Source organism: Pseudomonas guariconensis, from assembly GCF_015680235.1.
GTDB classification, from domain to species: Bacteria; Pseudomonadota; Gammaproteobacteria; order Pseudomonadales; family Pseudomonadaceae; genus Aquipseudomonas; species Aquipseudomonas guariconensis_A.
In genome coordinates this window covers 1-50,504 of sequence record NZ_JADLJL010000034.1, presented here as the reverse complement: position 1 = coordinate 50,504, position 50,504 = coordinate 1, and the positions used below count along the sequence as shown (strand labels likewise).

44 protein-coding genes and 1 pseudogene are annotated in these 50,504 nt (G+C 64.7%); 26 read left to right on the top strand and 19 right to left on the bottom strand.

What is annotated here, in order from left to right; genetic code table 11:
* Positions 1–104: 104 nt before the first annotated feature.
* Positions 105–1,598, bottom strand: a complete 1,494-nt coding sequence (locus tag IRZ56_RS19325) for a CoA-acylating methylmalonate-semialdehyde dehydrogenase (protein ID WP_084858705.1) — start codon at positions 1,596–1,598, stop codon at positions 105–107.
* 68 nt (positions 1,599–1,666) lie between these two features.
* Positions 1,667–3,013: an aspartate aminotransferase family protein gene (locus IRZ56_RS19320; protein WP_196146411.1), complete on the bottom strand. Its 1,347-nt coding sequence runs from the start codon at positions 3,011–3,013 to the stop codon at positions 1,667–1,669.
* Between the two features lie 263 nt (positions 3,014–3,276).
* Between IRZ56_RS19320 and IRZ56_RS19315 the strand changes: the two genes are divergently transcribed.
* The 6 genes from IRZ56_RS19315 (at position 3,277) to IRZ56_RS19290 (ending at position 9,142) form a co-directional block, all read left to right on the top strand.
* On the top strand, positions 3,277–4,194 hold the full coding sequence (locus IRZ56_RS19315; protein ID WP_196146413.1) for a LysR family transcriptional regulator: 918 nt from the start codon (positions 3,277–3,279) through the stop codon (positions 4,192–4,194).
* A gap of 90 nt (positions 4,195–4,284) precedes the next feature.
* Positions 4,285–4,947, top strand: a complete 663-nt coding sequence (locus tag IRZ56_RS19310) for a TetR/AcrR family transcriptional regulator (protein ID WP_084858707.1) — start codon at positions 4,285–4,287, stop codon at positions 4,945–4,947.
* 9 nt (positions 4,948–4,956) lie between these two features.
* Positions 4,957–5,547 carry an IMPACT family protein gene (locus IRZ56_RS19305; RefSeq protein WP_196146410.1) on the top strand — a complete coding sequence of 197 codons (591 nt, stop codon included), beginning with the start codon at positions 4,957–4,959 and terminating at the stop codon, positions 5,545–5,547.
* A 389-nt stretch (positions 5,548–5,936) separates the two neighbouring features.
* Positions 5,937–6,623 carry an SDR family oxidoreductase gene (locus tag IRZ56_RS19300; protein ID WP_196146409.1) on the top strand — a complete coding sequence of 229 codons (687 nt, stop codon included), beginning with the start codon at positions 5,937–5,939 and terminating at the stop codon, positions 6,621–6,623.
* Positions 6,624–6,740: 117 nt separating this feature from the next.
* Entirely contained in the window at positions 6,741–8,096 is a 1,356-nt protein-coding gene (locus IRZ56_RS19295; protein ID WP_196146408.1) for an 8-oxoguanine deaminase, read from the top strand.
* Positions 8,097–8,191: 95 nt separating this feature from the next.
* Entirely contained in the window at positions 8,192–9,142 is a 951-nt protein-coding gene (locus IRZ56_RS19290) for an adenosine deaminase (protein WP_196146407.1), read from the top strand.
* 30 nt (positions 9,143–9,172) lie between these two features.
* Here the strand turns inward: IRZ56_RS19290 and IRZ56_RS19285 are convergent, their stop codons facing one another.
* On the bottom strand, positions 9,173–9,886 hold the full coding sequence (locus IRZ56_RS19285) for an ArsR/SmtB family transcription factor (protein WP_196146406.1): 714 nt from the start codon (positions 9,884–9,886) through the stop codon (positions 9,173–9,175).
* Positions 9,887–10,478: 592 nt separating this feature from the next.
* Between IRZ56_RS19285 and IRZ56_RS19280 the strand changes: the two genes are divergently transcribed.
* A complete protein-coding gene (locus tag IRZ56_RS19280; RefSeq protein ID WP_196146405.1) occupies positions 10,479–10,676 on the top strand; it encodes a hypothetical protein in 198 nt (65 codons plus the stop codon).
* Here the strand turns inward: IRZ56_RS19280 and IRZ56_RS19275 are convergent.
* Together IRZ56_RS19275 and IRZ56_RS19270 are read right to left on the bottom strand one after the other, a co-directional pair.
* Entirely contained in the window at positions 10,627–11,808 is a 1,182-nt protein-coding gene (locus IRZ56_RS19275) for a multidrug effflux MFS transporter (protein ID WP_196146404.1), read from the bottom strand. The two genes, IRZ56_RS19280 and IRZ56_RS19275, sit on opposite strands and share 50 nt — an antisense overlap.
* 298 nt (positions 11,809–12,106) lie before the next feature.
* Positions 12,107–12,304: a heavy-metal-associated domain-containing protein gene (locus IRZ56_RS19270; RefSeq protein ID WP_196146403.1), complete on the bottom strand. Its 198-nt coding sequence runs from the start codon at positions 12,302–12,304 to the stop codon at positions 12,107–12,109.
* 149 nt (positions 12,305–12,453) lie between these two features.
* Between IRZ56_RS19270 and IRZ56_RS19265 the strand changes: the two genes are divergently transcribed.
* The 5 genes and pseudogenes from IRZ56_RS19265 (at position 12,454) to IRZ56_RS23530 (ending at position 17,892) form a co-directional block, all read left to right on the top strand.
* Positions 12,454–12,840, top strand: a complete 387-nt coding sequence (locus tag IRZ56_RS19265) for a hypothetical protein (protein WP_196146402.1) — start codon at positions 12,454–12,456, stop codon at positions 12,838–12,840.
* A 53-nt stretch (positions 12,841–12,893) separates the two neighbouring features.
* Entirely contained in the window at positions 12,894–15,293 is a 2,400-nt protein-coding gene (locus IRZ56_RS19260; protein ID WP_196146401.1) for a heavy metal translocating P-type ATPase, read from the top strand.
* Entirely contained in the window at positions 15,290–15,694 is a 405-nt protein-coding gene (cueR, locus tag IRZ56_RS19255) for a Cu(I)-responsive transcriptional regulator (protein ID WP_196146400.1), read from the top strand. The genes IRZ56_RS19260 and cueR overlap by 4 nt, the downstream gene beginning before the upstream one ends.
* Before the next feature lie 254 nt (positions 15,695–15,948).
* A pseudogene (locus IRZ56_RS23535) lies at positions 15,949–17,034 on the top strand (cache domain-containing protein); the annotation flags it as partial.
* Between the two features lie 90 nt (positions 17,035–17,124).
* Positions 17,125–17,892 carry a methyl-accepting chemotaxis protein gene (locus IRZ56_RS23530; protein WP_416765836.1) on the top strand — a complete coding sequence of 256 codons (768 nt, stop codon included), beginning with the start codon at positions 17,125–17,127 and terminating at the stop codon, positions 17,890–17,892.
* 170 nt (positions 17,893–18,062) lie between these two features.
* Here the strand turns inward: IRZ56_RS23530 and IRZ56_RS19245 are convergent, their stop codons facing one another.
* Complete coding sequence (locus IRZ56_RS19245; protein ID WP_196146398.1) at positions 18,063–19,340, bottom strand: acetyl-CoA C-acetyltransferase; 1,278 nt, start codon at positions 19,338–19,340, stop codon at positions 18,063–18,065.
* 220 nt (positions 19,341–19,560) lie between these two features.
* On the opposite strand from IRZ56_RS19245, the gene IRZ56_RS19240 reads away from it, so the two are divergent.
* The 7 genes from IRZ56_RS19240 to IRZ56_RS19210 all read left to right on the top strand — a co-directional run bounded on the left by IRZ56_RS19240 (position 19,561) and on the right by IRZ56_RS19210 (position 26,214).
* Positions 19,561–20,913, top strand: coding sequence for a 3-oxoacyl-ACP reductase (locus tag IRZ56_RS19240; RefSeq protein ID WP_196146397.1), 1,353 nt, complete (start codon positions 19,561–19,563; stop codon positions 20,911–20,913).
* 2 nt (positions 20,914–20,915) lie between these two features.
* The gene (locus IRZ56_RS19235) at positions 20,916–21,776 is read left to right on the top strand and encodes a MaoC family dehydratase (RefSeq protein ID WP_196146396.1); all 861 of its coding nucleotides are present in this window, start codon (positions 20,916–20,918) and stop codon (positions 21,774–21,776) included.
* Positions 21,777–21,872: 96 nt separating this feature from the next.
* Entirely contained in the window at positions 21,873–22,178 is a 306-nt protein-coding gene (locus IRZ56_RS19230; protein WP_196146395.1) for a MazG-like family protein, read from the top strand.
* The gene (locus IRZ56_RS19225) at positions 22,175–22,924 is read left to right on the top strand and encodes a methyltransferase domain-containing protein (protein ID WP_196146394.1); all 750 of its coding nucleotides are present in this window, start codon (positions 22,175–22,177) and stop codon (positions 22,922–22,924) included. Before IRZ56_RS19230 ends, IRZ56_RS19225 begins: the two co-directional genes overlap by 4 nt.
* Positions 22,925–22,946: 22 nt before the next feature.
* A complete protein-coding gene (locus IRZ56_RS19220; protein ID WP_196146393.1) occupies positions 22,947–23,582 on the top strand; it encodes a DUF4136 domain-containing protein in 636 nt (211 codons plus the stop codon).
* 19 nt (positions 23,583–23,601) lie between these two features.
* Positions 23,602–24,162: a DUF4136 domain-containing protein gene (locus IRZ56_RS19215; protein ID WP_196146392.1), complete on the top strand. Its 561-nt coding sequence runs from the start codon at positions 23,602–23,604 to the stop codon at positions 24,160–24,162.
* A 138-nt stretch (positions 24,163–24,300) separates the two neighbouring features.
* The gene (locus IRZ56_RS19210) at positions 24,301–26,214 is read left to right on the top strand and encodes a TadG family pilus assembly protein (RefSeq protein WP_328311885.1); all 1,914 of its coding nucleotides are present in this window, start codon (positions 24,301–24,303) and stop codon (positions 26,212–26,214) included.
* On the opposite strand, the gene IRZ56_RS19205 is transcribed toward IRZ56_RS19210, so the two are convergent.
* Complete coding sequence (locus IRZ56_RS19205) at positions 26,199–28,826, bottom strand: PAS domain-containing sensor histidine kinase (RefSeq protein ID WP_196146391.1); 2,628 nt, start codon at positions 28,824–28,826, stop codon at positions 26,199–26,201. The two genes, IRZ56_RS19210 and IRZ56_RS19205, sit on opposite strands and share 16 nt — an antisense overlap.
* Positions 28,823–29,257 (bottom strand): TadE/TadG family type IV pilus assembly protein, encoded by a 435-nt coding sequence (locus IRZ56_RS19200; protein ID WP_196146390.1) that lies wholly within the window; start codon positions 29,255–29,257, stop codon positions 28,823–28,825. The genes IRZ56_RS19205 and IRZ56_RS19200 overlap by 4 nt, the downstream gene beginning before the upstream one ends.
* Before the next feature lie 74 nt (positions 29,258–29,331).
* Between IRZ56_RS19200 and IRZ56_RS19195 the strand changes: the two genes are divergently transcribed.
* Together IRZ56_RS19195 and IRZ56_RS19190 are read left to right on the top strand one after the other, a co-directional pair.
* Positions 29,332–29,802, top strand: a complete 471-nt coding sequence (locus IRZ56_RS19195) for a prepilin peptidase (protein ID WP_196146389.1) — start codon at positions 29,332–29,334, stop codon at positions 29,800–29,802.
* Between the two features lie 113 nt (positions 29,803–29,915).
* Positions 29,916–30,692 (top strand): response regulator, encoded by a 777-nt coding sequence (locus IRZ56_RS19190; protein ID WP_196146388.1) that lies wholly within the window; start codon positions 29,916–29,918, stop codon positions 30,690–30,692.
* A 331-nt stretch (positions 30,693–31,023) separates the two neighbouring features.
* On the opposite strand, the gene IRZ56_RS19185 is transcribed toward IRZ56_RS19190, so the two are convergent.
* From IRZ56_RS19185 to cpaB, 8 genes are read right to left on the bottom strand one after another with little or no spacing between them, the layout of a single operon-like run.
* On the bottom strand, positions 31,024–31,284 hold the full coding sequence (locus IRZ56_RS19185; RefSeq protein ID WP_196146387.1) for a DUF3613 domain-containing protein: 261 nt from the start codon (positions 31,282–31,284) through the stop codon (positions 31,024–31,026).
* A 19-nt stretch (positions 31,285–31,303) separates the two neighbouring features.
* Positions 31,304–31,975, bottom strand: coding sequence for a tetratricopeptide repeat protein (locus tag IRZ56_RS19180; protein WP_196146386.1), 672 nt, complete (start codon positions 31,973–31,975; stop codon positions 31,304–31,306).
* 15 nt (positions 31,976–31,990) lie between these two features.
* A complete protein-coding gene (locus tag IRZ56_RS19175; RefSeq protein ID WP_196146385.1) occupies positions 31,991–32,878 on the bottom strand; it encodes a type II secretion system F family protein in 888 nt (295 codons plus the stop codon).
* A gap of 2 nt (positions 32,879–32,880) precedes the next feature.
* Positions 32,881–33,762, bottom strand: coding sequence for a type II secretion system F family protein (locus tag IRZ56_RS19170; protein WP_196146384.1), 882 nt, complete (start codon positions 33,760–33,762; stop codon positions 32,881–32,883).
* Entirely contained in the window at positions 33,759–35,015 is a 1,257-nt protein-coding gene (locus tag IRZ56_RS19165) for a CpaF family protein (protein ID WP_196146383.1), read from the bottom strand. The genes IRZ56_RS19170 and IRZ56_RS19165 overlap by 4 nt, the downstream gene beginning before the upstream one ends.
* Positions 35,012–36,199 (bottom strand): pilus assembly protein, encoded by a 1,188-nt coding sequence (locus IRZ56_RS19160; RefSeq protein WP_196146382.1) that lies wholly within the window; start codon positions 36,197–36,199, stop codon positions 35,012–35,014. The genes IRZ56_RS19165 and IRZ56_RS19160 overlap by 4 nt, the downstream gene beginning before the upstream one ends.
* On the bottom strand, positions 36,196–37,440 hold the full coding sequence (locus tag IRZ56_RS19155) for a type II and III secretion system protein family protein (RefSeq protein ID WP_196146381.1): 1,245 nt from the start codon (positions 37,438–37,440) through the stop codon (positions 36,196–36,198). Before IRZ56_RS19155 ends, IRZ56_RS19160 begins: the two co-directional genes overlap by 4 nt.
* 18 nt (positions 37,441–37,458) lie before the next feature.
* Complete coding sequence (cpaB, locus tag IRZ56_RS19150; RefSeq protein WP_196146380.1) at positions 37,459–38,397, bottom strand: Flp pilus assembly protein CpaB; 939 nt, start codon at positions 38,395–38,397, stop codon at positions 37,459–37,461.
* A gap of 297 nt (positions 38,398–38,694) precedes the next feature.
* Between cpaB and IRZ56_RS19145 the strand changes: the two genes are divergently transcribed.
* The 4 genes from IRZ56_RS19145 (at position 38,695) to IRZ56_RS19130 (ending at position 40,588) form a co-directional block, all read left to right on the top strand.
* A complete protein-coding gene (locus IRZ56_RS19145; RefSeq protein WP_196146379.1) occupies positions 38,695–38,886 on the top strand; it encodes a Flp family type IVb pilin in 192 nt (63 codons plus the stop codon).
* Between the two features lie 40 nt (positions 38,887–38,926).
* On the top strand, positions 38,927–39,334 hold the full coding sequence (locus tag IRZ56_RS19140) for a response regulator (protein ID WP_196146378.1): 408 nt from the start codon (positions 38,927–38,929) through the stop codon (positions 39,332–39,334).
* A gap of 115 nt (positions 39,335–39,449) precedes the next feature.
* Positions 39,450–40,088: an RICIN domain-containing protein gene (locus tag IRZ56_RS19135; RefSeq protein WP_196146377.1), complete on the top strand. Its 639-nt coding sequence runs from the start codon at positions 39,450–39,452 to the stop codon at positions 40,086–40,088.
* 86 nt (positions 40,089–40,174) lie between these two features.
* Positions 40,175–40,588, top strand: a complete 414-nt coding sequence (locus IRZ56_RS19130) for a hypothetical protein (RefSeq protein WP_196146376.1) — start codon at positions 40,175–40,177, stop codon at positions 40,586–40,588.
* 13 nt (positions 40,589–40,601) lie between these two features.
* Here IRZ56_RS19130 and IRZ56_RS19125 read toward each other — a convergent pair whose 3' ends face one another.
* Both IRZ56_RS19125 and pbpC read right to left on the bottom strand, forming a co-directional pair.
* A complete protein-coding gene (locus IRZ56_RS19125; RefSeq protein WP_196146375.1) occupies positions 40,602–42,254 on the bottom strand; it encodes a ShlB/FhaC/HecB family hemolysin secretion/activation protein in 1,653 nt (550 codons plus the stop codon).
* 328 nt (positions 42,255–42,582) lie between these two features.
* Entirely contained in the window at positions 42,583–44,931 is a 2,349-nt protein-coding gene (gene pbpC, locus IRZ56_RS19120) for a peptidoglycan glycosyltransferase PbpC (RefSeq protein WP_196146374.1), read from the bottom strand.
* Between the two features lie 83 nt (positions 44,932–45,014).
* On the opposite strand from pbpC, the gene IRZ56_RS19115 reads away from it, so the two are divergent.
* Positions 45,015–45,308, top strand: coding sequence for a hypothetical protein (locus tag IRZ56_RS19115; RefSeq protein ID WP_196146373.1), 294 nt, complete (start codon positions 45,015–45,017; stop codon positions 45,306–45,308).
* Positions 45,309–45,398: 90 nt separating this feature from the next.
* Here IRZ56_RS19115 and IRZ56_RS19110 read toward each other — a convergent pair whose 3' ends face one another.
* A complete protein-coding gene (locus IRZ56_RS19110; protein ID WP_196146372.1) occupies positions 45,399–50,300 on the bottom strand; it encodes an alpha-2-macroglobulin family protein in 4,902 nt (1,633 codons plus the stop codon).
* Between the last annotated feature and the right edge of the window lie 204 nt (positions 50,301–50,504).

The following is a 50,504-nucleotide window of genomic DNA, read 5'->3' as shown; positions in this document are numbered from 1 at the left end:
AGGCCCCTGAAACGGCGCGTCAACCGTTATTTTCAAAAAACTTCGATATTGCCGAAAAACAAAGCGGGGAGGCCTACCGGCCTCCCCGCTTCAACCCACTCTATTTAAAGACTAGGAAACGCAAACTGCGAAGCCTCATGGCTCGCCCGCTGCGGCCAGCGCTGGGTAATGGCCTTGCGACGGGTATAGAAGCGCACCCCGTCCGGGCCATAGGCATGCAGGTCGCCGAACAACGAACGCTTCCAACCACCGAAGCTGTGGTAGGCCACCGGCACCGGCAGCGGCACGTTGACACCCACCATGCCCACCTCGATCTCGTCGCAGAACAGGCGCGCTGCCTCACCGTCACGGGTGAAGATGCAAGTGCCGTTGCCGTACTCATGCTCGTTGATCAGGCGCATGGCATCTTCCAGGCTGTTCACACGCACCACGCACAACACCGGGCCGAAGATCTCTTCTTTATAGATGCGCATTTGCGGGGTGACATGGTCGAACAGAGTGCCGCCAACGAAGTAGCCGTCCTCATGACCACTCACGCGCAGGCCACGACCGTCGACCACCAGCTTGGCACCAGCAGCCACACCGTCATCGATATAGCCCACCACCTTGTCACGGGCTGCAGCAGTCACCAACGGGCCCATGTCCAGGCCACAGGAAGTACCGGCACCGATCTTCAGTGCCTTGATCTGCGGCTCAAGCTTGGCGATCAGCGCATCGGCAACCTGGTCGCCCACGCACACTGCGACCGAAATAGCCATGCAGCGCTCGCCGCAGGAACCGTAGGCCGCGCCCATCAGCGCGCTGACCGCGTTGTCCAGGTCGGCGTCGGGCATCAGCACGGCATGGTTCTTCGCGCCCCCCAAAGCCTGCACACGCTTGCCGCGCTTGGTGCCTTCGGCATAGATGTATTCGGCGATCGGGGTCGACCCCACGAAGCTCAGGGCCTTGACCTCTGGCGCCTCGATCAATGCATCGACCGCTTCCTTGTCGCCATGCACAACGTTGAGGATGCCTTTGGGCAAGCCTGCTTCGTGGAGCAACTGGGCGATGAACAGGGTCGAGCTCGGGTCACGCTCGGACGGCTTGAGGATGAAGGCGTTGCCACAGGCAATGGCCAGCGGGTACATCCACAGCGGCACCATGGCCGGGAAGTTGAACGGGGTGATGCCGGCGACGATGCCCAACGGCTGGAAGTCGGACCAGGCGTCGATGTTCGGGCCAACGTTGCGGCTGTACTCACCCTTGAGCAGCTCCGGCGCGGCGCAGGCGAACTCGACGTTCTCGATGCCGCGCTTGAGTTCACCGGCAGCGTCTTCCAGGGTCTTGCCGTGCTCTTCGCTGATCAGTTGCGAAATACGCGCTTCGTTCTGCTCCAGCAGTTGCTTGAAGCGGAACATCACCTGGGCACGCTTGGCCGGCGGCATGTTACGCCAGGCCGGGAATGCAGCTTTGGCCGAATCGATGGCTTCCTGGACGGTGGCGCGGCTGGCCAGTTCGACCTTGCGGGTACTCTCGCCCGTGGACGGGTTGAAGACATCGGCGGTGCGCTCGCCCTTGGAAACCAGCTCGCCGTTGATCAGGTGCTGAACGATGCTCATGCAGTACTCCAGATAAGAAGGTAGAGGCAGGCGCGTAGGAACGCGCCTGTCGTCAGAATCGGAAAAGATCAGTCGATCTGGTTCAGAGCTTCACCCACCGCATCGAACAGGCGGTCCAGTTCCTGCGGCTGGGTGTTGAAGGTTGGGCCGAACTGCAGGGTGTCGCCACCGAAGCGGACATAGAAGCCTGCCTTCCACAGCTTCATCGCCGCCTCGTAGGGACGCACGATGGCATCGCCGTCACGCGCAGCGATCTGGATGGCACCGGCCAGGCCATAGTTGCGGATGTCGATGACATTCTTGGTGCCCTTGATGTCGTGCAGCACCTTCTCGAAGTGCGGCGCCAGCTCGGCAGCCGACTGCACCAGGCTTTCTTTTTGCAGAAGGTCCAGCGCGGCGATGCCAGCGGCGCAGGCCACCGGGTGGGCCGAATAGGTATAGCCATGGGGGAATTCCACAGCGTATTCGGGCGTCGGCTGGTTCATGAAGGTTTGGTAGATCTCGCTGCTCGCGATCACCGCGCCCATGGGAATGGCGCCGTTGGTGACCTGCTTGGCGATGCACATCAGGTCAGGGGTCACGCCGAAGGCTTCGGAGCCGGTCATGGCGCCCATGCGGCCGAAGCCGGTGATCACTTCGTCGAAAATCAGCAGGATGTTGTGCTGGGTGCAGATCTCGCGCAGGCGCTTGAGGTAGCCCTTCGGCGGCGGCAGCACGCCCGCGGAACCGGCCAGTGGCTCGACGATGACGGCGGCGATGTTCGAGGCGTCATGCAGCTCGATCAGCTTGAGCATCTCGTCGGCCAGGGCGATACCGCCCTCTTCCGGCATGCCCTTGGTGAAAGCGTTGCCCGGCAGAAGAGTGTGGGGCAGGTGGTCGACATCCAGCAACTGGCCGAACAGCTTGCGGTTGCCATTGACCCCACCCAGGCTGGTACCGGCGATGTTCACGCCGTGATAGCCACGGGCACGACCGATGATCTTGGTCTTGGTCGCCTGGCCTTTCAGGCGCCAATAGGCACGCACCATCTTCAGTGCGGTGTCGCAGCACTCGGAACCGGAGTTGGTGAAGAACACATGGTTCAGGTCGCCCGGGGTCAGCTCGGTGATTTTCTCGGCCAACTGGAAGGCCAGCGGATGGCCGAACTGGAACGCCGGGGAATAGTCCAGCACACCGACCTGGCGCGCCACCGCTTCGGAAATTTCCTTACGGGTATGCCCGGCGCCGCAGGTCCACAGACCCGACAAGGCATCGAAGACCTTGCGCCCCTTGTCGTCGACCAGGTAGCTGCCTTCGGCCGCGACGATCAAGCGCGGGTCGCGCTGGAAGTTGCGGTTGGCGGTGTAGGGCATCCAGTGGGCATCCAGCTTGAGCTGGCTGGCAATGCCGGTGGCGGCGGTTTCGGGCATGTTCATCGGCGGTTCCTCGGAAGACGATTAGGCAACGATGGATGTTGTTGCAGCTAAAGTGGCATGGGGATAACGTAAGAAAAACTCTGCTTTTCTAATCTTTGGATATGCACCCACTAAACTTAAAGCCCCTTGCCGGAAACACTTTGCCAATCAATGAGCTGCCCGCGGGCTGCACGCTCGCAACCCTGCGACTGCATGGGATCGACTGTTTTATCCACAAGGTTTGGCTTTAAGGTTGTGCTCCCGTCCCACTCCAACGAAGGCCCATCGTGAAACGCCCACAGCCACTCGCCCAGGTCAGCGACTTCGATATCCGCCTGCTGAAGATCTACCGCAGCGTGGTGGAATGCGGAGGATTCTCGGCAGCCGAGAATGTCCTCGGCATCGGTCGCTCGGCCATCAGCCAGCAGATGAACGACCTGGAGCAGCGCCTCGGTCTGCGCCTGTGCCAACGGGGCCGGGCCGGTTTCTCGCTGACCGAGGAAGGTCGCGAGGTCTATCACTCGGCGCTGCAACTGCTCAGCGCCCTGGAAACCTTCCGCACCGAAGTCAACGGGTTGCACCAACACCTGCGCGGCGAGCTGAACATTGGCCTGACCGACAACCTGGTCACCCTGCCGCACATGCGTATCACCCACGCCTTGGCCGAACTCAAGGACCGCGGCCCCGACGTGCGCATCCAGATCCGCATGATCGCCCCCAGCCAGGTCGAGCAGGGCGTGCTGGACGGCAGCCTGCATGTGGGTGTGGTGCCCCAGACCAGCCCGCTCTCGGGCCTGGAATACCAGCCCCTGTACAGCGAACGCTCGCTGCTCTATTGCGCCGTAGGCCACCCGTTGTTCTATGCCGACGACCAGCAGGTCGACGACTGGCGTCTCAACAGCCAGGATGCGATCGCGCCGACCTTCCGCCTGCCCGCCGACATCCAGGCGCACTACCAGGCCCTGCATTGCACGGCCAGCGCGTCGGACCGCGAAGGCATGGCGTTCCTGATTCTAACTGGGCGCTATATCGGCTACCTGCCCGACCACTACGCGTCCTTCTGGGTGCAACAGGGCCGCCTGCGTGCCTTGAAGCCGGCCGAGCGCTTCTACGACCTGAGCCTGAGCTGGGTGACCCGCAAGGGCCGCCGACCGAACCTGGTGCTGGAAAGCTTCCTCGAAAGCCTGGCTGCGACACGCTGATGCCTATGCATGCCGCCAGTGCTTGTCACTTCGGCACAGGAAGGTAATCTTGTCCGACATCCGTTGCCACTGAACCGTACGGAACCGTCCATGACCCTTGAAGTCCCTGCGCACCTACCTTCCACCTCGGGCAAACCCGCCGGCCGCATTCGTCAGAAAAACGAACAAGCCATCATCCAGGCCGCCGAAGACGAGTTCGCCCGCCATGGTTTCAAGGGCACCAGCATGAACACCATCGCCCTGAAGGCCGGCTTGCCCAAGGCCAACCTGCATTACTACTTCACCAACAAGCTTGGCCTGTACATCGCCGTGCTGAGCAACATCATCGAACTGTGGGACAGCACCTTCAACGCCCTGAGCGTCGAGGACGACCCGGCCCAGGCGCTGAGCCACTACATCCGCACCAAGATGGAGTTCTCCCGGCGCAACCCGCAGGCCTCGCGGATCTTCGCCATGGAGGTGATCAGCGGCGGCCAGTGCCTGAGCGAGTACTTCAGTGCCGACTACCGCGACTGGTTCCGTGGCCGGGCGGCGGTATTCCAAGCCTGGATCGATGCTGGCAAGATGGACCCGGTCGACCCGGTGCACCTGATCTTCCTGCTGTGGGGCAGCACCCAGCACTATGCCGACTTCGCCACCCAGATCTGCCAAGTCACCGGCCGCAGCCGCCTGACCAAGCAAGACATGGAAGACGCCAGCAACAACCTTATTCACATCATTCTCAAAGGCTGTGGCATCACCCCGACAGCCTGACCCGGACCTATGCCTTCTACCCTGCTCGACCTCTGCGAATTCCGCGAGGAAATCCGCAAGAGCCGCTTCATCACCCTCGCCGCGCCGATCGGCAGCCCGGCCGAGGCGATGAGCTTCATCGAACGCCACAGCGACTTGGCCGCCACCCATAACTGCTGGGCCTGGAAACTGGGCGCTCAATACCGCAGCAGCGACGACGGCGAACCTGGCGGCACCGCCGGCCGACCGATCCTCGCAGCCATCGAGGCCCAGGATTGCGACCAGGTGGTGGTGCTGGTGATCCGTTGGTATGGCGGCATCCAGCTGGGCACCGGCGGGCTGGCCCGCGCATACGGCGGCGGCGCCAACAAATGCCTGCAACAAGCGCCCAAACGGGTGCTGGTGCAGCGCAGCGAATACCGCTGCAGCTGCAGCTTCAGCGAACTGGCACTGCTCAAGCTGCGCCTTGCGGACGTAGACGGCCTGGTGTTGGACGAACAGTTCACGGCCAATGGCGTGGACTTGCAGGTCGCCCTCGGCGAGGCCCATCTCGAAGGGCTGCAGCAACAGTTGGCTGACCTGAGTCGCGGGCGGATCCGGCTGGAGCCGTGCGAGCGCTGAGAAGCCTGCAGATTGCTCACAACAACTGTGGGCCCGCCTGTGGATAAGCTTGGGGCATTCACGCCCAGGCCTTGAACTACAAGGCCTGGAAGGAATTGATCATATTTTGATCACATTTTCATGACAGCGTTGAAAGTACCCGAATAACAGCGAGTTATCCCCAACCCCTGAGTGCTGTGACACACCTTCGGCACAGGTTTCCCCGATAAAGGCTTGCTCACAGATAATGTGGAATGTGCTGTGGATAACCCGTGAACCCCTGAGCGTAACGCGCGAATTCAAAGGGCTTGGGGCAGCTGATCATTTTTTGAACAACCTCTACCAGGCGGCCTGCCCGCTTCTGGCGTATGCTCTGGACCTCACCCTCGGATGTTCAAGGAGTCTCCGCCATGCCCACCTCTAAAACCGCCCTGATCATCGGAGCCTCTCGCGGGCTGGGTCTGGGCCTGGTGCAACGTTTGTATGAAGATGGCTGGAAGGTCATTGCCACCGTGCGTGACCTACAGAAGGCCGATGCACTACGTGCGCTGCCCGGTGTGCGCATCGAAACCCTCGAGATGAACGACACCGCCCAACTGGACGCCCTTCGCGAGCGCCTGCAAGACGAAGTCCTCGACTTGCTGTTCATCAACGCCGGCGTGATGGGGCCGCTGCCACAAGACCCAGAAACCGTCCGCACCGAGGCGCTGGGCAATCTGTTCATGACCAACGCCGTGGCACCGATCCGTGTCGCCCGACGCCTGGCGGGGCAGGTCCGCGAGGGCACAGGTGTACTGGCCTTCATGAGTTCCATCCTGGGCAGCGTGACCATCCCCGATGGCGGCGAGATCTGCCTGTACAAGGCCAGCAAGGCCGCCCTCAACTCGATGATCAACAGTTTCGTGGTCGACCTGCAACGTCCCGACCTGTGCGTGCTGGCCATGCACCCCGGCTGGGTGAAAACCGAAATGGGTGGCGAAGGTGCCGACATCGACGTCCTTACCAGCACCCGCGGCATGCTTGAGCAGGTCAAGGCCCAAAGCGGCCGCGCCGGCCTGCGCTTCATCAACTACAAAGGCGAAAGCCTCATCTGGTGAATTGAAAGCCACGTGGCGAGGCAGTAGACTCCAAGCCTCGCCCCGGCGAACCTGGATCAGCAGACAGGGCAACACTGAGCTGGCTAACCTGAACCCACTTTCAGAGGAGCCGGCACCATGCCTGCGACCCGCATCTGGTTGAAATCCCCTCTTGCCATCTTCACCGCCAACGGCGCCGACGCCCGTGGTGGCCTGGTCATCGAAGACGGCCGTATTACCCAACTGCTCGCCCTTGGCGAAAGCCCCAGCACGCCTTGCGACCACGTCTTCGACGCGCGCGAGCATGTAGTACTGCCAGGCCTGATCAACACCCACCACCATTTCTATCAGACCCTCACCCGCGCCTGGGCGCCGGTGGTCAACCAGCCGTTGTTCCCCTGGCTCAAGACCCTCTACCCGGTCTGGGCACGGCTCACCCCAGCCAAGTTGGAACTGGCCAGCCAGGTCGCCCTGGCGGAGCTGCTGCTGTCGGGCTGCACCACCGCAGCGGACCACCACTACCTGTTCCCGACCGGCCTGGACAACGCCATCGACGTGCAGGTCGAGGCCGTGCGCAAACTGGGCATGCGCGCCATGCTGACCCGCGGCTCCATGAGCCTGGGCGAAGCCGATGGCGGCCTGCCACCGCAACAGACGGTGCAGGAAGGCGAAGTGATCCTCGCCGACAGCCAACGGCTTATCCACAGCTACCACGAGCGCGGCGATGGCGCCCACATCCAGATCGCCCTGGCGCCCTGCTCGCCCTTCTCGGTCACGCCCGAGATCATGCGCGCCAGTGCCACCCTCGCCGAAGAACTCGACGTACGCCTGCATACCCACCTGGCCGAGACCCTCGATGAAGAGGACTTCTGCCTGCAGCGTTTCGGCCTGCGCACGGTGGACTACCTGGACAGCGTAGGCTGGCTCGGCCCACGCACCTGGCTGGCCCACGGCATTCATTTCAACCCCGAGGAAATCACCCGCCTGGGCCAGGCCGGAACCGGTATCTGCCACTGCCCGAGCTCGAACATGCGCCTGGCGTCGGGCATCTGTCCAACTGTGGAACTGGAAACGGCAGGCGCGCCCGTGGGCCTGGGTGTCGACGGCTCGGCTTCCAACGATGCGTCGAACATGATCCTTGAGGCGCGCCAAGCCCTGTACCTGCAACGCCTGCGCTACGGTGCCGAGCAGATCACCCCTGAACGCGCCCTGGGCTGGGCCACCCGCGGTTCGGCACGCCTGCTGGGGCGCAGCGACATCGGCGAGCTGGCCGTCGGCAAACAGGCCGACCTGGCCCTGTTCAAGCTCGACGAACTACGCTTCTCAGGCAGCCATGATCCTCTTTCGGCCCTGTTGTTGTGCGGCGCCGACCGTGCCGACCGGGTCATGGTCGGCGGCCAGTGGCGTGTCATCGACGGGCAGATCGAAGGCTTGGACGTACAAGGCCTGATCGCCGACCACCGCCAGGCGGCGGCCCAGCTGATCGCCGGTTGATCCAAACAGGAAAGGGCTGCCCGGCAGCCCTTTTCCCATGCATCGGGCCAGCCCCTGTAGAATGTCGGTAACCGTACCTGACCGAGATTGCACACATGTATGACTGGCTCAACGCCTTGCCCAAGGCTGAACTGCACATGCACCTGGAAGGCTCCCTGGAGCCCGAGCTGCTGTTCGCCCTGGCCGAGCGCAACAAGATCGCCTTGCCCTGGGCGGACGTTGAAACCCTGCGCAGCGCCTACGCTTTCAACAACCTGCAGGAATTTCTCGACCTCTATTACCAAGGCGCCGATGTCCTGCGCACCGAGCAGGACTTCTACGACCTGACCTGGGCCTACCTGCAACGCTGCAAGGCCCAGAACGTCATTCATACCGAACCCTTCTTCGACCCACAGACCCACACCGACCGGGGCATCCCCTTCGAAGTGGTGCTCGACGGCATCCGCCAGGCCCTTAAGGATGGTCGCGAGCAACTGGGCATCGGCAGCGGGCTGATCCTGAGCTTCCTGCGCCACCTGAGCGAAGAAGAAGCGCAAAAGACCCTCGACCAGGCCCTGCCCTTCCGTGATGCCTTCGTCGCCGTGGGCCTGGACAGCTCCGAGAAAGGCCACCCGCCCAGCAAGTTCCAGCGCGTCTTCGCTCGAGCCCGCAGCGAAGGCTTCCTGACCGTGGCCCACGCCGGCGAGGAAGGCCCGCCCGAGTACATCTGGGAGGCCATCGACCTGCTGAAGGTCCAGCGTATCGACCATGGCGTACGCGCCATCGAAGACGAACGCCTGATGCAACGCATCATCGACGAGCAGATCCCGCTGACTGTCTGCCCGCTCTCGAACACCAAGCTCTGCGTGTTCGAGCACATGGGCCAGCACAACATCCTCGACATGCTCGAGCGCGGCGTGAAGGTCACGGTCAACTCCGACGACCCTGCCTATTTCGGCGGCTACGTCACCGAGAACTTCCACGCCCTGCACACCCACCTGGGCATGACCCAGGACCAGGCCCGGCGCCTGGCACAAAACAGCCTGGATGCACGCCTAGTACGTTGATGATCGCCTATGGCACCTTGCAGGTTCGGCCTAGCCCACCTGCAAGGACGGCAGACGGGCAATGCGGTTGATATTTTGGATACCCATCGCGGAAATCTGCAAAGCCCGCGACGCTTCCTGTTCACGCAGCCACCCCGATTGCATGAACAACCTGAACAGTGCATTTCCCAGTTTACCGCCCAGGTGCGGGCCCTGGTCGCTCCACTCGTTGCAATGGCAGATCGCGCAACCGTGTCGCTCCCCGGGCGCCAGCGCTTCGATGAAGACGCCGATGGCAGCCAGCTGCGAGCGCCCCTCTGCAGTGACCCGCGGATGCTCCTGGCTACCCTCCAGCCATCCTGCCACGATCAGGCGATGGTAGAGCTCGGCCGCCAGTTCGCCACCGAGGTGGTCGCCACAACGTCGAGCCCTGCGCATGGACAAGGGTACCTGCAGCGAAGTCGTCTGCCCGCTGCGCTGGCCCCGGCGCTCGAGTCGCACACTGGCCAGGGCCTCGACCGCCGCACCGACTTCCGGCGTAGCCAGGCGGAAGTAGCGTTTCCGGCCGCGCGACTCCAGCCTCAGCAGGCCGGCCGAGGACAGCAATGAAAGATGGGCACAAGCCGACGACGAGGTCAACCCGGTCATCACGGCCAGCTCATCGGCCGGGCGAGGTATGCCATCGATCAACGCCCATAACATGGCGCTGCGCTTGGGGTCGGCCATCAGGCCGGCGATCTGGGCAATACTGCTGACTGCTTTCATTTCAACTCCCTGGATGATCACGTCTGGTTCCGTGGCCAACCGGCGCAGCGGGAATGCCCCTCGGAAATGGCGTAATTGGATTTCGGGCGCTGGTGTTCGCGATAGGCGAGGCATTCCAGTCACGCTCGAAGAAACTCCTCACTTGCCATTCCCTGGCAGGGAAGTATCTCTCGCTGGCATTGGCCGCGGCAGCCAGTATAAGGCGCTCTAGCCCTTGCGCCTGCGCCGCGGCGCGGCTTTACAGGCCAAGACAGGCCGGGGTTGGCTGACCCTCGCCCCACCATCAGGCCCAAGGCTTATCGGCAAGCAGCCCCGCCAACATCGCCGGGGACCCCGGCGCCGCGAGACCGCACCACACCTGAATGCCCTCGTGAAAGCGAAGCGTCGGAGGACAATGCCGACACCAGCCTTCCTCAAATATGGCAAGCCAAAGCGAAGGTTTCGCCATCTCCTGCAACAGGGCCTTATCCACAGGCCGGAGGCAGGCGGACAGAAGGTACGACCGCCAGTCAGAACAGCTGCGCCAGCACATGGCGCAGGCAAAGGGTGGCGCTACACTTCAGCGGCTCCCACCCACCGGAGGAATGCCGCGATGAAGATTGTCGTCAGTACGTCGAACCGCAATCCCAACTGCCCGTGGCAGGTCCGGCTCGACCAGCATGTGGTGAGTTTTCGCAGCGAAGCCGAGGCGCGCCTGTTCGTCGCCACGCTGGAAAGCCGCCTGCAGGCTCCCCATACCCTTACGCCGAACGCCTGGCCTGCAAGCGTCGAGTCAACATTGCCACACTGACCACCAGTGCGCCGCACAGGCTGATCACCAGGGCCATGGGCACTGCACTACCGTCGTGCAGCACACCCACCAGTGCCGCCGCGCCCGCCGCGACGCTGAACTGCAGGCAGCCCATCAATGCCGAGGCGCTGCCGGCGCGGCCGCCCTGACCGCTCATGGCGCAGGCCGACGCGTTGGGGATGATGCAGCCCAGGCTTGCGATGCACACGAACAGCGGCACCAGTAGCGGCCACAGCTGCGCTGGGCGTAGCGCCGCCATGGTCAGCAGCACCAGTGCTGCCGCCAGGTACAACCACACCGCCCGTGCCAGCAGGAAGGCCGGGCCGCGCTTGGCCAACAAACGTGCGTTGACCTGAGCCATGAGAATGAAGCCTGCGGCATTGGTGCCGAACAGCCAGCCATAGTGTTCAGCCGGCACGTCATACAGCTTGATGAACACGAAGGGCGAGCCGGCGATGTAGGCGAACATGCCCGCAATGGCGATGCCGCCGGTCAATGCATGGCCCAGGAAAACCCGGTCGCCCAGCAAGCGCAGGTACTGGCGCAAAGCACCGGACAGCGGTTGGCGTGGCGTGTCTGCCGGCAGGCTTTCCGGCAACCCAAGGCTCACGGCCAGCAGGCAGGCCGCGCTGAACAGGCCCAAGGCCAGGAAGATCGACTGCCAGCCCGCCAGGTTGACCAGCACCCCGCCCAGCATCGGCGCCAGGATCGGCGCGAGCCCCATCACCAGCATCAGTTGCGAGAACACCTTGGCCGATGCCACCGCGTCGCACTTGTCGCTGACAATGGCGCGCGACAGCACCATCCCAGCGCAGCCGCCCAACGCCTGCACGAAGCGCGCAAGGATCAGCGTATCGAGGTTCGGTGCATAGGCGCAGGCCAGCGAGGCCAGGGTAAAGAGGGTTATGCCGAACAGTAAGGGCTTGCGCCGTCCGAAACGGTCGGCCACCGGTCCATAAGCCAGTTGGCCCAAGGACAGGCCGAGGAAATAGGCGGCCAGGGTGGTCTGGACGTGTCGTTCGTCCGTGGCAAAGGCGTGCGCCATGGCGGGGAAGGCAGGCAGGTAGAAGTCGATCGCCAGGGGCCCGAACGCACTGAGGGCACCCAGGATCAACACAATTCGCAGGTTCATCGAGAATCCATAGCAGGCTAAGCAAATGCGTAAGTGTACCTGCACCGAACGCTGTCAGTATGAAAACCTTTGTAATAATTACAGGCCTAGCGGGAGATCACCCAGCCCTTGCCAGGCGGTGGTGATATCGGGCCCGCCCTAATCGCGGGACAAGCCCGCGCCCACTGGCCATTCGTTCTCTGCACGACAGCGCAGCCCGAATGCTTGGGTGCTGTTTGCAGCCCCCTGTGGGAGCGGGCTTGTCCCGCGATTGGGCGATCCTGCTGCCGCAACTCATGGCAAGGGCTACGCCTCGTCCTCAGGCCACCTCGGCCTGGTAGCCCTCTTCACGAATCGCCGCCACGATCTGCTCGGCCGCCAGGCGGCTGTGCACCCTCACCTGCCTGGCGGCCAGGTCGACATCCACCTGGGCAGCGCCGTCCTGCTCCTGCACCGCACGGGTCACCGCCTTGACGCAATGGCCGCAGGTCATGCCTTGAACGTTGAATACATGCATTGGGTCTTGCTCCATTCAGGGGAATTGGTAGCAGTCTCAAGCTTGCCATCATGGCAAGGTCAAGTATTGACCGAACCGGCCGGGGTGGAAATCCGCGCGCGGCTCGGCCAAGCTGCGCCTTTGACGATCTGGCAAGCAGGAGATTCTTCATGTTCAGGGCAGCATTGGGCCTGGTTGGGCTGCTGGGGGCATTGGCCGCAGTACCACCGGCCAGCGCCGAGGGCAATTCGGACTACAGCGTGCTGATCATTTCCCGGGAGCGCCTGGAAGTCGCCACCAATTGCGAAATCGGTATCTACCTCAACGACCAGCTCTCCGGTCGCCTGTTCCAGGAGCAAGCGACCTCGTTCAACCTGCCGCCAGGGCCGGTGGACGTACGCCTGCGCCTATTGCCCGGCCAAGTGCCCGGCTGCGCCCCGGGCATCGAAAACCAACGCAGCACCCGCCTGACCCTGCAAGCCGGGCAGATCAGCAAGTACCGCATTGCCATGGGCCATGATGGCCTCCAGCTCAAGCGCGCTGGTCTCGGCTATTGACCTTACCCACGTGGCAAGGTTGATGCTGAAGGCCTGTCCAAGGAGGAGAGCCCATGTCCGCACCTACCACGTTCGACCTGCCGATCTCCGGCATGACCTGCGCCAGCTGTGCTGGCCGCGTCGAGCGCGCCCTGCGCAAGGTCACCGGCGCTGAACAAGTCAGCGTCAACCTCGCCACCGAACAGGCCCGGGTCCAGGCCCCGGCCGACAGCCTGCCCGCCCTGGTCGATGCAGTCCGCGGGGCCGGCTACGGCGTCCCCACCCGCACCGTCGAGCTGCAGATCGGCGGCATGACCTGCGCCAGCTGCGTGGGCCGCGTCGAACGCGCCCTGGGCAAGCTGCCGGGTGTCGAGCAGGTCAGCGTCAACCTGGCCAGCGAACGCGCCCACCTCGACGTGCTAACGGCACTGGACGACAGCCTGCTGATCGCGGCGGTGGAAAAAGCCGGCTACAGCGCCAGCCTGCCCGAGGCCACCCGCGATGACCAGGCCGACGCCCAGCGCCGCCTGCGCAACGAGCGCCTGGCGGTCGGCGCAGCGCTGCTGTTGGCCCTGCCTCTGGTGCTGCCGATGATCGTCCAGCCGTTCGGCCTGCACTGGATGCTGCCGGCCTGGGTGCAGTTCCTGCTGGCCACGCCGGTGCAGTTCCTACTCGGTGCACGCTTCTACGTCGCCGCCTGGAAAGCCGTGCGCGCCGGTACCGGCAACATGGACCTGCTGGTTGCCCTGGGCACCAGCGCCGGTTACGGCCTGAGCCTGTATGAATGGGCCAGGGCTTCGGCTGGCATGGCGCCGCACCTGTACTTCGAGGCCTCCGCAGTGGTCATCGCCCTGGTACTGCTGGGCAAGTACCTGGAAAGCCGGGCCAAGCGCCAGACCGCCAGCGCCATCCGCGCCCTCGAGGCACTGCGCCCCGAGCGTGCCCTGCGCATGGTCGACGGCCGCGAGGAAGACGTCGCGATCAGCCAGCTGCGCCTGGGCGACCTGGTCCTGGTCAAGCCTGGCGAACGCTTCCCGGTCGATGGCGAGGTGCTCGAAGGCAGCAGCCATGCCGACGAGGCGCTGATCAGCGGGGAAAGCCTGCCTGTGCCCAAGCACCCCGGCGACCCGGTCACCGGCGGGGCCATCAATGGCGAAGGTCGCCTGCTGGTGCGCACTCAGGCCCTGGGTACCGAAACCGTACTGGCGCGCATCATTCGCCTGGTCGAGGACGCCCAGGCGGCCAAGGCGCCGATTCAGAAACTGGTAGACCGGGTCAGCCAGGTGTTCGTCCCGGCGGTACTGGTGCTGGCCTTGGCCACCTTGCTCGGCTGGTGGCTGGCCGGGGCACCGCTTGAAACCGCGTTGATCAATGCCGTCGCCGTGCTGGTGATCGCCTGCCCTTGCGCGCTCGGCCTGGCGACCCCGGCGGCGATCATGGCCGGTACTGGTGTCGCCGCCCGCCACGGCATCCTGATCAAGGACGCCGAAGCGCTGGAGCGTGCCCATGCCGTCAACCGGGTGGTGTTCGACAAGACCGGTACCCTCACCTCCGGCAGCCCGCGGGTGGTACACAGCCAGACGGTGGACGGCAACACGGACGACCTGCATCGCCTCGCCGGGGCCTTGCAACGCGGCAGCGAACACCCCTTGGCCAAAGCCGTGCTCGACGCCTGCGCAGAGCAGGGCCTGCAGGTGCCGCAGGTAACCAACAGCCAGTCCCTCACTGGCCGTGGCATCGCCGGGCACGTCGAGGGTCGTGAACTGGCCCTGGGCAACCGTCGCCTGCTCGAGGAGAGCGGCCTGCAAGCGGGCGAGCTGGCCCGCTGGGCGCAAACCTGGGAGGCTGAAGGTCGCACCTTGTCGTGGCTGATCGAGCGCGCACCGCAACCGCAGGTGCTGGGCCTGTTCGCGTTCGGCGACAGCCTCAAGCCCGGTGCTGACCAAGCCATCGCCGCGTTGCACGCACAGCACATCAGCAGCCACCTGCTGACCGGCGACAACCGCGGCAGCGCCCAGGTCGTGGCCAATGCCCTGGGCATCGACGACGTACACGCCGAAGTGCTGCCCGCCGACAAGGCCGCCACCGTGGCCGCGCTCAAGCGCGACGGCGTGGTGGCCATGGTCGGCGACGGCATCAATGACGCTCCGGCGCTGGCCGCCGCCGATATCGGCATCGCCATGGGCTCGGGTACCGACGTGGCCATGCAGGCTGCCGGTATCACCCTGATGCGTGGCGACCCGCGCCTGGTACCCGCTGCGCTGGAAATCAGCCGCAAGACCTACGCCAAGATCCGCCAGAACCTGTTCTGGGCCTTCATCTACAACCTGATCGGCATCCCCCTGGCCGCCTTCGGCCTGCTCAACCCCGTGCTGGCCGGCGCTGCCATGGCCCTGTCCAGCGTCAGCGTGGTGAGCAATGCCCTGTGGCTGAAGACCTGGAAACCCACCGACGACCGGCAGGAGCATCCATGAACATCGGCCAGGCCGCCCGCCGCAGCGGGCTCAGCACCAAGATGATCCGTTACTACGAGTCCATCGGCCTGCTCAAGCCGGCCTTGCGCAGCGACAGCGGCTACCGCCTGTACCAGGCCGACGACCTGCATACCCTGGCGTTCATCAAACGCTCGCGCGACCTGGGCTTTTCCCTGGAGGAAGTAGCCCGGTTGCTGACCCTCTGGCAGGACCGCCAACGTGCCAGCGCCGATGTGAAGGCGCTGGCCATGCAGCACATCGACGAGCTGAACCGGCGAATCGAGGAGCTGGTCAGCCTGCGTGACACCCTGGGGGAGCTGGTCGCCCACTGCCAGGGCGACGATCGGCCGGACTGCCCGATCCTCAAAGACCTGGCCGAAGGCAAGGGGTGTTGTCACTGAGCAGGCGCGAACCTATGCACCTGTCTTGTGCAGTCTGGGTGGGCCTATTCGCCGGCAAGCCGGCCCCCACCTGGACAGCGCACCCACAGCTGTCGGCGAAATCGCTGCCGGACACCACCAAACACGACCAACCCACCTCCAAACACGACTTCACGCCATAAATACGGGGGCTTCGGCCTATAAAAAAAACCACCGCTGCCGATCTATAGATCACCTGCCTCTAGCAACGAACAAGAACAAGATCGGGAGCGTGGATGAACATCAAGCAGAAACTGACCTGGGCCTTCGCCGTCATCGCCGGCCTGCCCATCGTCCTCGTAGCCACATTGGTAGTCCTCAACCTGCGCGGCGAAGCCCGCGAGGATTTCCTCGACAACAGCAGCCGGGAAATCCGCCAGGTCGCCAACGCGATGAACATCTTCTTCCAGGGCATCGACCAGAACCTGGACTATCTGGCTGCCCAGCCCCTGTTGGCCGCTGCAGACGGCACGCTCAACAAGTACATGGACGCCAATCCGAGCAGCTCCCTGGGCGAGCAGGACCAGCAGATCTTCGACTTCTTCGCTCGGCTGGCCGAGGCCCACCCCAACTACGCCTACGTCTCCTACGGCGTCAGCGACGGCGGCTATGTCGGTTGGCCCGCCGGCCAGAAGTTCGCCAACTACGACCCTCGCCAGCGCCCCTGGTACCAGCTGGCCCTGGCCAACCCAGGCAAGACCGTACGCACCAGCGCCTACTACTGGGCAGCGGACGACACGGTGCTGGTCGGCACGGTTCGCGCCATCGCCAACCAGCTCGGCAACCCCGGTGGCGTGGTCAGCATCGATGTTTCCCTCAACGGCCTCACCGAAATCGTCAAGAAGATCAAGCTCGGCGAAAGCGGCTACCTGATGCTGGTGGAAAACAACGGCAACGTGATGGTCGACCCCCGCGATGCCAGCCACAACTTCAAACCGCTGGCCAGCTTCGGCGACGGCTACGCCGCCCTGGCCAAGGCCGGCAAGGGCCTGGTGGAAGTGGAGCTGGGCGGCGAACACTACATGGCCAACGTCTACCCGGACGAGCAATTGGGCTGGACCTTCATCGGCCTGATCCGCCATGACGAAGTGATGCAGACCACCACCCGCCTGAGCTGGCTGATCGGCGGCATCGCCCTGGTCCTGGCCGTGCTCTTCGCGGCCGTGGGCACCGCCTTCGCCAAGCTGATCGTACGCCCGATCAACAGCGTTACCAGCGGCCTGGAGGACATCGCCCAGGGCGAGGGCGACCTGACCCGCAGCCTGGAAGTCCGCGGGCGCGACGAAACCGCCCAGCTGGCCAGCTGGTTCAACCAATTCCTCGGAGCCATTCGCAACCTGATCCAGCACATCGGCACGGCCGCCGGGCAGATCCTGCACACCTCCAGCAGCTCGACCCGCGTGTCCGGCGACATGGCCGAAGCCGCCGGGCGTCAGCGCGAGGCGGTGGACATGGTTTCCACTGCCTTCCATGAGATGGTCGCCACCGCCAACGAAGTGGCCCGCTCTTGCAGCCAGGCCGCCGACTCCGCCGACAGCGGCCAGCAGCAAGCCCGCGAAGGCCAGCAGCAGATCGACGCGGCGGTACAGAGTGTCGACCGCCTGAGCCAGGAGATCGAACAGTCGGCTCTGTCGATCCAGCAGCTCGAACGCGACAGCAACGCCATCCAGTCCATCCTGGGCACCATCCGCTCGATCGCCGAGCAGACCAACCTGCTGGCCCTCAACGCCGCCATCGAGGCGGCCCGCGCCGGAGAGCAGGGCCGTGGGTTCGCGGTGGTGGCCGACGAGGTGCGTGCCCTGGCCAAGCGCACCGCCGACTCCACGGCGGAGATCGACGGCCTGCTGGGCAACCTGGCCTCACGCACCGCCCAGGTGGCCGAGCAGATGCATGCCAGCCTCGAGGTCTCGCAACAATCGGTCAGCCGCATTGGCCTGGCCCGTGACAGCTTCGGGCAGATCCGCGAGTCGGTGGACATCATCCGCGACATGAACACCCAGATCGCCACTGCCGCCGAGGAGCAGCACCAGGTGGCCGAGGACATCAACCGGCATATCAGCCAGATCCACGGCGACGCACAGCTGGTGGCCGAACTGGCCCAAGCCGCGCGTAAGGACTCCGAAAGCCTGGCGGGCCTGTCCAACGAGCTCGATGCCCTGGTGCGCAGGTTCCGTACCTGATCACATCCAGCACGGCCGCCCCCACAGGCCCCCTGTCGTACCTGTGGGGGCCACTGTCTTGAATGGCTTGTCCCGGCCCAACGCCGACAAGCCGGCTACCACAGGTACGGCGGTGCTCTGAAACAGCGCAGGCCTGGTGGGAGCCGGCTTGCCGGCGATAGAGACAGCCTCTAACGCTCGACGATGACCGTCACCCCCTGCCCACCCGCCGCGCAGATCGAGATCAGCCCCCGCCCCTTGCCCGCCTTGGCCAGCAACTTGGCCATGTTGGCCAGGATCCGCCCGCCGGTCGCCGCGAACGGGTGCCCAGCCGCCAGTGAACTGCCCTTCACATTGAGCTTGCTGCGGTCGATGCTACCCAGCGCCCCATCCAGCCCCAGGCGGTCACGGCAATAGGCCGCGTCTTCCCAGGCTTTGAGCGTACACAGCACCTGGGCGGCGAACGCTTCGTGGATTTCGTAGTAGTCGAAGTCCTGCAGGCTCAGGCCGTTGCGCGCCAACAGGCGCGGCACGGCATACACCGGGGCCATCAGCAACCCCTCCTGCCCGGTGACGAAATCCACCGCAGCGGTTTGGCCATCGACCAGATAGGCCAGCACAGGCAAACCTTGATCCTGCGCCCACTGCTCGCTGCCGAGCAGCACCACCGAGGCGCCATCGGTCAGCGGCGTGGAGTTGCCTGGCGTCAGGGTACCCAAGCCGCTGCGGTCGAACACCGGCTTGAGCTTGGCCAACTGCTCCAGGGTCAGGTCCGGGCGCAGGTTGTTGTCCCGCGCCAGCCCCAGGTAGGGCGTAAGCAGGTCGTCATGCCAGCCTTCGTTGAACGATGCCAGCAGCTGCCGATGGCTCTGCAGGGCCAGCTCGTCCTGCTCGAGGCGCTCGATCTGCCAGGCTTGGGCCATGCGCTCGCAATGCTCGCCCATGGACAGCCCCGTGCGCGGCTCCTCGTTGCGCGGCAGCTCGGGTTTCAAGTGTTTCGGGCGCAACTTGAGGAAAGGCTGCAGCCGCTGTATCAGGTGCTTGCCACGGTTGGCCCGCAGCAAAATGCGCCGCAACCCTTCATTGATGGCGATCGGGGCGTCGGACGTGGTGTCCACGCCCCCGGCGATGCCGCAATCGATCTGCCCAAGGGCGATCTTGTTGGCTACCAGCAGCGCCGCCTCCAAGCCTGTGCCGCAGGCCTGCTGGACGTCATAGGCCGGGGTTTGCGCAGAAAGCCGCGAACCCAGCACGCACTCGCGGGTCAGGTTCATGTCCCGGGCATGCTTGAGCACCGCGCCGGCAGCCACCTCGCCCAGGCGCAGGCCATGCAGGCGATAGCGCTCGATGAGGCCTTCGAGCGCGGCGGTGAGCATCGCCTGGTTGCTGGCGTTGGCGTAGGCGCCATTGGAGCGTGCGAAAGGGATCCGGTTACCGCCCAGGATCGCGACCCGGCGAGGTGAAGCCATGCCCATGTTCCTCCTGAAACAATTTGATCCGTACAGTCTAGTGTCCTGTCTCGGAAATAAGCTGTTCACTTTTGGCGGCGCCTTGGGCGCCCGGTCGGCGTTGCCACTGGCCAAAAGAGAACGCATTTCAAAGACACACACTAGGTGTTTTTACCGCGTTCGAACGACCCTGACATAAAGATGGTCCACACTGCATGCTTGCCTTCAGGGAGACCCGTACATGAGCGATCGCTATCTCGGCTTTGCCAACTCCACCTTGGGCCGGCGTCTCGTCGATGCCCTGGGCCTGCCACGCCCGGTGCCACTGGAGCGTTGGCAGGCAGGCCGCCTGCGCCCGGTGGAAGGCGCCCTGGTGCTGGGCGGTGGGCCGTTGGCTGCCACGGTCGAGGCCATCGCACCCTGCCTGACCGACACCTTCTACAGCTTCAACGGCGACGGCCTGCAGGCCCAGCCCTGGGTCGCAGGCCTAGGCCCGAAGGTCAAGGCCGTGGTGTTCGACGCCAGTCACCTGTCCGACATCGATGCGCTGCGTCAGTTGCGTGAATTCTTCCAGCCGCTGCTGCGCAGCCTGGCACCGTGCGCCCATGTCGTCATCCTTGGCCGTGCTCCGGAAAAGCTCGACGACCCGCTGGCCAGCGTGGCCCAGCGCGCCCTGGAAGGCTTCAGCCGCTCGCTGGGCAAGGAGCTGCGCAACGGTGCCACCGTGCAGCTGCTGTATGTCGACGAGGGCGCCGAAAGCCAGCTCGAAGGCGCCTTGCGCTTCTTCCTATCACCACGCAGCGCGTTCATCTCAGGCCAGGTGCTGCGCCTGACGCCCTGCGCCGCCCAGGTGCAGGACTGGACCCGCCCGCTGGCCGGGCGCCGCGCATTGGTCACCGGTGCCGCCCGCGGCATCGGTGCAGCCATCGCCGAAACCCTGGCCCGCGATGGCGCCGAGGTCACCCTGCTGGACGTACCGGCAGCGCAGAAAGACCTCGACGCCCTCGCCGCCCGCCTCGGTGGCCGTGCCCTGGCCCTGGACATCTGCGCAACCGATGCCCCGGCGCAGTTGCTCGAGGCCTTGCCCGACGGCATCGACATCGTGGTGCACAACGCCGGTATCACCCGCGACAAGACCCTGCCCAACATGACGCCCGACTATTGGGATGCGGTCATGGCCGTCAACCTCAAGGCGCCCCAGGTACTGACCCAGGCTCTGTTCGAGGCCGGCAAGCTGCATGACGCCGCCCGCATCACCCTGCTCGCCTCGGTCAGCGGCATCGCCGGCAACCGCGGCCAAGCCAACTACGCCGCGAGCAAGGCCGGCCTGATCGGCCTGGCTCAGGCCTGGGCGCCGAAGCTGGCCGAGCATGGCGGCAGCATCAACGCCGTGGCGCCCGGTTTCATCGAAACGCACATGACCGCAGCCATGCCCATGGGCCTGCGCGAGGCCGGGCGACGCCTGAGCTCCCTGGGCCAGGGCGGTATGCCGCAGGATGTCGCCGAGGCCGTGGCCTGGCTCAGCCAGCCCGGCACCGGCGCGGTCAACGGCCAGGTCCTGCGGGTCTGTGGCCAGGCACTGATGGGAGCATGACGATGACACGGCCATGGCACGACCTGCACAGCCCCGATTCACGCGCCAGCCTCTACCTGCGAGCCTTGGCCAAGCGCAAGATCAGCGGCGAGCGCCTGCCCGAAGCCGGCCTGCGCTGCTTCCTACGGGTACAGCCCGACAACCTGTCTGCCTACCGTCGGTTGTGCCACTACCCCGACCACGGCCGCCTGCCGCCGACCTATCCCCATGTCATGGCCTTTACCCTGCAGCTGCAGTTGCTCACTGCACCTGACTTCCCCTTCCCGTTGCTCGGCCTGGTGCACTTGCATAATGAAACCCAGGTGCATCGCCCGCTGGGCGGGGTCGATGGCCTGCGTTTCTCGGTTCATGCCGACAACCTGCGCCCGCACCCGAAGGGTGGCACCTTCGACTTGGTGACCGAAGCGCAGGACGTGCTCGGCCCGCTGTGGCGTGAAACCAGCCGGATGCTGGTACGCGGCCTGCACCTTGAAGGGCAGGCCGAAGAAGACGTGGATCTCGAGCCCGGCAATCTGCCCGAAGTCACGCGCTGGTACGCCGATGGCGACATCGGCCGGCGCTACGCCAAGGTATGTGGCGACTACAACCCGATCCACCTCGGCGCGGCCAGCGCCCGGCTGTTCGGCTTCCCCGCGGCCATCGCCCATGGCCTGTGGACCCAGGCCATGGCGATGGCCGCGCTGCAGGGCCACCTACCCACCTGCGGCTATGCCTTCGAGGTGGACTTCCGCAAACCGGTGCGCCTGCCGTCGGAGGTCGTGCTCAGTTCCAGCGAGGCCGGCCCTGCCGGGGTGCTACGCCTGGATGGTCATGGCGGGCTGCTGCACATGCTCGGCCAGTGGCGCCCCCTCGCCTCTCTGTAGGCGCGGACTTGCCCCACGATCGGGCCGCAAAGCGGCCCATCCCCCTTGCTTTGCCCCCACGCTCACCCGAAGCTATACGCCATCAGGAGAGCCCCAATGAATCTGCAAGAACTGACCGACCGCCTGCACCGGATCCGCGACAACAACGACTGGCGCGGCTTCCACAGCCCGAAGAACCTGGCCATGGCCGCCAGCGTCGAGATGGCCGAACTGGTGGAGATCTTCCAATGGCTGACCGAGGACCAGTCGCGCCAGTTGCCCCCGGAAACACTCGCCCACGCCGGCCAGGAAGTCGGCGACATCGTCCTGTACCTGTTGCTGCTGTGCAGCGAGTTGGGCCTGGACATGAACGAAGTGGTACGTGCCAAACTGGCCGACAGCGAGAGGCGTTTCGCCAAATGAACGACCGTCATTTCGATGAGCTGGCCACCCGCTTCGCCGAGAAGATCTACGGCGGAGCCAAGGGTGCGATCCGTCTGGCGGTGCTCCAGGCCGATCTCGCCGAAGCCCTGCCCGACCGCCCCCTGCGCGTGCTCGATATCGGCGCGGGCCTGGGCCACATGGCCCTGTGGCTGGCCGAACGCGGCCACCAGCTGACCCTGGCCGAACCGGCCGCGCCCATGCTCGAAGGCGCCCGTGCACGCTTTGCCGAGGCCGGCCAAGCGGCCACCTTCATCCAGGCGCCCTGGCAGTCCTTGCTCGGCCAGCTGACCGAGCCGTTCGACGTGGTGCTGTGCCATGCCGTGCTGGAATGGCTGGCAGAGCCCGAGAGCATCCTGCCAGTGCTGCACCAACTGACGGCCCCCGGTGGCTGGTTGTCGCTGGCCTTCTACAACCGCGATGCGCTGGTCTACCGCAACTTGCTCAAGGGCCATTTCCGCAAGCTGCGTAGCAACCGCCTGGCGGGCGAGAAACAGAGCCTGACCCCGCAAAAACCGCTTGATCCACGGGACCTCAAGGCGCAACTTGAACCCATGTGGCAGGTCGAAAGCGAAAGTGGCGTACGGGTGTTCCACGACTATATGCCCAAGGAATTCCAAGCCAAGGCCGAGCTGCTCGATTTGCTGGAAATGGAACTGGCGCACCGCCGTCATCCCAGTTTCGCCGGCCTGGGCCGCTACCTGCATTGGATCTGTCGCCCGCACTGACACCGCTTGCCGGGAGGACCGCATGCCGTACCCGCAACTGTGCCTGGCACTGTTCACCCTGGCCTTGGCCGCGTGCCAGGGCAGCAACCCCTATGTCGCCAGCAGCCGGCCGCTGCCGCCTGCGCCGCCCCAGGCTGCGACCACGTTCGACGCCAGCGCCTACCCCGCCGCCCTGCGCGACTATGGCCGCTATCGCAGCTGGAGCTGGCGCAACGGCCAGTTGCCCCACGCCAGCGCCAGCACCGACCCGGCGCAACTGGCCGACGCCATCAGCGGCGCCCTCGACCAGCACGGCCTGCGCCCGGCCCGCAACGCCAGCGCCGACCTGCTGGTCAGCGCCGACGTACGCCTGGAACGGCGCTTGCGCCAGGTGCGCGACTACGATTACTACGACCCCTATTACGGCCCATACCCTTATGGAAGTGCCGGGTTTGGCGGCTACCACAATGGCTACGGTGCCTACGGCAGCGTGCCGGTGGTACGCACCTACGAAGTGGAAGTGATGGTAGTGCGCATCGACCTGTTCGATGCCCGCAACGGCCAGCCGGTGTGGAGCGCCAGTGCCGAAAGTGACAGCGGCAAGGACTCGCCACGGGCCCGTGAAGACGCCTTGCGCGCATCGGTGAGCAAGGCGCTCAGCGGCTATCCTCCCAGTTAGCGTTCAACGGAGAACCATCATGTTGCGCCGCCTCGCCCTGTTGTCTTTCACGTTGCTGCTCGCCGCGTGCGCCAACAACAACGTCACCCAGGACTTCGATGCCAGCCGCGATTTCGCCGCGTACCGCAGTTGGGCCTGGCAGGAGCCGGCGCTGCAGTACCGCCCGGATGACCCACGGATCAAGAGCGACCTGACCGAGCAGCGCATTCGCCAGGCCGTGGCCGGCCAGCTCGACCAGCGTGGCCTGCGCCCGGTGCAGGGCACCGCGCGGCCTGATGTGCGGGTGCGCACCTATCTGATCGTCGAGGACCGCCAGCAGCAGATCACCACCCACTATGGCGGCGCCTGGGGTGGGTACTGGGGCGGCTATTGGGGCGGGCCGATGTACAACGAAACCCGCAGCCTCGACTACAAGGTGGCGACCATCCAGGTGGACCTGTTCGACGGCCGCGATGGCAAGCTGGTCTGGCGCGGCAGCGCCGAACAGATCATGAACAACTACCCACCCAGCCCGCAGGAGCGCAACGCCGCGATCCAGAAGACCGTCGCGCAGGTGATGGCCAACTATCCACCCCGCTGAGCAAGGGTCGCAAAGCGGCCCCAGATCACCGCTCCAGCAACCATCCACCACCAGACCAAGGCAATTCGCCATCACCTTTACTACACTCCTTTCACCGCCGCCGCGCTGCATGGCCCAAGGCCAGCAAAGGAGTGCTCCGTGGTTCCTCATTCCGCTACCCACCAACGCGGCGCGATCGGCCTGATGGCCGCCCTTACCCTGGGTTTGGCATTGCTGTTCATGTTGCTCGTGGTCGACAGCGGCAGGCTCTACCTGGAACAGCGCAAGTTGCAGCGGGTTGCCGACATGGCGGCGTTGGAGGCCGCCGGGCAGAATGCCGTGTGTTCGGGTACCGGCCCCCAGGCCACCACCATCGCCCGCACCGCCGCCACGCGAAATGGCCACGATGCCGCCAATCCACTGGTGGCCAGTTGTGGATATGTGCAGACCGGTGCCGACCAGTTGCGAACGTTTACCGTTGATGCGTCGCGTAACGAGGCGATCAAGGTTGAAGTTAGAAAGACGGTACCTAGCAGTGTCGCTGGCGGCCTATTTTCCCTTGTAAAAAATAGCGATTTGTCTCTAGACACTACGTTGAGAGCCCATGCAGTAGCCGCCAGGCTCGGCGAGCCGCAAGCCATGCTAAGCATTAAGACCACCTTGGCAAGTGTCGATTCAAATCAGGCGACGCTACTCAATGCCTTGTTGCGGGAGCTGGGCAGCGATGTGCAACTCGATGTAATTAGCTGGGATAATATTGCGGGCCCCAGGATCAATTTACTCAAGTATTTTAAGCAAGCGATCTTGGAGGTCGACTCCGATATCGGCTCTCCCCAAGAGCTACTCAACACCAATGCTCAAGTATCGAAGCTCTTGAAGGCAGTGGTAACGGTAATGCAGCAGAACGGCGAATTCGTCACGGTGACCGACACGTTGACTAGCCTTTCTGAAAGTCTCGATCATCTCTATGTGAAATTGGGCGATATCCTCACGATCCAGAACGGGACCACTCAGGCAGGTTTGGATGCCAATGTGCAAGTCCTACAGCTCCTCCAGAGCATGCTTTTAGCAAGTGATGGCGCTCGTGCGGCCGTTCTCAATCTGTCGAGTGGCATTCCTGGCTTGATAACCGCGAATGTACGCCTGCAAATCGTCGAGCCCCCGCAATTTTCCGCTGTGGGCAATCCAAAGACTGACGAGATAGAAGTCCATACTGCTCAAGCGCGTGCTTTGATTTCCTTGGATCTACCGATCCTGAACTCTATTGCCGGCTTGGTTAACGCTGTGGCAGGTCTTGCAACGCCATTGACATCAGCGGTCAACAGTCTACTGCACCTTAACCTCCTGGATGCGCTACAGGGTCTGACATGCTTACTCAGTCAATGCAAATACACTGATATTCGGGTTGTTGATAGTGCATCCTCCATTGACATCGGCATAGAGGTGGCTAGCGCCAATAGTAAAATCACCGAATATCGCTGCCGCCCGAGCAAAAGCCTCACTGCGTCAACGCACAATTCAGCTGCAATTGTTTCTATAGGGAAATTCAAAGACCCCGCTGCTTTTTTCAGCCAAGGTGCTGCTTCGTTATCCCCTCTTCCGATAATAGATATCGGCATTAAAACTTGCGGCCCGCTTGGCTCGAATTGTACCCGCAAAGCATTTGCCGCTGGCGGGGTGGGCCTGAAAATTAAAGCTCCGATCTTGGAAAGCTCAGCATTCCCCATAACGTTCATCGGCAACGTGCAATTACCGAAAATAGGGGACAATCCTTATTATTTATCTACAACTGCTAAGGACCCCATTGCCACTCTAACCAGCACAACCGCCGGACTCCAACTCCAGGCATTCGAACCCACAGTCGATAGCGGCTTGGGCAATGCCTTGATATTGACATCAGGCATCCTCGACACCGTCAGGTCTATTATTGAACCGATCATCAAAGGGCTGCTCAGCCCATTAATAGACCCCTTAGTAAACTCTTTATTAAAAGTCCTTGGTATTGATTTGGCGAAAGTCGAAGTCGGCGCCAACCTCACCTGCTCCAGCGGCCACGCTCAACTGGTGATGTGAGTCGGCAAACAAACCTTGAAACACGCCCCTTCCGCCCCGTTAACCACACTCAAGCTCCCGCCCATCCCTTCGACAATCCCATAGCTCACCGACAACCCCAAGCCGGTCCCCACCCCTGCCGGCTTGGTGGTGAAGAACGGCTCGAAGATGCGGGTCAACAGCCGAGGGTCGATACCGCCGCCGTTGTCCTCTACCCATAGGCACAGCTCCCCGGGCTGCACGGTCTGGCGAATGCTGATCCACCCCTCGCCCCGGCGCTGTTCGAGCAACGCGTCGCGGGCATTGATCATCAGGTTGATCAGCACCTGCTCCAGCTGGTCCTGATGCCCGAGCACCGCAGGCTGCTCGTCGGGCACTTCGATGCGCAGCTTTACCCCCTTGCCTCGCAGGTTGTCCTGCAGCAGCGCCGCCGCCTCGGCCACTGCCCCCCAGGCGACGAAGCACTGGCGTTCGATCTCCGAGCGGCGACCGAACACGCGCATATGGTCCACTAGGCGTGCGGTGCGTTCGATCTGCGTCTCGATGCGGTGCAGCTTGTCTTGCAGATAAGCGGGCTCGGCCGTGCCGTTTTCCAGGCGCTTGAGCGCATTGGCGGTGGCCATGCGCATCACGTTGAGCGGCTGGTTGATCTCGTGCAGCAAGCCGGTGGTCAGCTCGCCCAGGGTGGCCATCTTGGCGCCCTGGAACAATTGCCGCTGGCTGCGCCGCACCTCGGTGTTGTCGCGGCCCACGGCCTGGATCTCCAACAACCGCCCGTGCTCGTCGAACAGCCCGCGGTCGGCCCAAACCCACCAGGCATGCTCGCGGCCGGGCAACTGCAGGCAGATCTCCGCGCTGCTCACTGGGTGCTCCGGGGTCAGCGCCGCAAGGCGTGCCAGGAATGCCTCGCGCTGCTCGTCCGACAGCCACTGGCCCAGGTTCATGCCCACCAGGTCGGCCGGTGCGCATTGCAGGTAATCGGCCAAGGGCCGATTGCCGAACACCAGGCCAAGGTCCGGGCGGTAGCGGCAGATCATCGCCGGGGAGTCCTCTACCAACACGCGATAGCGTTCCTCGCTCTGGCGCACCCGCTCGGCGGCCTCGGTCGCCTCAGTGACGTCCAGCCACAGGCCGACCACCTCCACCGGCTGGCCGAGGTCATTGCGCAACAGGCGCGCTTCGTCCAGCACCCAGTGATACCCGCCCAGGTTGTCGCACAGCCGGTAGCGGCAACGGGCCTGGCCGTCGCGCAGCAGGGTGCGGGTACGCTCGAGCCACAGCGGGCGGTCCTGCGGGTGAACCGCCAGGCCCGGCTGGCGGGCCTGCTCGCTGTCCATCGCCCAGCCGAGCAGAGGCATCAGGCTGGCGCTGAAGAATTCACTGTGCAGCGCGCCCTCGGCATAGCGCTGGATGTAGATCACCGCTGGCGAGCTGGCGATCAGGTTTTCCAGGCGTGCCCGGGCCGCGCCCGCCTGCAGCTCCTGGGCCTTGAGTGCGCTGATGTCGAGTAGAAAACCTTGCAGCTGGCGGTTCTGCCAACGCCCTACCCAATGGAACCAACTCACCGCCTGCTCGTCGCCTTGCGGTATTCGCACGCTCAGGCTCAGATCCGCACCGCTGCGGGCCTGCTCGAGGGCCAATTGCGCCGGCTCACGATCGGCCGGGTGCAGGCGAGCCAGCCAGTGTTCCAACCCAGCCTGGCTGGGCAGCTCGAAGCGCGATGCCAAGATCGGGTCCAGGTGCAGGCCACCTTCGGCCGACCATGCCCACCAACCGGCTCCCAACTGCTGCTGCAGCTCATCCAGGTAGTGGGCCTGGCGTTGCAACCGGGCAAGGCGGTAGCGGCTCAGCAACGTCTGCGCCAGGGCATGCCACACCCTGTTCGGGCCTTCGCCCCCGGGCATCGTACCGCCGGCACAGAGCAACCAGGCCTGGATGTCCGAGCCTTCGCAAAACGGCAGGAGACTCAGCGAAACGCCGCCGCACAACGCCAGCAACTCAGGCGCAACGACACCGTCCAGGCGCGGTGCCGACAGCCAGGGTTGCAGGCGCGCATCCTCGGGCCAGGGCCAATCGCACGCATTGTCGGCGAAGCTGCGCCAACCTGCGGCTTCGTGCAACAGCACACGCAGCGCCCGCACCTGCCAGCGCTCGGCCAGTTGTTGCAGTTGCTCGGTGACGCAGGGCACCAAGTGGTCTTCGCTACACTCCCGCACGGCACGGCCAATCTCCAGCGCCAGCTGAGCGTGCTCCTGGGCCTGCCTGGCGTGGGCACTTTCGAGCAGCAAGTCACCGATATCGAACAGCTGCAGCAACCAACCCTCGCCCTGGCGCATAAGCCAGCCTCGGGTGCGCAGCGGGTGGCCGGTGACCGTATGGAAATCCAAGTCCAGCGGTTGCCCTTGCCAGTCTGCGGGTTCCCCTTCGAGCACCAGCCAGCTGTGCCGCTCCAGGTGGTCGTGCACGCGGCCACCCCCTTTGAGCGGCAATGCCAGTAGCGTACGCAGGGGGCCGGACAACCGCAGCACGGCGCCCTGCGGGTCGAGCCACAGCTGCAGGCCGACCGCCGCGGGCACCTCGGGCTCGGATGCCAGCGGCGGCGTCCCCAGCCAGCGGTCGAACAGGCCCGTCACAGTTGCAGGCTCGCTTCGGCCTGCAAGTGCTCGGGCAATCGAGGTACTTCGCCTATCACAGGCAGCACCAGGACCGGCAGCACATTGGTCAATTGCTCTCGGGGGTAGTCGATCGAGACCGTCAGCAGATTGTCTACCAACGCCACCCGCGCATGGCTGGCGGCAGTGAAGCCCAGCGCCGCAGGCATCCACGCCAGTTGCTGGTCAATCACCTGGCGCGCCAGGGCCTCGTAGCCAGCGCTGCCGCTGCCCGGCTCCAGCGCCACGCAGCGGCGTACCGCCTCGCTGGTGGCCTGATTGAACGACTGCAACATGAGCATCGGCAGCGCGTAGCTGACCAATCCGTAGAACACTGCGAAGAACACCATGAAGACTGCGACAAACTCGATGGCTGCCGCGCCTTTTTGCCGTCTCGCCAGGCTTGCTTTCATGTTCGCGTCTACCCTGACTATGACACTTGCTGAAAGCATAGAACCGTTCAACGAATAGGGATGGCAATTTGCCAATGCAAAGCATTGTTCTCCTGATGTGGCTTGCCTTGTGCACCGAACAAGATCTCCGTGAACGCCAGCTTTCCAACACCCTCACCCTGGGTGTCGCAGCCTGTGCACTGGCCTGGCTGTTCGGCACCGGCCACAGCTGGATCGGCGCCGATGCCAGCGAGGCGGGCTGGGCGCTGGCCATCGTCATGCTGCTCACCCTGCCCGGCTACATGCTCGGCCGTTTCGGCGCCGGCGACGTCAAGCTGATGGGCGCCCTGGCCCTGGCCACCAGCCCGCAATATGTCCTGGGCACCTTCATAGGGGCCGGGCTGACCGTGGTCGCCTGGTTGCTGGGCCGGCGCAGGCTCTGGTTGCTGCTCAACCCCAAGGTGAAGAAGCGCCTGCAAGCCTTGGCCGAGGAAGTCGGCGACAAACAACCCTTCGCTCCGTACGTGTTGATGGGGTTCCTGTTGACTGCGGTATGGATTCAATAGTGACCTAGTGGTCATTTCGCCTGTACAACTCTTGTACATAATTGCAAAGTGCGACTACTTTCTTAGGCGGCCAGGGCACAGATGCGACGGCCGAAGCGAACAGGGAGTTGATCGTGAACAAGTACACCAGCGCCGTAAAAATACTGGTTGTCGATGACGAGCCATTGGTTGTCGAAGAGTTATGCGAGTTTCTTGAAGGCAATGGTTACACCTGCATCCCGGCCCACTCAGCGATCGAGGCCATCGAAAGCTACCAGGCCGACGAGCAGATCGGCCTGGTACTCTGCGACCTGGACATGCCCGACATCGATGGCGTCGAGATGGTCCGTGCATTGAAAGGGATCAATGGCCGCCAGCGCGTGTTCGAGGCGATCATGCTGACGGGCCGCGCCGAGAAGCAGGACGTGATCCGCGCGCTGCGCGAAGGCTTTGTCGACTATTACCAAAAGCCCATCGACCTGAAGGAGCTGCTCGAAGGCGTGCGCCGCCAGGAGCAGGCGCTGGTCGAGCGACGCCGCAACGTGCGGGAACTGGGCAACCTCAACCAGCGGCTGCAGGAGCTGGCCGAATCCATCGATGGGCTCTACCAGGACCTGGAAAAAGCCCGTGGGCAGGGCCTGCATCGGCGCGCAACGGATGTCGAGGAAGCCGAGCCCGAGCTGCCGCCGGCCTTCGAGAAGCTCTCGCCGCGTCAGTTGGAAGTCGCCAGGCTGGTGGGCAAGGGCAAGACCAACTACCAGATCGCCTGTGAACTGGGCATCACCGAGAACACCGTGAAGCTGTACGTCTCCCAGGTGCTACGCCTGACCCACATGCACAACCGCACGCAGCTGGCCCTGGCGCTAGCGCCACGCTCGTCGCCGGTGCACCAGCGCTTTACCGCCCATTAAACCGCCCCGTGGCCTGCGCCTCCCCTGTAAAAGCGCTGCATGGCACCGGCGGCGCCGGTGTTCGCGGGACAAGCCCGCTCCCACAGGGGGGCGGCGCTAGCCGCTTGTTCTCTGCGCGACAGCGCAGCCCGAAGGGCTGGGTAATCTCCCACAAGAACCTGCTCGCGCCGCCCCTGTAGGAGCGGCCTTGTGCCGCGATGGGCTGCATCGCAGCCCCGACCATCCAACCCTGCAAGAACGGTTTACCCGCGAGTCATCCAATGCGCTGCATGGCACCGGCCACGCCGGTAATCGCGGGGCAAGCCCGCGCCTACAGAGGCCGGCGTGGCCTTCAATCATCCGACGAACTCACCTTCTGCCACCGGAATACCTCGGGGATCGGATACTTGTAGCTGTCCAGCCAACGTTGCATGGAGGCATCCCGCTCCGCCGCGGTCTGCACTTGCACCCTGGGCGAGGCCTGCTGGTTGCTCGCCTGCACACGCAACCAGGCTTCTGCAGCCGAATCCGGCGGCGCCTGGCGAAGGGGCTCGTCGGCCAGGGCCGGCAAGGGGCTGGCCACCAGGGCCAAGGTCATCAACAACTTGTACATGGCTACGCCCTCCTCGCCCTCAACCGACCGTGCCACGCCCGGTCGCCTTCAACTGCCTGGCCCGTGCCTGCGCCTCGGCGAACTGCTCCGGCTTGAGCCGCAGCCGGGCCACCAGATCGGTGGCCTGCTGCCAGTTGTCCTCGACCAGCGACAAGGTCACCAGGTTGACCGCCGGCAATGGGTTGTCGTCCTTGAGTTCGATCGCCGTGAGAAACTCGAACCGCGCCTGCTCGTGATTGCCCAGGTTCATCAGCACCACGCCCAGGTCGTTGCGCACCTTCTCGTCGGTCGGCGCCAGGCGCACGGCCCGTTGCAGGTTGCGCAGGGCCTGCACATCGTCGCCACGGGCCGAGGCAAGCTGCCCCAGGCCATGCTCGCCTTCTGCCGCCAGGCAGCCGCCCAGCAGGCTGCGGTACAACGGCTCGGCCTCGCTGCGCCCCAGCAAACGCAGCACGCGCGCCTTGCGCAGGCGCACCTGATCGAGGTCGTCCGGCAACTGCTGCAAGTGCGCAAGGCTGGCATGCGGGCGGCCGTCGTTGAGCACCTCGTCGGCCAGGTTCAGGGCCAACTGCTGATCAGCGTTGGGCTTGCCGCACGCGGGCGTGCCCAGCAACCGGGCGATGCCTTCAGGTGGTTGGCCCGCGCAGCCGCCAAGCAGCAACAGGCCGGTGAACAACAGGATCGCTTTCATTCACTTCCCCTCCCCTCAGGACGCCAAGGCCCGCGTCAGTGCGGTGAACCCCGGCCCGGCCAGGACAATGAGCAAGGCCGGGAACAAGAACATCATCATCACGGCCGACATCTTCGCCGACATCTTCGAGACCCGTTCCTGCAGGCGGGTCAGGCGCCGGTCGTCGAGCAGGGCTTTGAGCGCCTGCAGCGACTTCATCGCGCCGCTGCCCTGCACCAGCAACTGGCGCAGGATCACGCAGGTGTCGATGAGCTCGTCCACCGCCAGAAGCTGGGCGGTCTTTTCCAGCTCCGGGCCCAAAGCCAGGCCCGAGTCCACCCGTTGCAGGACCAGACGCAGCTCCTCGCTGATCTCCGGCACCAGGGTGCGGCCCTCATGGCTGAGCACTCGCAGCGCCTGCTCCACCGCAAGGCCAGTCTCGAACAGGATGCGCAACAGCGGAATCAACAGGCTCACCTCCAGGGCGATGCGCTGCTGGCGCCGCAACGCCGCCACCGCCAATACACGCTTGGGCAACAGGTAGCCGATGCACAGGGCACACAAGGGCAGAACCAGCCAGTAACCGACACGGCCGCCGGCAAGGCCATGCTGCAGCAACAGCGCCAAGGCCACCGCCACCACCGGCAGCCCCAATTGCAGGGCGGCGAACAAGGCTCGCTGGCGGCTGCGGCGCCAGCCCAGCCGGTCCAGCAGGGCCTGGGTTTCGCCATCGAGCTGCTGCAGACGCTGGCCCAGCGAGGTACTGCCCAACCAATGCAGCCAGTCCCCAAGGCGTTCCTCACGCACCAACCGCCCCTGCAGGCGGCGGGCGACCAGCTGCCTTGCACGCAACTGGCGCAGGGCCTGGACGCCAAACAGAACGGACGCCGCGAACAGGCACAAGGCACAGAGCAGCAAGGCCATGGTCACAGGCTCCTCATCATGCGCCAGAGCACCAGGCAACCGACCGCCTGCAACACGAAGGCGAACAACAACATCATCTGCCCATGGCTGTCGCGCCACATGGCCAGCAGGTAGCCCGGATTGCCCAACAGGAAGTAGCCGACCATCGCCAGCGGCAGTGCGCCGAGAATCCATGCCGTGACCCGTGTCTCACCGGTCATGGCCTTGAGCTGACGCGCCCCCTGTTCACGTTCGCGAATCAGCTTGATCAGGTTCTCCAGCAGCTCGCTGGCGTTACCGCCATAGTGCTGGTTGATGCGCAGCCCCAGGGCGAACAGGCGCAGCTCGTCCTGCTCGTACAACTCTGCCAGTTCGCTCACCGCCTCTTCCAGGGGCACGCCCAGCTGTACATTGCGCCGCACCCGGCCCATGGCCGAACGCAAAGGCTCGCGGGTGCCGTCGATGCCACCGAGCACCGCGTCGCTCAAGGTACGCCCGGCCTTGAGGCTGCGCACGCTGTAGTCCAGCAAGCCAGGTAACTGGGTGATGATCTGCGCCACCCGGCGGCGATAGCGCAGGCTCAGGTAGAGGTAGCCAAGCAGCGGCAGCCCCACCAGCAGCATCAGCGCCGCGACCCAGCCGGCCAGCCATGCGGCCAGTGCGACCACCACCAGCCAGCCGAGCAGCCATGGACGCAGGCTGAGCTCGCCCGGGGCCAGCCCCGCCCGTTGCAACAGCGGGTCGAGCCAATCGCGCCGGGCGTTACCCGTGCGCACCGCCTGGTAGGCACGCCCCAGGCGCTGGAGGATGCGCTCCTCGCCACGCTTGTGCAGGCCCAGGCGCCACAGCAGCAAGGCGATGCCCAGCAGCAGCGGCGACAACCCCAGCAACAGCGGGCCCATCACAACAGGCCCTCGTTGCGCAGCTTGGCGCCCGCCGGGTTCGGCGCCTCGCGCAGGAAACTGTCGCCGCCGCGTCGGTCAAGGCGGAACAAGGTGTTGGTGACATACACGTCATCGCGCACCCCGACGACCTCGAGCACTTCGCTGACACAGCGGCGCCCATCGGCCAGGCGGGTCAGCTGAATCACCACGTCGAGCGCCGCGCAGATCATCTGCCGCAGGGTCTTCTCGGCGATCTGCCGCCCGGTCAGGCCCACCAGGGTCTCCAGGCGCAGCAAGGCATCCTGGGCGGTGTTGGCGTGCACCGTACTCATCGACCCGTCGTGCCCGGTGTTCATCGCGGTGAGCACATCGAGCACCTCGGCGCCGCGGATCTCGCCGAGCAGGATGCGGTCCGGGCGCATACGCAACGCGTTGCGGATCAGCTCGCTGGCCTTGATCTCGCCATGCCCCTCGGCATTCGGTGGACGGGTTTCCAGTCGCACCACATGGGGGTGATGCAGTTGCAGTTCGGCCACGTCCTCGATGGTCACCAGACGCTCATGGGGCGCGATCATCTGGCTGAGGATGTTGAGCAGCGTGGTTTTGCCGGTGCCGGTGCCGCCGCTGACCAGGATGTTGCAACGGCGCCCCACGGCATTTTCGAAGAAATCGAATATCGCCTGGTCGATGGCCCGCGTAGCCAGCAGGTCGGCACTCTTGAGCATGTCCTGGCGGAACTTGCGGATCGACAGGCAGGGCCCGTCCAGCGCCACCGGCGGGATGATCGCATTGACCCGGCTGCCATCGGGCAGGCGCGCGTCGACCATCGGCGAAGACTCGTCCAGGCGCCGACCGAGCGGTGCGAGGATGCGTTGCATCACCCGCTCCACATGGTGCGCATCGATGAAGCGCAGGTCAGTGCGCTGCAGCAGCCCGCCCCGCTCGACGAATACCCGGTGCGGGCCGTTGACCAGGATCTCGGTGACGCTGGGATCGCGCAGCAACACCTCCAACGGGCCGAAGCCGGTGAGCTCGTCCACCAGTTCCTCGGCCAGGCGCTCGGTCTCGTAGCGCGACAGGGCCAGGTGCAGGCGCGCGATGTAGTCGCCCACCTGTTCCATGACGAACTGGGTCAGCGCCGGCCGTGCGCCTTCGAGCAGGTTGCGGCCGCTGTCCTCCATGGCGTCGATGACGAAACGGTGCAGGGCTCGCTTGAGCGCCTGAGGGTCGGCCGTGGCATGGCGTGGGCCGCCAAAGGGTTCGTCGGCGCTCATTTGCTACCCCACAGCCGGCGCAGCCAGGTGAAGGTCGGTGTCGGGAGCTTCTCGGAACGCCGTGCCAGGCGCTCGCCCAGGCCTCGCAGGGCCTGGGTCAGGCTCTCGCGCGGAGCCAGCTCGAACAGGCTCAAGCCCTGGTTCTTGGCGTTCAGGCGCACTTCGGGGCTGTAGGGCAACGCCTTGAGCAGCGCCAGGCCATAGCGCTTGGCCAGGGCATCGGCGTCGGGCGCCACATTGCGCAGGTAGCGATCCACCAGCAGCACCGCGTGTTCTAGCTTGATACCGCGATCGCGCCATTGCTCGAGCACGTCCAAGGTGCGGCGGCAGTCGAGGATGTTCTGGTCGGTGTAGACGATCAGCTTGTCGCAATGGCTGACGATGGTGCGCAAGGCTTCGCTGTCGGCTTGCCCGGTGAGGTTGATCACGATGTGCTGGAAGTGCTGGCGCAAGGCGCTGAGCAACATGTACAGCTCGGCCGCGCTGGTCTGTTGCAGCGGATCGTCGCTGTCGGCGTAGGCTAGGATGCGCAGGCCGCCCTTGTCACGGGCGAACGCGCTGTCGATCAAGGTGGCGTCGAGCCTGCGCAGGTGGCGCAGGGCATCGCCGAAGTAGAACGACTCCTCCATCCCGAGCAAAGCCAGGCTGTCGCCGCGCGGCAGGCCGAGGTCGAGCAACAGGGTCTGCTGCCCGCTTTCCTGCACCACCCGCGCCAGGTGGGAGGTGAGCAGCGCACCGTCGGCACCAGGCTGGGCGCCATAGAGCACCGTGAGGCCGCCCAGGTTGGGGTTGCTGGCCACCGCCGGCAGGCGCTTGCCAAGCCGGCGTACCAACCCGGCCACTTCGCTGGCACGCGAGCCGTAGGCCACGAAGTCGCGGGCGCCAGCGCGCATGGCATGCAGCACCAACTGGTTGTCCATGCCATCGCCCAGTGCGACGATCGCCAGCATCGGCTTGGCCTCCAGCACACCTTCGATCAAGGCGCACTGGTTGACCAGCTGCTCGCGGTCCAGGCCGATGAACATCAGGTTGCTGAAGGTCACGTCGACCAGTGCCAGCAGCTCGTCGAGGCTGCCGCTGTTGGCACCGATCACCTGGCCCAGCGGGGTCAGGGCACCTTGCAGCCACTGCAGGTCTTCTTCGTTGCGGGTAATGGCCAGGTAGGTCTGGTTCAGCTCGTTCATCGCGATAACCCGCTACGGCCTTCGAAATTGCCGTTTTCCAGGAAGAACAGCTGGCCCCAGCTGGGGTCGTAGGTGCGCAGACGCTCGCCCGGCAGCTCCGGCAGGCGCGCATTGGCGGCCAGCGGCTGGACCAGGTGCGGGGTGACGATCATCAAGAGCTCGGTGTCTTCTCGGTTGAGCGTCGACTGGCGGAAGAACGCGCCGAGAATCGGCAGGTTGCCAAGGCCGGGCAGCTTGTCCACGGCCGAACGCGTGTTGCTGCTGACCAGGCCGCTGATGATGAAGCTCTCGCCATCGGCCAGGGAAATGCTGGTGTCGGTGCGCCGCACCTTCAGGCCCGGTACCAGGGTGCCGGCGATGTTCACGGCGTTGGTGTAATCCAGTTCGCTGACTTCCGGTGCCACCTTCAGGGTGATGCGGTCGCGGCTGACCACCGTGGGGGTCAATGCCAGACGCACGCCGAATTCCTTGTATTCGATCGAGACGTTGTCGCTGCCGCTGCTGGGCACCGGGATGGGAATTTCACCGCCGGCCAGGAAGCTTGCGGTCAGGCCGCTGAGCACGGTCAGGCTGGGGCGCGCCAGGGTGTAGGCGAAGCCGCTGTTCTCCAGGGCGTTGATCGCGGCCAGGAAGCGGCTGCTGCCACCGCCCCAGACGATGTTGAACACGTTGTTGTCGAGCGGGATCACCGGGCGGTTGATCGGCACTTCGCCCGGGCTCACCCCGGTGACCGGCACGGTGCCAGGCGATCCGATCAGGCTGTTGTTGGACCCCTTGAAGAACAGCCGCGCCCCGGCCTCCTTGTACTTGACGCGCTGCACTTCGACGAAGCGGATATCGGCCTGCACCTGGCTGGGCAACTGCTCGTCCTGGGACGGCAGCAGCGCGCCTTCGGCCATATCCGCGCTGGCTCTGCCTTTGACGAACAACATGGCCCGGTGAGGCTGCGGGGCGCAGGCGGTCCACAGCATCAGGCTAGTGTTGCCCGGCCCCACCGCAGTCAACAGCACGGCACGCTCGCCGCTGGCCTGGACGTCTGCGACCTTGGGCTCGCCTATCGCTACCCGGGTGATGGTCACCGGCAGGCGCAGCTCCTGCTGCAGGCCCTGGTCCATCTCGATCACCGACGGCAACTCGCCGAACGCCGAGCAGCCATTGGCGGCCGCCTGGGCAAGGGGCACTGCCAGTATCAACGGCAGGGCCTGGCACAACTGTCTGAGTATCCGCTCGATACTACGCATGGCGGCGTCCTTGCTGGGTCACGGAGTCTTGGGAGTGTCATCGGCCTGGGCGCCGCGGATGATCTGCATGCCGGGCGCACTGTTGCCGGGCACCACCGCCTTGGCGATGGGTACCTGGGACAACTGGCTGAAGCGATAGAGTTCGCGGTTGGCGTTTTCCACCTGGGCAGCGCCCTGCGGATCGGACCAGTAGCGCGCCAGCAACTGCTCGTCGGCACTGCGCACCGCCAGGCGCAAGGTACCGGCCTGGGCCGCCAGCATAAGGCGGCTGGCCAGGGCCTGCGGCACGGCCAGGACCACGGTCTTGGTGGCGACACCCATCTGGCTGCGCTGCGCCTTCTGCTCGTCGGCGGTCTGCGCCGGGCGGCCATCGTTGGCCAGCCCCGTCTGTTCGCCGACACTGAGCACCCGCAGGGCCGGAAGCACGACCTGGGCGGAGGATTGCGGGTTGTTGTTCTCTTCACGCAGGAACAGCAGCACATCCACATAGTCGCCCGGGCGCACCTGCCCGGCGGCACCGGCCACATCGTCGACCGCCACGGCCACCGCACGCTCGTGGCGGCGGATCATCCGCGCCAACGGCCCACCGGCCTGGAAGCTGTATTCATCGAGCCAACTGCCTGCAGCCAGAGGGCGGCTGCTACTACGCCCCACGGCCTGTTCGATACGTTGGAAAGCACCGGCGGGCACCACCTGCAGGCGCTCGAGCAGCAGGTCGTCTGCGGTCAGGGGCGTATTGGCGGGGATGTCGCGGCGTACCACGACGATCTGCGAACGAGCGGGTTCTTCGACCTTGGCCGGTACCGGTGCGGCGACAGGCACCGTCCCTTGTGCCTGCGCGGGGGCCGGTTGCGCAATAGGCGCTGGAGGACGGCTGAGCACAAGGCCCCAGTATCCGGCCAGGATCGCCGCGACCAGAAACACGCCGGCGAGAACCATGGTCAAGCGACTACTCATATCCGCTAACCCCTTGCACCCACTGCCGAGAACAATGATGGCAAAAAGTAACCATCTTGCTAATGGAAGGTAGCCGAGGGCGTCTGTTTCGCCATTTTTTCAGACCACTATTTCGGGACATAAAATTGACGCATAGGCAAAACAGCAGCTTAGCGCTCCTGTTTCAAATCAATACTTTAGGATTAATACCTTCTTACATTTGCAGGTTTTCATGGGTTGGCGATTCTGTGATGGCAAAGGGGTATCACTCAGGCGAATCCCCCGCTACCGGCGCTTGATCGCGCAAGGAGTTGTGCCATGCTGCTGAAACTGTTTGTCCACTGCAAAGTCTTCCTGCAACGCAAGGATGGAGCGTCTGGTATCGAATATGCTGTAATCGCTGCAATGGTCGCTGTTGTTCTGGCTGGCTTTGTTCCGGGGATTTCAGAAAGCGTCACAAACATAATGACTGAGATTAAAGATGCTTTGGTAGTTCCGCCGGCTAGTTAATCCATTTATGACTTTTTGATCCGCTGATGGGAAATTCACCATGCCAACCTCTTCCTCACGTCAACAGATCCTCCTGGTAGACGACGAGGAAGAGGCGCTACTCGAACTCGCCGAACTGCTGGAAAACGAAGGCTTCATCTGCCATACCGCCAGCTCGGTCAAGGGCGCCCTACTCCAGCTCACCCGCCACCCGGACATGGCGCTGGTCATCACCGACCTGCGCATGCCCGAGGAGAGTGGCATCGGCCTGATCAAACGCCTGCGCGACCACACCGCCCGGCAGCATTTGCCGGTGATCGTCATGTCCGGCCACGCCGACATGGATGACATCAGCGACTTGCTGCGCCTGCAGGTGCTGGACCTGTTCCGCAAGCCGATCTACCACGCGCGCTTGCTGGAAACCTTGGACAACCTGTTCCCAAAGCCGCGGATGTTGGTGGCGGGCTGAAGCCATGATGTCAATCAGCGCTTTGGCCAACGACACCTGACAGATACGTGAGTTAAAACCCTCCAGCCTCCGCCATTACCCTCCTTTGCTCATTTTTTTGCAAAGGAAAGCAACAATGAAACATTGGCATTACCTCGGCGTTTTACTCACCCTCTGTCTATCTAGCACGGCTGTCTTGGCCAAAGACATGACGGTGACGATCAGCACGGTCATCAACAACAAAGTCGGCGAGGACCAGTGCATGGACCTGGCGTCCGACAAAACGAAAGTCATATTCAATCGCTGTGACACCTCGCCGACCCAGCAATGGGTCATGCAAAACTCCGGTGTTTTCAGCACCCTCAAGAACAGCACCCTGCCCGATGATATCTGCCTGTTCAGCACTACCAATGGGTCACGTGTGGACATGCGCCGATGCAACAGCGGCACCTATACCTCTCAAACGCTATGGCGCATGACCCCCAAGCCAAACGAGACATTCACCATCACCAGCAAAGTACAGAATGACTATGGCCGTAACGGTCAACTTTCCGTGGACGAAGATGGCAACCTGACGCTCAACGACCCGGCAGGAGCCGTGGGCAATTGGAAGGTCCCCCATTATGTTGCGCCAAAGCGAAACATGAAGGGCGTCGTTAACGTACTGTTGCTCAATACCCATTTCACCGGCACGTCCGAGCAGCCGACAGAAAGAATCCGCAACGCCCTGTTCGGCGGCGAAGGTGCCGTAGTCACGATATCCGACGCAACGTAATAGCGCCCTGAAAGATATAGGAGTTAACGCCTCCGTAGCGACCACGTACGCTCACTGACTCATGCTTTTATTGAAGGATTCACACGATGAAATCAATGGGTTATCTCAGCATTTCGCTGGTCGCCGCTTTTCCCTATTTATTCAATTACCTGTCCATCGACAACGACTTTTCCACAACCCAGCGGGAAGAAAAAGGCCTGGACACTCGTCAGGACCTCCCGTCCAGCGACGCTGCGAACGCCCGGAAACGGGAAGTCGCGGCAAGGAAGGACACAGATCGAAACAGCACTGATCGTCCCTTGCCAGGCGATGTCTGTCTTTTCTCTTCATTCAATGGCAATGAAATCCAGGCTCGTGAGTGCGGCAGTGGCCATTACTCATCGCAAGAACTGGGGGAATTGATAGGCGCAGACGACCGCCAACACGCCCTGCGCAGCACGGTTCAAGTCGAGCGGGCAAGAAGCGAGTCACTGGAGGTCTGCCAGGGCAGGCTCGCTTGAAATGCCACCAGGCTCATAGCGCAAAAGCAAAACGGATGGTCAAGCGCGGTTCTCGCCCCCGATTGTCCAGTGCCACATCCGCCAGCGGCTTGGCCATCTCCAGGGCAAGATTGGAACCCTGCCCATCCCCCAGGCGCAGGCCCACGGCAACGGACGCCATGCGCGCATCTTCCGTATCGAGGCCATTGGACCAGGCCCGGGCGGCATCGAGCACAACATATGGCTGCACCAGCCGCGCCCGTCGGGAGCCGGGGTGAAAGCTGCGGTTCAGCTCATACGCCATCCCCCATCCTTTGTCGCCCGACGCCTGATCGGCGGGGTATCCCCGCCCAAAATGCTGGCCGCCGAACAGCACGCGCTCGCTGTCAGGCAAGTCGTTCGCACTCCAGTAAAAAGCCGCCGAGGCCACCCCCTGCCAATTGCCCAGGAAGGAATCGCTCTGCAACGCACCCAGTCGCAGGCGCAGGAAATCCACATCGCGATCACTGTCGCTGCGCGCGCCCAGCTGATCCAGACCTTGATACACGCCCGCGCTGACGATGCGTAGCCGACCGGCATCCACCTTGCGCCAGTCGCCTTCGAAAGACACGACCCGGGCGTAGGTGTCGCGGTCGTCCAAACGCGCTCGGTAGCCGACATGATCGGTCGCCGTATAGAAACGCCCGACCACATCCAGCCACTCCCCGGGCTTGGCGATCAAGGCCTGGCTGATGCCGATGCCGAAACGCTCGTTCTCCCAGCGTTGGCGCACATCACCGCCATGGGCGAGGCGCATATAGGTACGCGGCTCGCTGCGATAGCGCGAAGCCCAGAGCAGCAACCGGCTGCCTTCGTCGTCCAGGTACTGGCTGTAGTCGAGCCGGTAGAAGCGTGCCTTGCCATCGCCCGGCGGCCACGACACACGCGCCGCCATTTGCTCGGCGAAGCGGGTCTGGGCATGGCTGGCGATGCCTGCAAAGGCCTGGGCCGATTCGCGGCTGCCATCGGTCATCGTCAATTGGCCGGCAAACGCTTTGCGTGATACCCGCAATACCAGGCGCATGGCCCCTTCACGCCCCGTGCCTGGGGCCAGCTCGGCCTCGGCACTCACCCCTGGCATGCGATCGATCAGGCCGAGGTAACGCTCGAAGGATTCGCGCGTCAGCGGCCGCTCTGCCGTGAGCTTGCCCAGCAAACGCTCCACGTACGCCGCTGCGGGGCCGAGGTCGCCCTGCAACTGGTAATCACTGATGTAACCCTCCACCAGCACCACCTGCACACGGCCATCGGCAAAGTCCTGAGAGGGCAGGTAGGCGCGGGAGAGAATGTAGCCGTCCTGCCGGTAGCGCTGGGTCAGGCGCTCGGTCACCGCCAGCAGTTCGGTCAACGTCACCTCTCGCCCCACCAGCGGCTGGTAATGCTCGCGCAGTTCGCTCAGCAGGTACACGGTACCGCCTTCGAAGCGCACCTTGTGCACGGGTATCGGCGCGTTCAAGGTCATGAGGCCGTGCTGCTGGCTGGCCTGTGTCGGCACCGGCACACCGTACAAGGCAGGGCGGTAGGCATCCGCCGGCAGGTTCGGCACAGGCAGGCGGCCTGCGACCGCGTCGCCGTCGAGGGCGGGCGGCAGAGGGCCGGCACGGCAGGTCAAGGACAGCATCAGCAGGGTGATGGCCAGAGAACGCATGGAACGCTCCGTGATCCAACGAAGACGGGGCGCGTCGACACCGCCCTCGGGCTCAAGCTTAGGTGCTGGCATGACGGTCGTCGAACATTTGACTGGCAAGGGCGAAGCCTTTGCCAGGCGACGGTGATATCGGGTCCGGCCTAATCGCGGGACAAGCCCCACCCACCAGGCCTGCGCTGTTTTCAGAGACACCGCCGTACCTGTGGGAGCTGGCTTGCCAGCGATAGGACCGGGGCAAGCAACTCAAGACAGTTGGCTCCCACAAGGGACCCTATGAGAGCGGGCTCGTCCCGCGAAAGGGCTGCAAAATGGCCCCCGGGCGTTCCGGTCACTCGCTGACCTGAAACTCCACCCGCGCCGTCTCGCCACTTTCATCCAGGGCGCTGAGCTCGATGCGCCCGGCCTGCTCGAAACGCACCAGCAGGCTGTCCTGGCCACGGGTTTCGCCCAGAGGCCGACCATTGAGGAACCACCAGCGCTGCCCACCGCCGCCCAGCGCAGAGACATACAGCTGCAACGGCTCGCGGCTGGTGGCCGGACGGCGCAGGTTATCGCCGGGCCGCACGCCGACGATCGACAGGGGTGGCGCACGGGGTGGTGTCTGCGGCGGGCAAGCGTCATCTACCGCAGGCAGGCGCGCGGCACGCCGTTCGACGCGGGGCAACCAAGGCTCCAGGGGCGCCGGCCACAGCGCCACGTCCCGAGCCTTGGCACCGGGGCATCCGGCATCCACGCGCAACCCCCGGTCATTGACCCAGATGGCCTCGCGCAGGCCCAGCCCCAGGGGTTGGTCGGCGGCCTGCAGCGTCGGCGGCGTGGTCCCGTCCAAAGTCCATGCAAAGCGCTGGCGCCGGCAATTCGGGTCTTGTCGGTTCATCGGCTGGCCCAGAGGCCAGCACACAGCCGCCACGCCGACACTCGCCGGCACCCGCGCCACCGGAGCGCCGATGCCTCGCTGGTTGTCACGGTTGCTCAACAGATCGTGCACCTGCAGCATCAACGGCGCCGCCGAGGCCAGGCCGAACTGCCCCGGCACCGGCGTGCCGTCCGGGCGGCCGATCCATACCCCGATCAGGTAGCGCGGCCCGACGCCCACCGACCAGGCATCGCGAAAGCCATAGCTGGTACCGGTCTTCCAGGCCAGTTGCGGACGCTGCACCAGCTCGGCATGGGGGTCGCGGTCCGGGCGGGCCTGGCCGCTGAGGATACGCCGCACGATCCAGGCCGCCCCGGGCGAGAGCAGCCTGCGCTCCACCAGCGGGTCCGTCGGCTGCAAGCGGATCCGCGCACTCTTGCCGTCACGGGCGAAAGCCGCATAGCCCCCGACCAGGTCCTCCAGGCGGCTGCCGGCTCCGCCCAGGATCAACGACAGGTTCGGCTCGGCGAGCGGCGGCAGCACCAGCGGCATGCCACCCATGCGCATCTGCGCGGCAAAGCGTTTCGGCCCGTAGGCTTCCAGCAGCTGCACCGCCGGCAGGTTCAGCGACAGGGCCAGGGCAGCGCTGGCCGAGACCGGGCCGCTGAAGCCCATCGAGAAGTTGCCGGGGCGGTAGTCGCCATAACGGCGCGGCACATCCTGTAGCAGCGACTCGGAGTGGATCAGGCCATCGTCCATGGCCATGGCGTAGAGGAACGGCTTGAGGGTCGAGCCTGGCGAGCGCAGGGCATGGATCATGTCGACATGGCCGAAGCGACGCGCATCGCTCAGGTCGATCGAGCCCAGGTAGGCGCGCACCGCCATGGTCTGTGCCTCCACCACCAGCACCGCTGCCGAGGTGCGCTCCGGCAGGCGGGCGCGCCAGCCCAGCAGCAGGTCTTCCAGGCGCCGTTGCAATGCTGCATCGAGGGTGGTGCGAATGAGCGGCGGGCTGTCGGCAGTGTTCAAACGCCGGGCCAGCAACGGTGCCAGCGCAGGCTCCTGACGCGGCGCCAGCAACAAGGCCTCCTCCCGTGCTTCCTGGATGCGCTGGGCCGGCCAGACCTGGTAGTCGGCCAGGCGCTGCAGCACCTTGTCCCGTGCCCGCTGGGCGCGCTCGGGGTGCCGGTCAGGGCGCAGGCGGCTGGGCGCCTGGGGCAGCACCGCGAGCAGCGCCGCCTCGGCCGGCGTGAGGTGCCTGGGCGACTTGCCGAGGTAGGCCCAACTGGCGGCTGCCACGCCTTGCAGCGTGCCACCGAAGGGGGCGCGGTTGAGGTAAAGCTGGAGAATCTCGCGCTTGGACAGGTGCCATTCCAGCTGCGCCGTGCGCCACAGTTGGCGCAGCTTGCCCGGTACGGTGCGGTCGTGTGGATCGAGCAACCGCGCCACCTGCATCGACAAGGTACTGCCCCCGGACACCACGCGCCCGCCTCGCAGGTTCAGCCAGGCGGCTCGTGCCAGGGCCAGCGGATTGACCCCCGGGTGGCTGTAGAACCAACGGTCCTCGTAGGTGAGCAGCGCCTCCAGGTACAGCGGCGAGACCTCGTCGGGGCTGACCGGATAACGCCACACGCCATCGGCATCGGCGAAGCGCCACAAGGGCGTGCCGTCCTCGGCCAACACCACCCGTGCCAGGTCATCGTCCGGCATGGGCAATGGCCACAGACGGTCGGCCAGCCACACGCCTCCCATCACCAGCAGCCCAGCGATGGCGATAACACGCAGGGCCCTTGCGGTACGCGTAGGCAGGCAGGCTAACATGGGCACCGGGAACCGACTGGGCCAGGTAATGGCCAAAGGCTAGGGAACGGTACCCACGCCGATTCGATCATCAGGAAGCAACTATGCATGTAGAAGGTTTTTTCGAGTGGCTGGGCCAGGCACTGGGTTCGTTGATCCGTTTCATCGTCGACGCATTGAGTGGTCTGTTCAACCTGCTGGCCAATGCGGGGGGCAATTTCATCGATGGCCTGGCACGCACCCTGGGCATGGACACCTCGCTGGTCAGCATCCTGGCCCTGGTGGTCGGCCTTATGCTGCTGTACTCGGCAATCCGCGCCTTCATGCGCGCCTCGGTCATCCTCGGGATCGTCTGGTTGCTGCTGGGGTTGTGGGTGTTGAGCTGGGTGGTTCACTGACGTTCAGGTCTTGAGGCGGGTGGTGGCTTTGGAATCGAGCGCCGCGCGGGCGGCGCGCGATCTCACCAGCACCGAAGTTGCTGCGGCGGACTAACGCCCGCGCACCACCATTTCTCCCTGACCGTCCCCAACCGCCTGCAGGTTCGGCCGGTACATCGACTCCACCTGCGGCGGCGGCACACGATAGGTGCCCGGCGTCACCGCGCGGGCCAGGTACAACAGGTGGCTGGTGCCATAGCCATCGAGCTTGAGCGCCGCCACGTACCGGTCGTCGCGGTACTCCTGGTGCACCAGGTTGGCGTTCTGCATCGACTCTCGCCATTCCTTCACGGCACTGCTGGCGTTCTCCAGGCTGGCCGCGCTCTGGGCCAGGTTCTGGTTCTCCAGCTCGAGGCCAGCTGGCAACAGGTCCACCACCAACGCATCCGGCACCTGGGTATCGGCCTTCAGCGCCAGGTGTACCAACACCAGATCGCCACTGCGCAGGTTGCGTACATCCAGCGGCTGGCCGTTCATGCCCAGGTACTCGCGGCGCACCTGCATGCCGTTGCCCCCCGCCGGCGGTGCCTGGCGTGGGTAGCCGGAGAGCGTCAGCTGTTGGTAGAGCGTCTCGCTGCCTTGGTTCTGCACGGTCAGCGGCGACCTCAACAGCGGCCCCGTAAGCGTCATGCCCGCCTCGGCATTATTGAACTGGCGAACCTCGCCGGCGCTGTCCAGGCGCGCCTGCCACTGGCCTTCCGGCTTGCCCAGCAAGCCGCGACCCGCCAGGAACAGGGCATTGCGCTCCTGGGTCGACAGCCAGCGGTTGGCGGCCAACTCATCCGAGAGGGCGAACAGGCGCTGGTCGACCTGGTTGCTGGCCAGCGTGTTCTCCTGCAGCAATGCCAGGATCAGCGCCTGGTCACGCAGCTCGCTGCCATAGTCGGCCAGCCAGCCTTCGCCACGGCCGATACCCAGGCCCGCCTGCAGGGCCTGCTGGGCACGTGGCTTATCGCCCATCTTGTCCAGCGCCACTGCCAGTTGCACCAGCGGCAGGCCGGAGCGGGCGTCGCTGCGGCGCTCGAACAGGCTACGCAACGCGCCCAACGGCGCCTGCTGGTTGCGCGACAGGACCAAGCCCGCGTAAGCCTGTACGGCGAAACGAGTGTGGTCGGCATTCTGGCTGTAGTCCACCTCGATCAGGTTGCGCTCCTGCAGGTAGCGCAACAGGCGTTCGTTGGCCTTCTTCAACGCTTCGGCAGGCACGCCGAAGCCTTGCTCGCGGGCGCGCGACAGAAAGTCGGTGACATAGGCGGTAAGCCAGTATTCCTCTTCGCTGTCCGAACTCCATAGGCCGAAGCTGCCGTTATAGCGCTGCATGCCCAGCAGGTGCTCGATACCCATCTCGATCTTGCGCTTGCGCACCTCGGCCGGCTCGCCCTTGATCCCCAGGCGCTTCAGGCTTTCGACGTCGGCATAGAGCGACGGGTACAGGCCGCTGGTGGTCTGCTCCAGGCAGCCATACGGGTAGGCCTCGAGCGCGCGGATCTGCTCGGCCAGGTTCAGCGGTGGGCGGCTCGAGAGCACCAGGCTGGCCTCCAGGCCCGCAGGCTCGAACTCGGCCAGCTCATGTTCCGGCAAGGTCCAGGGCTGGTCCTTCAAGGCGACCCGATAATGCTTGAGCATCGCCGGGTACGCCGGGCGCACGCCCAGGGTCCATTCCCGCTCAAAGGCATTGCTCGGCTCGCCCGGCAACTGCAGGCCGTTGACCCGCACCACCACCTTGCCTTGACCAAGGCCACCTTGGGCCTGCACCGGGATCATCAAGGTCTTGCGCTGGCCCTCGGCCAGGTTGACGTTCTGCTGCCCCTCGCCGGCCAGGGCCAATTGGCCGGAGGCGCTGACCTGCACGTTCAGTTGCTGGGTACGGCCAGACAGGTTGGCCAGGTCCAGGGCCAGGCTGGTGCGGTCTCCACCAGCCAGGAAACGCGGTGCCGACAGCTCGGCGATCAACGGCGCGGCGACCACGGTCTTGCCTTCGGCCATGCCGAAGTGCTCGTCGGTCCAGGCCTGAGCCATCAGCCGCAGTTCGCCGTTGAAGTCAGGGATGTCGACGCTCGCCTCGCCCTCGCCCTGCTCGTTCAAGGTCACCGGCAGGCTTTGCTGGGCAACGATGGTTACCGTGGTGTTGGGGCGCTTTCCGCCCTTGGCCATGGCCGCGTCGCCACCGAAGGCCAGGCTGGCCAGGCGGCCCTGGCCGGCCTCGATCAGTTGGCCGTAGATATCCAGCTGGTCGGCGCCGTAGGCCTTGCGGCCGAACAGGCTGGCATACGGGTCCGGGGTCTTGAAGTCGGTGATGTTGAGGATACCTACGTCCACTGCCGACAGCAGAACATGCACCTGCTTCGGCACACTGCCGTCGGCGTTGGTCGCCTTGAACTTCACGGTCAATGGCTGCTTGGGTCGCATCTTCTCAGGCGCCTGCAGGGTCACGGCGAGCTTACGCTCGGCACGGTCCAACGGCAGGTGCAGCACACCCACGGCACGCTTGGGCGTGGCGTTGGCCTTACGCTCGCCGGGGCGTATCACCAGGGCGCTAATGTACAGGTCATGGCGTGCCCATTGCTCGTCCAGCTGCACATCGAAGGTCTTGCCCTCGGCGGGCACCTCGATCTCCTGCCACCACAACGGGCCGTCGCTGGACTCGATCATCAGGTAACCGCTGCCTGCGGCCGGTGGCGTGACCGTGACCTTGGCCGTGGCGCCGTCGGCGTAGGAGGGTTTGTCCAGCGCCAGCTTGACCTGGTCCGGGCGCACCGCGCCGCCCTCGGCGTTGTCCTGGGCGCGGTAGCCGGCCCAGAAGCGTTGGCTGGATACCAGCCCGGTCTGCGGGTCCTCCACCTCGACACGGTAGGGCCCCCACTCCACTTGGAAATTCAGCTTGGCCGTGGCGCCGGCCTGGACGCTGACCGTTTCCTCGCTCTGGGTGAGGAATTTTTCGTTGTAGTTGTAGCTCCAGCCATCGCTCTCGGAGTAGTTCCAGTAATAGTCGCGACGCTCGCGCACCAGGCGCACCTTGAGGTCGTCGGCGGCCAGCTTGTGGCCTTCGCGGTCGGCCACCAGCACTTCGAATGTCACCGGGCCGTCGCTGTCGGTTTCCTCACCCTCGAACAGACCGCGCAGCCCCGGCAGGCGCTCGGCAGGCCAGATCGGCTGCTCCAGGCGCCGGGTGATCGGCCGACCACCGGACTCCTGCAGGCTGGCCTGTACGGTCAGTTGCAACGGCGAACGGGCCTCGGCCCAGCGGCTTTCGATTTCCAGGGTGGCCTTGCCGGCGTCGTCGAGGGTGACCTCGTCCAGCTCCAGGTCCTGGCTGAGTTCGGTCTCGGTGACCGAGCCGAACTGGTAGCCCGGCAGCGCCGGTACCGCCTCGCGCAGCGGGCGCAGGTAGGCCTGGCCACTGAGACGGTTGCCGGCGGCCGGGGCGCCATAGAGGTAGCGGCCGTTGACCTTGATGCGCGCGGTCTGCTCGGGCGAGAGCGGCGTGCTGCTGCCCTTGAGCTCCAGCGCCAGACGCTCGGGCAGGAAGTCTTCCACCAGGAATTCATGCACCTGCTTGCGCCCGCCGCCCAGGTCCATCAGCAGTTGCCAGCGACCGGTCGGAGCCTCGCTCGCCAGTTGCAGCTGGTACTGGAATAGGCCGTTGCGGTCGGCCTCCCAGACGAATTTGCGGCTGACCTGCTCGTCTGGCCGACGCACTTCCACGGTCACCGGCTGGGCCTTGACGGGCTTGCCGTCCTGGTCGCGCAACAGGCCGTTGAGCAGCACGATCTCGCCCGGGCGATACAAATCACGCGGACCGAAGACGAAGAACTGCAACGGGTTGGCTTGCGGGCCGGTGATGTCGAACTCGGCCAGGTCCAGGGCTGCGGTGTTCAGGCGCAGCAACGTCGTGTGCACGCCCTGGGTGGCGATCAGGGTGTCGCCCTTGGCGGTGATCGGCAGTTGCGCATGGCCCTGGCCGTCCGTTTCGGCCTGGGCCAGCAGCTTGCCCTTGTCGTCGTGCAATGCAAGGTTGACGCCCTTGAGTGCCTTGCCGCCCTCCAGGGCCTGGGCGAACACATCCAGGCGATCACGGTAGCGGTGGGCGGAGACGCCAATATCGCTGAGGGTGAACAGGGTCGCCGGCTGCGAATAGTCGTAGGTGCCCGAGGCACGCATCACCGCCAGGTACACGCCCGGCTCCTGCAGCGGCTTGATGCCGGCAATCGGCAGCAACACGGTCTCGCGGGTGTTGCGCGCCGGGTTCAAGTCGAAGCGGCCACTGTAGACCAGCTCGGCCATGTCCAGGGTTTCCTTGGACTGGTAGTAGTACAGGCTGCTGTTGCGCCCCCAGTTGACCAGGAAACTGGAGAGCATGTCCGGCTTGATGCGGAAGAACTCCACATCGACCTTATTGACGTTCAGGGCGATCACCGGCAGACCTTCGGCCAGGCGGGTGGGCAACAGCGAGCCGCGACTGGCGAAGCCCACGGTCGGTTGCATGTCGCGGGTTTCCAGGCGGCTGACCGACTCGGCCTCCAGGCGTTTGCCATTGACCGCCAGCAGGCCCTTGTCGACGGTGAGCACCAGCTTGCGCTGCGGCTCCAGGTGACGCAGGCGCAGTTCCATCTGATTGTCGGAAAGCTCCCAGGCACCATCGAGCTTACCTTTTACCGTGTCGACCAGGTGCACCTTGGCGGCGAAGTCCTGCTCGGCGTCCAGCGGCGCGGAGAAGCTGATCGACAAGGTGGCGGCGCCGTCGAGCTGGACTTCCGAGACATCCAGCACGGTAAGTTCGCGGTCGGCGTAGCGCTTGGCGAGTACCGCTGGGTCTTCGCGCTTGGGCGCCTTGGCTTCGGCAGGGGCCGACGCAGCCGGCTTCTCGGCGGGTGCGGGGGCATCCTTCGACGAGGAATCACAGGCACTGAGCAACGCCAGCGCGCAGGCCAGCAACAATCCTTTGTTGAGCATTTGAGAGAGAACTCTTCGGCAGCATGTACGTGAGGGAGGCAACTATAGCGCAACGGTTGGTCGCTTACCTGGCGATGCGCAGCTAATGGGACGCGATTCGCGCCGATCGGTCGCCTGCTCGGTACAATGGGCGCATTTGAGCTTGCAAGGGGCCGCTTCGCATCCCATCGCCGGCAAGCCGGCTCCTACAGGAATTGTGGGAGC

Coding starts and splice junctions, on each gene's coding strand:
- IRZ56_RS19325 (WP_084858705.1), bottom strand. CDS start 1,598: ATGAGCATCGTTCAGCACCTGATCAACGGCGAGCTGGTTTCCAAGGGC.
- IRZ56_RS19320 (WP_196146411.1), bottom strand. CDS start 3,013: ATGAACATGCCCGAAACCGCCGCCACCGGCATTGCCAGCCAGCTCAAG.
- IRZ56_RS19310 (WP_084858707.1), top strand. CDS start 4,285: ATGACCCTTGAAGTCCCTGCGCACCTACCTTCCACCTCGGGCAAACCC.
- IRZ56_RS19305 (WP_196146410.1), top strand. CDS start 4,957: ATGCCTTCTACCCTGCTCGACCTCTGCGAATTCCGCGAGGAAATCCGC.
- IRZ56_RS19300 (WP_196146409.1), top strand. CDS start 5,937: ATGCCCACCTCTAAAACCGCCCTGATCATCGGAGCCTCTCGCGGGCTG.
- IRZ56_RS19295 (WP_196146408.1), top strand. CDS start 6,741: ATGCCTGCGACCCGCATCTGGTTGAAATCCCCTCTTGCCATCTTCACC.
- IRZ56_RS19290 (WP_196146407.1), top strand. CDS start 8,192: ATGTATGACTGGCTCAACGCCTTGCCCAAGGCTGAACTGCACATGCAC.
- IRZ56_RS19285 (WP_196146406.1), bottom strand. CDS start 9,886: ATGAAAGCAGTCAGCAGTATTGCCCAGATCGCCGGCCTGATGGCCGAC.
- IRZ56_RS19280 (WP_196146405.1), top strand. CDS start 10,479: ATGAAGATTGTCGTCAGTACGTCGAACCGCAATCCCAACTGCCCGTGG.
- IRZ56_RS19275 (WP_196146404.1), bottom strand. CDS start 11,808: ATGAACCTGCGAATTGTGTTGATCCTGGGTGCCCTCAGTGCGTTCGGG.
- IRZ56_RS19270 (WP_196146403.1), bottom strand. CDS start 12,304: ATGCATGTATTCAACGTTCAAGGCATGACCTGCGGCCATTGCGTCAAG.
- IRZ56_RS19265 (WP_196146402.1), top strand. CDS start 12,454: ATGTTCAGGGCAGCATTGGGCCTGGTTGGGCTGCTGGGGGCATTGGCC.
- IRZ56_RS19260 (WP_196146401.1), top strand. CDS start 12,894: ATGTCCGCACCTACCACGTTCGACCTGCCGATCTCCGGCATGACCTGC.
- cueR (WP_196146400.1), top strand. CDS start 15,290: ATGAACATCGGCCAGGCCGCCCGCCGCAGCGGGCTCAGCACCAAGATG.
- IRZ56_RS23530 (WP_416765836.1), top strand. CDS start 17,125: ATGGCCGAAGCCGCCGGGCGTCAGCGCGAGGCGGTGGACATGGTTTCC.
- IRZ56_RS19245 (WP_196146398.1), bottom strand. CDS start 19,340: ATGGCTTCACCTCGCCGGGTCGCGATCCTGGGCGGTAACCGGATCCCT.
- IRZ56_RS19240 (WP_196146397.1), top strand. CDS start 19,561: ATGAGCGATCGCTATCTCGGCTTTGCCAACTCCACCTTGGGCCGGCGT.
- IRZ56_RS19235 (WP_196146396.1), top strand. CDS start 20,916: ATGACACGGCCATGGCACGACCTGCACAGCCCCGATTCACGCGCCAGC.
- IRZ56_RS19230 (WP_196146395.1), top strand. CDS start 21,873: ATGAATCTGCAAGAACTGACCGACCGCCTGCACCGGATCCGCGACAAC.
- IRZ56_RS19225 (WP_196146394.1), top strand. CDS start 22,175: ATGAACGACCGTCATTTCGATGAGCTGGCCACCCGCTTCGCCGAGAAG.
- IRZ56_RS19220 (WP_196146393.1), top strand. CDS start 22,947: ATGCCGTACCCGCAACTGTGCCTGGCACTGTTCACCCTGGCCTTGGCC.
- IRZ56_RS19215 (WP_196146392.1), top strand. CDS start 23,602: ATGTTGCGCCGCCTCGCCCTGTTGTCTTTCACGTTGCTGCTCGCCGCG.
- IRZ56_RS19200 (WP_196146390.1), bottom strand. CDS start 29,257: ATGAAAGCAAGCCTGGCGAGACGGCAAAAAGGCGCGGCAGCCATCGAG.
- IRZ56_RS19195 (WP_196146389.1), top strand. CDS start 29,332: ATGCAAAGCATTGTTCTCCTGATGTGGCTTGCCTTGTGCACCGAACAA.
- IRZ56_RS19185 (WP_196146387.1), bottom strand. CDS start 31,284: ATGTACAAGTTGTTGATGACCTTGGCCCTGGTGGCCAGCCCCTTGCCG.
- IRZ56_RS19180 (WP_196146386.1), bottom strand. CDS start 31,975: ATGAAAGCGATCCTGTTGTTCACCGGCCTGTTGCTGCTTGGCGGCTGC.
- IRZ56_RS19175 (WP_196146385.1), bottom strand. CDS start 32,878: ATGGCCTTGCTGCTCTGTGCCTTGTGCCTGTTCGCGGCGTCCGTTCTG.
- IRZ56_RS19165 (WP_196146383.1), bottom strand. CDS start 35,015: ATGAGCGCCGACGAACCCTTTGGCGGCCCACGCCATGCCACGGCCGAC.
- IRZ56_RS19160 (WP_196146382.1), bottom strand. CDS start 36,199: ATGAACGAGCTGAACCAGACCTACCTGGCCATTACCCGCAACGAAGAA.
- IRZ56_RS19155 (WP_196146381.1), bottom strand. CDS start 37,440: ATGCGTAGTATCGAGCGGATACTCAGACAGTTGTGCCAGGCCCTGCCG.
- cpaB (WP_196146380.1), bottom strand. CDS start 38,397: ATGAGTAGTCGCTTGACCATGGTTCTCGCCGGCGTGTTTCTGGTCGCG.
- IRZ56_RS19145 (WP_196146379.1), top strand. CDS start 38,695: ATGCTGCTGAAACTGTTTGTCCACTGCAAAGTCTTCCTGCAACGCAAG.
- IRZ56_RS19140 (WP_196146378.1), top strand. CDS start 38,927: ATGCCAACCTCTTCCTCACGTCAACAGATCCTCCTGGTAGACGACGAG.
- IRZ56_RS19135 (WP_196146377.1), top strand. CDS start 39,450: ATGAAACATTGGCATTACCTCGGCGTTTTACTCACCCTCTGTCTATCT.
- IRZ56_RS19130 (WP_196146376.1), top strand. CDS start 40,175: ATGAAATCAATGGGTTATCTCAGCATTTCGCTGGTCGCCGCTTTTCCC.
- IRZ56_RS19125 (WP_196146375.1), bottom strand. CDS start 42,254: ATGCGTTCTCTGGCCATCACCCTGCTGATGCTGTCCTTGACCTGCCGT.
- pbpC (WP_196146374.1), bottom strand. CDS start 44,931: ATGTTAGCCTGCCTGCCTACGCGTACCGCAAGGGCCCTGCGTGTTATC.
- IRZ56_RS19115 (WP_196146373.1), top strand. CDS start 45,015: ATGCATGTAGAAGGTTTTTTCGAGTGGCTGGGCCAGGCACTGGGTTCG.
- IRZ56_RS19110 (WP_196146372.1), bottom strand. CDS start 50,300: ATGCTCAACAAAGGATTGTTGCTGGCCTGCGCGCTGGCGTTGCTCAGT.